49 protein-coding genes and 7 pseudogenes are annotated in these 53,233 nt (G+C 72.0%); 30 read left to right on the forward strand and 26 right to left on the reverse strand.

From position 1 onward, the window contains the following. Positions 1-90: 90 nt before the first annotated feature. A pseudogene (locus P3T35_RS36520) lies at positions 91-1,214 on the reverse strand (alkene reductase). A 195-nt stretch (positions 1,215-1,409) separates the two neighbouring features. Between P3T35_RS36520 and P3T35_RS36525 the strand changes: the two are divergent. Then, positions 1,410-2,585, forward strand: coding sequence for a DUF5954 family protein (locus P3T35_RS36525; protein WP_180356255.1), 1,176 nt, complete (start codon positions 1,410-1,412; stop codon positions 2,583-2,585). An 87-nt stretch (positions 2,586-2,672) separates the two neighbouring features. Here P3T35_RS36525 and P3T35_RS36530 read toward each other — a convergent pair whose 3' ends face one another. Continuing rightward, positions 2,673-3,125 carry a MarR family transcriptional regulator gene (locus tag P3T35_RS36530; protein WP_280709326.1) on the reverse strand — a complete coding sequence of 151 codons (453 nt, stop codon included), beginning with the start codon at positions 3,123-3,125 and terminating at the stop codon, positions 2,673-2,675. Positions 3,126-3,239: 114 nt separating this feature from the next. Here P3T35_RS36530 and P3T35_RS36535 point away from each other — a divergent pair, with 114 nt between their 5' ends. After that, complete coding sequence (locus tag P3T35_RS36535; protein WP_101378454.1) at positions 3,240-4,025, forward strand: alpha/beta fold hydrolase; 786 nt, start codon at positions 3,240-3,242, stop codon at positions 4,023-4,025. A gap of 74 nt (positions 4,026-4,099) precedes the next feature. Here the strand turns inward: P3T35_RS36535 and P3T35_RS36540 are convergent, their stop codons facing one another. Then, the gene (locus P3T35_RS36540) at positions 4,100-4,864 is read right to left on the reverse strand and encodes an SDR family oxidoreductase (RefSeq protein WP_101378453.1); all 765 of its coding nucleotides are present in this window, start codon (positions 4,862-4,864) and stop codon (positions 4,100-4,102) included. 145 nt (positions 4,865-5,009) lie between these two features. Here P3T35_RS36540 and P3T35_RS36545 point away from each other — a divergent pair, with 145 nt between their 5' ends. Continuing rightward, positions 5,010-5,669 (forward strand): hypothetical protein, encoded by a 660-nt coding sequence (locus P3T35_RS36545; RefSeq protein WP_101378452.1) that lies wholly within the window; start codon positions 5,010-5,012, stop codon positions 5,667-5,669. Positions 5,670-5,713: 44 nt separating this feature from the next. Next, a complete protein-coding gene (locus P3T35_RS36550; protein WP_101384755.1) occupies positions 5,714-6,469 on the forward strand; it encodes an MBL fold metallo-hydrolase in 756 nt (251 codons plus the stop codon). A 169-nt stretch (positions 6,470-6,638) separates the two neighbouring features. Here P3T35_RS36550 and P3T35_RS36555 read toward each other — a convergent pair whose 3' ends face one another. Beyond that, positions 6,639-6,767 carry a hypothetical protein gene (locus P3T35_RS36555; RefSeq protein ID WP_280709331.1) on the reverse strand — a complete coding sequence of 43 codons (129 nt, stop codon included), beginning with the start codon at positions 6,765-6,767 and terminating at the stop codon, positions 6,639-6,641. Between the two features lie 56 nt (positions 6,768-6,823). On the opposite strand from P3T35_RS36555, the gene P3T35_RS36560 reads away from it, so the two are divergent. Both P3T35_RS36560 and P3T35_RS36565 read left to right on the forward strand, forming a co-directional pair. Further along, entirely contained in the window at positions 6,824-7,639 is an 816-nt protein-coding gene (locus P3T35_RS36560; protein ID WP_101384754.1) for a PIG-L deacetylase family protein, read from the forward strand. A 120-nt stretch (positions 7,640-7,759) separates the two neighbouring features. Continuing rightward, the gene (locus P3T35_RS36565; RefSeq protein WP_101378451.1) at positions 7,760-8,353 is read left to right on the forward strand and encodes an isochorismatase family protein; all 594 of its coding nucleotides are present in this window, start codon (positions 7,760-7,762) and stop codon (positions 8,351-8,353) included. Between the two features lie 138 nt (positions 8,354-8,491). On the opposite strand, the gene P3T35_RS36570 is transcribed toward P3T35_RS36565, so the two are convergent. The 4 genes from P3T35_RS36570 to P3T35_RS36585 form a co-directional block, all read right to left on the reverse strand. Next, entirely contained in the window at positions 8,492-9,304 is an 813-nt protein-coding gene (locus tag P3T35_RS36570; RefSeq protein WP_101378450.1) for a phosphatase PAP2 family protein, read from the reverse strand. A 291-nt stretch (positions 9,305-9,595) separates the two neighbouring features. Continuing rightward, on the reverse strand, positions 9,596-10,552 hold the full coding sequence (locus P3T35_RS36575) for a M56 family metallopeptidase (protein WP_101378449.1): 957 nt from the start codon (positions 10,550-10,552) through the stop codon (positions 9,596-9,598). A gap of 3 nt (positions 10,553-10,555) precedes the next feature. Then, complete coding sequence (locus P3T35_RS36580; protein WP_101378448.1) at positions 10,556-10,999, reverse strand: BlaI/MecI/CopY family transcriptional regulator; 444 nt, start codon at positions 10,997-10,999, stop codon at positions 10,556-10,558. Between the two features lie 219 nt (positions 11,000-11,218). Further along, on the reverse strand, positions 11,219-11,929 hold the full coding sequence (locus tag P3T35_RS36585) for a TetR family transcriptional regulator (protein WP_101378447.1): 711 nt from the start codon (positions 11,927-11,929) through the stop codon (positions 11,219-11,221). A gap of 92 nt (positions 11,930-12,021) precedes the next feature. Here P3T35_RS36585 and P3T35_RS36590 point away from each other — a divergent pair, with 92 nt between their 5' ends. Beyond that, positions 12,022-12,909, forward strand: coding sequence for an SDR family NAD(P)-dependent oxidoreductase (locus P3T35_RS36590; RefSeq protein ID WP_101378446.1), 888 nt, complete (start codon positions 12,022-12,024; stop codon positions 12,907-12,909). Between the two features lie 24 nt (positions 12,910-12,933). After that, entirely contained in the window at positions 12,934-13,452 is a 519-nt protein-coding gene (locus P3T35_RS36595; RefSeq protein WP_101378445.1) for a GNAT family N-acetyltransferase, read from the forward strand. Positions 13,453-13,509: 57 nt separating this feature from the next. Here the strand turns inward: P3T35_RS36595 and P3T35_RS36600 are convergent, their stop codons facing one another. The 3 genes from P3T35_RS36600 to P3T35_RS36610 all read right to left on the reverse strand — a co-directional run bounded on the left by P3T35_RS36600 (position 13,510) and on the right by P3T35_RS36610 (position 15,833). Further along, positions 13,510-14,160, reverse strand: coding sequence for a class I SAM-dependent methyltransferase (locus P3T35_RS36600; RefSeq protein ID WP_180356254.1), 651 nt, complete (start codon positions 14,158-14,160; stop codon positions 13,510-13,512). Positions 14,161-14,211: 51 nt separating this feature from the next. Continuing rightward, entirely contained in the window at positions 14,212-15,045 is an 834-nt protein-coding gene (locus tag P3T35_RS36605) for a GNAT family N-acetyltransferase (protein ID WP_143676691.1), read from the reverse strand. A 137-nt stretch (positions 15,046-15,182) separates the two neighbouring features. Then, positions 15,183-15,833: a TetR family transcriptional regulator gene (locus tag P3T35_RS36610; protein ID WP_280709338.1), complete on the reverse strand. Its 651-nt coding sequence runs from the start codon at positions 15,831-15,833 to the stop codon at positions 15,183-15,185. Between the two features lie 120 nt (positions 15,834-15,953). Between P3T35_RS36610 and P3T35_RS36615 the strand changes: the two genes are divergently transcribed. Continuing rightward, the gene (locus tag P3T35_RS36615) at positions 15,954-17,480 is read left to right on the forward strand and encodes an FAD-dependent monooxygenase (protein ID WP_101378443.1); all 1,527 of its coding nucleotides are present in this window, start codon (positions 15,954-15,956) and stop codon (positions 17,478-17,480) included. A 39-nt stretch (positions 17,481-17,519) separates the two neighbouring features. On the opposite strand, the gene P3T35_RS36620 is transcribed toward P3T35_RS36615, so the two are convergent. The 8 genes from P3T35_RS36620 to bla form a co-directional block, all read right to left on the reverse strand. After that, positions 17,520-18,428 carry a hypothetical protein gene (locus tag P3T35_RS36620; protein WP_101378442.1) on the reverse strand — a complete coding sequence of 303 codons (909 nt, stop codon included), beginning with the start codon at positions 18,426-18,428 and terminating at the stop codon, positions 17,520-17,522. A gap of 279 nt (positions 18,429-18,707) precedes the next feature. After that, positions 18,708-19,100: a DUF302 domain-containing protein gene (locus P3T35_RS36625; RefSeq protein WP_101378441.1), complete on the reverse strand. Its 393-nt coding sequence runs from the start codon at positions 19,098-19,100 to the stop codon at positions 18,708-18,710. A gap of 135 nt (positions 19,101-19,235) precedes the next feature. Then, the gene (locus P3T35_RS36630) at positions 19,236-20,678 is read right to left on the reverse strand and encodes a PLP-dependent aminotransferase family protein (protein WP_101378440.1); all 1,443 of its coding nucleotides are present in this window, start codon (positions 20,676-20,678) and stop codon (positions 19,236-19,238) included. Between the two features lie 533 nt (positions 20,679-21,211). Beyond that, complete coding sequence (locus P3T35_RS36635; RefSeq protein ID WP_101378439.1) at positions 21,212-22,564, reverse strand: nucleotidyl transferase AbiEii/AbiGii toxin family protein; 1,353 nt, start codon at positions 22,562-22,564, stop codon at positions 21,212-21,214. Further along, positions 22,561-23,247, reverse strand: a complete 687-nt coding sequence (locus P3T35_RS36640) for a hypothetical protein (protein WP_280709341.1) — start codon at positions 23,245-23,247, stop codon at positions 22,561-22,563. The genes P3T35_RS36635 and P3T35_RS36640 overlap by 4 nt, the downstream gene beginning before the upstream one ends. Before the next feature lie 50 nt (positions 23,248-23,297). Then, complete coding sequence (locus tag P3T35_RS36645; RefSeq protein WP_101384750.1) at positions 23,298-24,113, reverse strand: inositol monophosphatase family protein; 816 nt, start codon at positions 24,111-24,113, stop codon at positions 23,298-23,300. Positions 24,114-24,225: 112 nt separating this feature from the next. Then, positions 24,226-24,369, reverse strand: a complete 144-nt coding sequence (locus tag P3T35_RS36650; RefSeq protein WP_180356253.1) for a hypothetical protein — start codon at positions 24,367-24,369, stop codon at positions 24,226-24,228. A 90-nt stretch (positions 24,370-24,459) separates the two neighbouring features. Continuing rightward, complete coding sequence (gene bla / locus P3T35_RS36655; protein WP_101378438.1) at positions 24,460-25,371, reverse strand: class A beta-lactamase; 912 nt, start codon at positions 25,369-25,371, stop codon at positions 24,460-24,462. Positions 25,372-25,557: 186 nt separating this feature from the next. Here bla and P3T35_RS36660 point away from each other — a divergent pair, with 186 nt between their 5' ends. The 3 genes from P3T35_RS36660 to P3T35_RS36670 are packed head-to-tail and all read left to right on the forward strand — an operon-like array spanning position 25,558 to position 28,055. Then, the gene (locus tag P3T35_RS36660; RefSeq protein ID WP_101378437.1) at positions 25,558-26,508 is read left to right on the forward strand and encodes a LysR family transcriptional regulator; all 951 of its coding nucleotides are present in this window, start codon (positions 25,558-25,560) and stop codon (positions 26,506-26,508) included. Next, complete coding sequence (locus P3T35_RS36665) at positions 26,505-27,392, forward strand: serine hydrolase (protein WP_101378436.1); 888 nt, start codon at positions 26,505-26,507, stop codon at positions 27,390-27,392. Before P3T35_RS36660 ends, P3T35_RS36665 begins: the two co-directional genes overlap by 4 nt. A gap of 45 nt (positions 27,393-27,437) precedes the next feature. Next, positions 27,438-28,055 (forward strand): hypothetical protein, encoded by a 618-nt coding sequence (locus P3T35_RS36670; RefSeq protein ID WP_101378435.1) that lies wholly within the window; start codon positions 27,438-27,440, stop codon positions 28,053-28,055. Here P3T35_RS36670 and P3T35_RS36675 read toward each other — a convergent pair. Beyond that, positions 28,041-28,886: a sirohydrochlorin chelatase gene (locus tag P3T35_RS36675; RefSeq protein ID WP_280709342.1), complete on the reverse strand. Its 846-nt coding sequence runs from the start codon at positions 28,884-28,886 to the stop codon at positions 28,041-28,043. The genes P3T35_RS36670 and P3T35_RS36675 overlap by 15 nt on opposite strands. Positions 28,887-28,891: 5 nt before the next feature. Further along, positions 28,892-30,010, reverse strand: a complete 1,119-nt coding sequence (locus tag P3T35_RS36680; protein ID WP_101378434.1) for a uroporphyrinogen-III synthase — start codon at positions 30,008-30,010, stop codon at positions 28,892-28,894. A 191-nt stretch (positions 30,011-30,201) separates the two neighbouring features. On the opposite strand from P3T35_RS36680, the pseudogene P3T35_RS36685 reads away from it, so the two are divergent. From P3T35_RS36685 to P3T35_RS36745, 13 genes and pseudogenes are all read left to right on the forward strand, one after another. Further along, positions 30,202-30,895 (forward strand): annotated as a pseudogene (locus P3T35_RS36685) (molybdopterin-dependent oxidoreductase); the annotation flags it as partial. 1 nt (position 30,896) lies between these two features. Further along, positions 30,897-31,139: pseudogene (locus P3T35_RS36690) on the forward strand (NAD(P)/FAD-dependent oxidoreductase); the annotation flags it as partial. Next, positions 31,136-33,733 (forward strand): nitrite reductase large subunit NirB, encoded by a 2,598-nt coding sequence (gene nirB / locus P3T35_RS36695; protein WP_101384749.1) that lies wholly within the window; start codon positions 31,136-31,138, stop codon positions 33,731-33,733. The pseudogene P3T35_RS36690 and the gene nirB, both read left to right, overlap by 4 nt. Beyond that, positions 33,730-34,113 (forward strand): nitrite reductase small subunit NirD, encoded by a 384-nt coding sequence (gene nirD, locus P3T35_RS36700; RefSeq protein ID WP_101378433.1) that lies wholly within the window; start codon positions 33,730-33,732, stop codon positions 34,111-34,113. Before nirB ends, nirD begins: the two co-directional genes overlap by 4 nt. Then, positions 34,110-35,471 (forward strand): nitrate/nitrite transporter, encoded by a 1,362-nt coding sequence (locus tag P3T35_RS36705; RefSeq protein ID WP_101378432.1) that lies wholly within the window; start codon positions 34,110-34,112, stop codon positions 35,469-35,471. The genes nirD and P3T35_RS36705 overlap by 4 nt, the downstream gene beginning before the upstream one ends. A 31-nt stretch (positions 35,472-35,502) precedes the next feature. Continuing rightward, a complete protein-coding gene (locus P3T35_RS36710; RefSeq protein WP_101378431.1) occupies positions 35,503-37,833 on the forward strand; it encodes a molybdopterin cofactor-binding domain-containing protein in 2,331 nt (776 codons plus the stop codon). 12 nt (positions 37,834-37,845) lie between these two features. Then, positions 37,846-38,322, forward strand: a complete 477-nt coding sequence (locus P3T35_RS36715) for a (2Fe-2S)-binding protein (protein WP_101378430.1) — start codon at positions 37,846-37,848, stop codon at positions 38,320-38,322. 452 nt (positions 38,323-38,774) lie between these two features. Then, positions 38,775-39,419 (forward strand): cyclodehydratase, encoded by a 645-nt coding sequence (locus tag P3T35_RS36720; RefSeq protein WP_101378428.1) that lies wholly within the window; start codon positions 38,775-38,777, stop codon positions 39,417-39,419. A 242-nt stretch (positions 39,420-39,661) separates the two neighbouring features. Then, positions 39,662-40,048, forward strand: a complete 387-nt coding sequence (locus P3T35_RS36725; protein WP_180356252.1) for a nuclear transport factor 2 family protein — start codon at positions 39,662-39,664, stop codon at positions 40,046-40,048. A gap of 170 nt (positions 40,049-40,218) precedes the next feature. Next, complete coding sequence (locus tag P3T35_RS36730) at positions 40,219-41,871, forward strand: FAD-binding protein (protein WP_101378426.1); 1,653 nt, start codon at positions 40,219-40,221, stop codon at positions 41,869-41,871. A gap of 631 nt (positions 41,872-42,502) precedes the next feature. Continuing rightward, positions 42,503-42,715: pseudogene (locus P3T35_RS36735) on the forward strand (DUF6228 family protein); the annotation flags it as partial. 102 nt (positions 42,716-42,817) lie between these two features. After that, complete coding sequence (locus P3T35_RS36740; protein ID WP_143676690.1) at positions 42,818-43,819, forward strand: hypothetical protein; 1,002 nt, start codon at positions 42,818-42,820, stop codon at positions 43,817-43,819. 73 nt (positions 43,820-43,892) lie between these two features. Further along, complete coding sequence (locus tag P3T35_RS36745; RefSeq protein WP_180356251.1) at positions 43,893-44,051, forward strand: hypothetical protein; 159 nt, start codon at positions 43,893-43,895, stop codon at positions 44,049-44,051. 172 nt (positions 44,052-44,223) lie between these two features. Here the strand turns inward: P3T35_RS36745 and P3T35_RS36750 are convergent. Next, positions 44,224-44,457, reverse strand: a pseudogene (locus P3T35_RS36750) (transposase); the annotation flags it as partial. Between the two features lie 431 nt (positions 44,458-44,888). Between P3T35_RS36750 and P3T35_RS36755 the strand changes: the two are divergent. After that, positions 44,889-45,551, forward strand: coding sequence for a hypothetical protein (locus tag P3T35_RS36755; RefSeq protein ID WP_280709343.1), 663 nt, complete (start codon positions 44,889-44,891; stop codon positions 45,549-45,551). A gap of 373 nt (positions 45,552-45,924) precedes the next feature. Next, a pseudogene (locus P3T35_RS36760) lies at positions 45,925-46,738 on the forward strand (IS5 family transposase). A 220-nt stretch (positions 46,739-46,958) separates the two neighbouring features. On the opposite strand, the gene P3T35_RS36765 reads toward P3T35_RS36760, so the two are convergent. Next, complete coding sequence (locus P3T35_RS36765; protein WP_101378425.1) at positions 46,959-47,852, reverse strand: LysR family transcriptional regulator; 894 nt, start codon at positions 47,850-47,852, stop codon at positions 46,959-46,961. A gap of 102 nt (positions 47,853-47,954) precedes the next feature. Here P3T35_RS36765 and P3T35_RS36770 point away from each other — a divergent pair, with 102 nt between their 5' ends. After that, entirely contained in the window at positions 47,955-49,043 is a 1,089-nt protein-coding gene (locus tag P3T35_RS36770; protein WP_180356250.1) for an alcohol dehydrogenase catalytic domain-containing protein, read from the forward strand. Positions 49,044-49,271: 228 nt separating this feature from the next. Here P3T35_RS36770 and P3T35_RS36775 read toward each other — a convergent pair whose 3' ends face one another. Beyond that, positions 49,272-49,460, reverse strand: coding sequence for a hypothetical protein (locus P3T35_RS36775; RefSeq protein ID WP_101378423.1), 189 nt, complete (start codon positions 49,458-49,460; stop codon positions 49,272-49,274). Here P3T35_RS36775 and P3T35_RS36780 point away from each other — a divergent pair. Then, positions 49,458-49,688: pseudogene (locus tag P3T35_RS36780) on the forward strand (IS110 family transposase); the annotation flags it as partial. The gene P3T35_RS36775 and the pseudogene P3T35_RS36780 sit on opposite strands and share 3 nt — an antisense overlap. Before the next feature lie 662 nt (positions 49,689-50,350). Further along, positions 50,351-50,788, forward strand: coding sequence for a DUF1269 domain-containing protein (locus tag P3T35_RS36785; protein WP_180356249.1), 438 nt, complete (start codon positions 50,351-50,353; stop codon positions 50,786-50,788). A gap of 605 nt (positions 50,789-51,393) precedes the next feature. Here P3T35_RS36785 and P3T35_RS36795 read toward each other — a convergent pair. Both P3T35_RS36795 and P3T35_RS36800 read right to left on the reverse strand, forming a co-directional pair. Beyond that, complete coding sequence (locus P3T35_RS36795) at positions 51,394-52,542, reverse strand: hypothetical protein (protein WP_101378420.1); 1,149 nt, start codon at positions 52,540-52,542, stop codon at positions 51,394-51,396. 510 nt (positions 52,543-53,052) lie between these two features. Continuing rightward, on the reverse strand, positions 53,053-53,233 hold a 181-nt coding region (locus P3T35_RS36800), incomplete at its 5' end, for an aldehyde dehydrogenase family protein (RefSeq protein ID WP_280709344.1).

Here is a 53,233-nt window from a genome sequence, read left to right on the forward strand (position 1 = left end):
TGTCGCAATCCACACCGAGCCAGAAGGCCCTCACTCATTTCAAGATCACCGCGCCGTGACCCCTGTCACCAACCTCCGTGGTCAGTACAGCTAGGCGACTGGCTCGGTGATCGGGTCGGCGGCCGCCAGGGTCGGGTAGTCGGTGTAGCCCTCGGTGCCGCCGGCGTACATCTGGTGGCCGCGCACCTCGTTGAGCGGTGCGCCGGTCCGCAGCCGTGCCACCAGGTCGGGGTTGGCGAGGAAGCCGCGGCCGAAGGCGATGAGGTCGGCCCCGGCCGCCAGCAGCCGCTCGGCGGCGGCGCGGCCGCCGTCCGCGGGCAGCGCACCGCCCCGGCCGAGCGCCGGGTTGGCGATCAGGGTGCCGGGCCAGTCGCGGCGGATCTGCTGGTAGACGTCCGCGTCCGGGTCCGCGAAGACCACGTGCAGGTAGGCCAGCCGGTCGCCCGCCAGGGCCGGGATCAGTGCGCGGTAGATGTCCGCGGTGTCGCCCTCCTCGATGTCGTTCGCGGTCACGCCCGGGCCACCCGCAGGCCCACCCGCTCCGGGCCGATGGCCGCCGCCACGGCGCGGACCACCTCCACCACGAAGCGGATCCGGTTCGCCACCGGGCCGCCGTACTCGTCGGTGCGGTGGTTGGTGTTCCGCGCCAGGAACTGGTGCAGCAGGTAGCCGTTGGCCGCGTGCACCTCCACGCCCGCGAAACCGGCCGCCAGGGCGTTGCGGGCGGCGGTGGCGAAGTCGGCGACGGTCTCCCGGATCTGACCCGCGGTCATTTCCCCTGGTACCACCGTGTCCTGGTGGCCGCTCGGAGTGTGGATGGTGCCGGGCAGTGCGATCGGGGAGGGGGCCAGCGGGTGCAGCCCGCTGTTCTCCGGGTGCCCGATCCGGCCGCCGTGCTGGAGCTGCAGGAACATCCGGCCGCCGGCCGCCCGGACGGCCTCGGTGACGGTGCGCCAGCCGGCGACCTGCGACGGGGTGTGGATGCCCGGGATGTTGGCGTAGGTCTGGCCGACCGCGTTCGGCGTGCTGGCCTCTGCGATGATCAGACCGGCGGAGGCGCGCTGGGTGTAGTAGGTCGCCGTGATCGGCTGCGGCACGCCGTCGGCTCCGGCCCGGGTGCGCGTCATCGGGGCCATCACCAGGCGGTTGGGGAGCTCCAGCGGGCCGAGGGTGGTGGGCTGGAAGAGCAGCGGGGCTTGGGTGCTGGTCGTCATGCCGGAACCGTAGAACCTGACACCTGTGTCAGATTCAACTGTTGGGCGGAGCCGGGGGAGGGGCAGGCGGAAACTCCCGATGATCGTGCACCCGTTGCGGCCGGCGCGCCCGCATCCGGTGCCAATGCCACCTTCGGGGGACAATCGGGGCATTCGACTGCGGATCGAGGGCAGGGCGGTTCCATCATGTGCGCCATGGTGAACTTCGCTGACAGCGCTCCTGCTTACCTGACCATCCGGGTGACCACGCCGGACGGTCCGGCGGCGGAGCTCGCGGATGTCGAGGCATGGCAGGCACGCGACGGATACCCCGACCTGCATTCGGCGGGCAGTCCGATGTACACGGTGGCCCGGGAGCGCGAGGAGGGCGGCTGGCAAGTCGTGTCGAGCCTCGGGCTCACCCCGCAGGGAACCCGCGAGGTGATGGGCATGCTGGCCCGCCAGCAGGCGGCCGAGGCGGCCGAGGCCGGCGACACCGAGACCCAGCAGCGGTACCTGGCGATCGCCGAGCGGCTGGAGTGGGAGAAGATCGACGAGGTGGAGCTGGACGGCCGCTACCGGGTGATCCGGGTGGAGCGGTTCATCCGCACCGGGCCGGACGGGCCGGAGCCGCCGCGCTCCAGCGACTTCGACGACCCGGACGACCCGGAGCTGCGCGGCCGGACCGGCGGTCCGGACCCGGCGGAGGACTTCGTCCTCGACCCCACCGTGCCGACCGGCATGTCCGAGGGCATCCTCAAGACCGACCTGATCCAGCTGGTCCCGGGACGGGCCCGCACCTCGACCGCCACCTACGACGACGCGGTGAAGGCCGGCCACACCCACCCCGGCGTGGTGCTGCTGCCCGCGGCGTTCTCGGTCGCCGAGCGGCAGTGGGGCAAGTGGGTGCCGGCCGGCATCGTGGACTGCCCCACGCCGTTCCGGGCCCGGGACGTGCTCTCGATGCACCTGCGGGTGGCCGACCCGGTCTACCGCGGGCTCTCCCAGGAGGAGCGCGAGGCGTATGCGGCGGCGGCCGAGGTGCTGGAGAGCACCGGCTGCAACGAACTGACCGTCGAGGACCGGTTCCTGAGGATCATCCGGGTCGAACGGATGGTCCGGTTCGGCCCCGACGGGCCGGAGGGGCCGCGCCCGTCCGACCCGGACCCGGAGGATCCGGTGATGGTGGCGGACCAGAAGCTGCGCGCCCAGGGCATCGATCTGGACGAGGACTCACCGATCGTGCTGAACGGCCCGGCCAAGGAGTTCCAGCAGCTCTTCGAGGCCGAAATGGCGCGGCGCGGCAAGCCGGCCCTCCCGCTGCCGGACGGTCCGGCGCAGGACCAGGCGGCGGGTGAGGCGGCGGGCGAGTCGGACTCGACCCACGACTGAACGGCGACTGACCGACGACTGCACGGCGACCGACCGACGACTGCACGGCGACTGACGACGATGTGAGGACGAGCGCAGCAGCGCGTCCTAGCCCGGGCGCTGCTCCCCGGCGGCACGCTGGATCGCCGCCGTGCAGCGGCCCAGCAGGGCGCGCAGTTGCTCGCGCTCCGCCGCGGTCAGCTCATCGGCCATGGCCTGCTCGATGGCGCTGGCCCGGGCGTCCGCCAACTCGAGTGCGGTGCGGCCGGCTTCGGTGAGGCGGGTCTCCAGCACGTTCCCGTGCCAGCGGTGCGGGGCGCGCTCGACCAGACCGCGGTCGGTGAGGTTCTTCAGCACCACGGCCATCGCCTGCGGCGTGACGTTGCACGCTCGGGCCAGTGCGGCGCCGCTGATACCGGAGTTCTCGGCGAGCACGAAGAGCGTGGCGTACTGCGGCACGGTGAGCCCGGCCGGGTCCACAGCGGCCCGCTTCGCCGCCATCAGCTCCTGCTCGGCGTGGCGGATGTCGATTCCGAGGCGTTCACTGACCGGCATTCCCATGGGCAGATGGTACAAGCCGATGCGGGTGCGCAAGTGGATTGACAGTCGTCAAGGTCTTGATGATGATCGTGACATTGTTGATCTCCGGCTTGCCCTGGGAAGGACCACGCCGCCATGCCCGCTTCGCAGACCCTGGACGTCCCGCACGCCCGCCTCGCCTACCGCAGCACCGGGACCGGCCCGCTCGCGGTCTACGCCCACGGCGCCCTCTCCAGCCGCGACCACGAGCGGCGGTCGGGGTTCCTGGACTGGTCGCCGATCGCCGCCGCAGGGCTGCGCCTGGTCGAGTACGACGCCCGCGGCCACGGCGAATCCACCGGCCGCCCGGTCGAGGCCGACTACGCCTACCCGGCGCTCGCCGACGACCTCCGGGCGCTCTGCGACCACCTCGCCCCCGGCGACCGGGTCCACGCCATCGGCTCCTCGATGGGCGCGGCCACCGTGCTCCACGCCGCTCTGGCGGAGCCCGAGCGCTTCGACCGGCTGGTGCTGGCCATGCCCGGCGTCGCCTGGCAGGCCAGGGAAGGCCGCCGCGAGGGCCTGCGCGCCGCCGCGCGGAGCGTGGAGCAGCAGGGCAAGACCGCCCTGGTCACCGCGATGCGCCTCGGTCGGCCCCCGATCCTGGCCGACACCGACTTCCCGCCGGTCTTCGACGTGTCGCAGGAGCTGATGCCGACCGTGCTGCGCGCGGCCGCCGCCAACGACCTGCCCGACCCGCAGGCCCTGCGTCAACTGCCGCACCCCACACTGGTGCTGGCCTGGGACACTGACCCGAGCCATCCGGTCGCCACCGCCGAGGCCCTCGCCGAGCTGCTCCCCGGCGCCGCGGCGCACATCTCCCGCGACCTCGCCGACATCCGCACCTGGGGCGCCCGCGCGGCGGAGTTCCTGGCCGGGTGACCGCGGGTAGCGCGTAGCGGGTACAGCAGCGGCAACTACGGCCTGGCGCCGAATATCGCGGGGCCGGACGAACGCTACCGCCCCAGCACGGCACCGCCGTTGAGGCCGATCACCTGGCCGGTGAGATAGCCCGCCTCGGGGGAGCCGAGGTAGGCGACGGCGGCCGCCACGTCCTCCGGGGTGCCGGCGCGGCCGACCAGGGTGTCCGCGACCTTCTCGGCGTGGAAGCGCTCGCTCCAGCGGTCGCCGAAGATCTCGGTGTCGGCGACGTAGCCGGGCGCCAGCACGTTCACCGTGATGCCGTCCGGGCCGAGCTGCCGGGTCAGGCCGAACGCCCACCCGTGCAGCGCGGCCTTCGCGGCGGCGTACGAGCCGGCCGAGTGCGAGCCGGCGCCACCGCGCTGGGCAGCGGCGGAGCTGATCACGATCAGTCGGCCGCCGGGGCGGCGCAGCCGGTCCTGCAGTGCGGTGGTCAGCAGCACGGCCGTCACCAGGTTGGTGTCCAGGTCGCGCCGCCAGGCCTCGGCGAGCGCGGGCAGCGAGTCGTCGGCGGGGGCGGTGATCACGGCGCCGGCGTTGTTGACCAGCACGTCCACCGGGCCGAGCGGGGCGATCCGCCCGACGGCCGTCTCGACCTGCCGAGCGTCCGTCAGGTCGACGCCGACCGGCACCACTCGGGCGGCACCCACCGCCTCGTCGATCTCCTCGCGGGCCCGTTCCAGCACCTCGGTGCGCCGCCCCAGGATCACCACCCGGTGCCCGTCGCCGGCCAGCCGGCGGGCGATCGCCTTGCCGATCCCCGTGCCGCCGCCCGACACCACTGCGAGCCGTTCCGTCATCGTTTCCCCCTGCCCCGATCAGCTGATGATGATCACGATCCTACGGTCCTCACGGATCGTCAGATCGGCCGGTGGAACCGCCCAGCGCGTGGGCACATCATAGGGAGGACCACATAGTGGAACTCGGAAGTCCTCGGAGTCGACCTTGCCCCGTAACCTCAACGCCGCGCTGCTCCTACTCATCGCCGCCGCCCTCGCGGGCTGCGGAAGTCCGGTGGCACACGGGCCTCAGCAGGAGCCCGCCCAGAGCGCGGGCGCGAGGTCCTGCCCGACCGCGGCCGAGTGGCAGAGCGCGCTGCTCACCGCGCCGCCCACCGCGCCGCTCACCGCGCCGCCCACCGGCCAGGACTCGACGCCCGGGAACACCCCGGAGGCGGAGGCGCTGACCCAGGCCGTCGGCGAGCAGGGGACCGGCGACTACGCCGATGTCTACGGTTCGCAGATCACCGACTACCCGAGGGGCCATGTCGCCCTCTGCGTCACGGACTTGACCAAAGGACAAGCTCTGGCCGCAGCAGCCAAGAAGGCCCACCCGGACATCGACCTGAGCAGGCTCGACCTGTACGCCTGCCGGTACAGCAAGCAGACGCTGGTCAGTGCGGCCGGCCGGGTCGCCAAGCTGATGCCGACGCTGCTCGGCTTCCCGCTCTACACCATCGGGCCCGCCAGCGACGCCTCGGGCGTCCAAGTGACCACCACCGCCCAGGGGGCGGCCTCGCAGGCCCTCCACGACCGGCTGGCCCAGGCGGCGGGAGACGGCATCCCGGTGACCGTCGTGGCGGGCGAGGCCCCTCATGACGCTTGATGCGGTGCAGAAGCGTTGACACCTGGGCGGGCACAATGGTCGCCATGACCGAAGTAGCGCAGAACGTCTTCTCTTTCGAAGGCACGGCCGTCAACTGGATCATCCTGCGGGACGGCCGGGATCTCACGCTGATCGACGGCGGCTGGCCCGGGGACGCGCCGGCCGTCGAGGAGTCGATCCGCTCGCTGGGCTGCCGCCCGCAGGACGTCCAGGCGGTGCTGCTGACCCATGCGCACGTCGACCACATGGGTGCCGTCAAGGACCTGCACCGCCGGTTCGGTATCCCGGTGTACACGGGAGACGTCGAAGTGCGGCACGCCCGGCGGGAGTTCCTCGAACAGGCGACGGTGGCGGACGTGCAGAAGGCGCCGCAGGAGCTGCTGCTGCCGTGGATGGAGCGAGTGCTGCGGGTCGGAGCACTGGACGACCCCACGATCCCGGACGCCACCCCGATCCCGCCGGGCCCCCTCGACCTGCCCGGCGGACCGGTCGCACTCCCGGCCCCCGGGCACACCACCGGCCATCTCGCCTTCCACCTGCCCGGACCGGGGGCCCTGGTCACCGGTGACGCACTGGTGACCGGGCACGCGCTGTCCCCGATCGACGGCCCGCAGCTGATCCCCTGGTTCTTCACCCACTCGGAGCCCGAGGCGCACGCCACCCTCGCCGCCTTCGAGACCCTGGACGTCGACGTCATCCTGCCCGGGCACGGCGAACCCGCCAACCTGCCCATCACCGAGGCCGTCGCCATCGCCCGGCGGAACGCGGCCCGGGCCGCCGCCGAGCGCGGGCTCAGCTGAGACGGCGCGAGCAGCAGCCGGGTCAGACAGCGCTTGGTGATCCGGCTGCCGTGCCGACGGTCGATCAGGTCGCCGAGGCAGCCCAGTAGGGCGGCACGCGCGGCCGGCGCCAGCGCCCGGTGGCCCGAGTAGCTGTGCAGCAGGTTCAGGTACTCCTCGGCGGTGTAGGTCAGCTCCCAGTCGTACCGCCGGAGCACCGAGGGTGCGAAGCTGCCGGGTAGCCGGGGCGCACCTTGGCATAGAGCTCCGCGTCCTCGGTGAAGGTCAGGTGCAGGCGTTCGCGTTGCACACTGGTCATGCCGGAACCCTGGGCGCAGCGAACGATCTTGCGGCCGGGTGCGGCACAATGCCGCCATGGCAACCGTCGTGGCTTTCCACGCCCATCCGGATGACGAAGTGCTGCTGACCGGCGGCACGTTGGCGCGAGCCGCCGCGGCGGGGCACCGGGTGGTGGTCGTGGTGGCCACCGACCAGATCGGCGAGCACGGCCCGGGGGAGTCGCCGCGGCTGGCCGAACTACGGGCCAGCGCCGAGGTGTTGGGCGTGGCCCGGGTGGTGCATCTGGGCTACGCGGACAGCGGGCACGGCCCGGTGCTCTACCCCGACCCGCCGGATCGCATCCGCTTCGCCCGCGCCGAACCGGCAGATGCCGCAGCGAAGTTGGCCGCCATCCTGCGCGAGGAGAAGGCCGAGCTGCTGCTCAGCTATGACGCGGCGGGCGGCTACGGGCACCGGGACCACGTCAAGGTGCACCAGGTCGGCCGGCTGGCCGCCGAACCGGCAGGCGTAGGGCGGGTACTGGAGGGCACGCTGCCGCGCGAGGGGGTGGCCCGGCTGGTCCGGGCGATCCGGCTGCTGCGCATCCCGTTCCGCTACGACCCCGAGGTGCTGGGCAACGCCTTCACGCCGCGGTCGGCGATCACCCACCGGATCGACGTGCGGCGCTACGCCGGGCAGAAGCAGCGGGCGCTGGCCGCGCACCGCTCGCAGGTGTCGGGGACCGGCCGGCTGGCTCCGGTGATGCGGGGGCTGGTCCGGATGCCGGCGCCGCTGTTCGGGCTGCTGCTCGGGCGGGAGTGGTACGTCGAGGTGGGCGCGGAGGGCGGGCGCGAGCCGCTCGGTGACATCTTCCAGCCGGTGGTACGCGGGGCGCGGGCGGGGCGTGCGTGACGGTCGCCGGAAGCGCCAGCCGGATGGCGCCAGTCGGGTGAATACCCGTCAGATACCGCGCCTGCCCGGAAAAGGTGGGGCACGGATGGAACCTCAGGTTCCAGGGCGGAAGGGGCTGACGTGCACCGTGCACTGATCGTCGTAGACGTACAGAAGGACTTCTGTGAAGGAGGGAGCGTTCCGGTGAAGGGCGGCGCGGAGCGGGCCGGTGCGATCGCCGCGCTGGCCAACCGGGCCCGGGGCGCGCGGTACACGCACGTGGTGGCCACCCGTGATCACCACATCGACCCGGGCGGACACTTCTCCGACCACCCGGACTTCCGCGACTCCTTCCCCGTGCACTGCGTGGCCGGCAGCGCCGGCAGTGAGTTCCACCCCGCCTTCCAGCCCGCGATGGCGTCGGGGGCGGTCGACGAGGTGTTCTACAAGGGCACGCACTCCGCCTCCAAGAGCGGCTTCGAGGGCGCGGCGGTGGACGGCACCGGGCTCGCCGCCTGGCTGCACGCCCACCAGGTCAGCAAGATCGACGTGGTCGGCATCGCCACCGACCACTGTGTGAAGGCGACCGCGCTGGACGGCGTCAAGGCCGGCTTCGAAGCCCGGGTGCTGCTCGACTACACGGCCGGCGTCGCCCACGACAGCACCGAGGCCGCGCTGGCCGAGATGCGGGATGCCGGCATCGAGCTGACCGGTGCGCCGGTGGTGCTCGTCTGACCCTGCCCTGCCGCCCTTTGCTATCCCTGCGAAGCACATTGCCCGAAAGGCACAATGCCCGAAAGGCACAATGCCCGAAAAGCACATCGCCCTCCCCGGTGGTCTCCGGGGAGGGCGATGCCTGCGGGCGGTGGCGCGTCAGCCGCGCGGTGGGAAGGCCGGGCGGCCGGTGAGCAGCCGCTGCACACCGAAGCCGAGGAACGCGATCGTCGCGCCCGCCACGGCGTCGGCCTCGAAGTGGTTGCCGGTGCAGACGATCACCGAGAACGTGGTCAGCGGGAACAGCACACCCAGCGCCCGCACCAGCCGGTTCTTGGCGAGCCGGAACATCACGATGCCGCACCACGACGCCCAGGCCACATGGATGGACGGCATCGCGGCGTACTGGTTGGAGACGGTGTCCACCGAACCGGACGCCCAGGAGCCCCAGGTGTGGTGCTTCACCACCGTGTCGATGAAGCCCGCGTTGGCCAGGAAGCGCGGCGGGGCCAGCGCGAAGAAGTAGAACCCGAGCAGCGCGGAGCCCGAGGTGACGCAGAGCGCGGTCCGGGCGGCCCGGTACTGCTCCGGGTGGCGCCAGTAGAGCCAGAGCAGCACGCCGATCAGGCCGACCAGGTAGAGCGTGGCGTAGTAGTAGTTCATCCCGACGATCAGCCAGGTGGTGTGGTCGGCGGTGTGGTTGGCCCACTGCTCGAAGCTCAGGTGCAGGTGCTTCTCGAAACTCAGCACCTCGCCCGCCCGCCGCAGCGCCGCGTCCCGGTGAGTGGGCACCGCGTTGCGGGTGTCGTTGTAGAGCATCCAGCCCACGACGATCAGCGCCAGCTCGGCCCACCACGCGGGCCGGCCGACCCGGATCCAGCCGGCGGGCAGCAGGCCGCGGCGCCCCGGTCTACCGGCCGGGGCCGCCGCGGCCTCCGCGGTCGGTGGTCGGGTGGTGGGCGTGAGCGTCATGGCAGGTCCTGGTCGTCGGGGTGAGCGGCGACGCGGACCTGCTCGGCGGGCAGGTCTGTCCGCCGAGCACCGTCGGTGGCAGTATGAATCGCTCGTGGAGCCATTCGCGGGTCGCGCCCGGGCCGGGCACGAAAGGTCAATCTACAGCGTGTAGTAGTTCGTGTTCAGGGCCGCGTCACTTTCCGGCCGGGAAGCGACGGCCGAGGCAGTCTGGAAGTCCTGGGAATGAAGTCCTGGGAATGAGGACGCCGGTCGCGGCGCCATGGTTCGGGCGCTGGTGCGGCCGGTTGCTCAGTCGCGGCCGCCGTTGGCGTCGGCGGCGGCCCCCGAGTGCCGCTGGACGTAGGCGTGCCGCGCCGCCCGGAACAGGTCCTCCGTGGTGTGCGCGGCGAACCCAAGGCTGACCAGGCACCCTAGCGCCAGCGTCGCCGCGGCGGCCAGCGGCGCCCGGCGGGTGGCCGGCGGCGGCGCGAGCAGCGCCCGCATCCGGCGCGGCACCGGACCGCCGGTGGCCGCCGGCAGCGCCTGCGGCCCGGGGTCGGCCTTGCGGGCCAGTGCGGCCCGCCCCACGGCACGGGCCATGGCGGCCCGGTCGCCGACCGCCATGGCCCCCTCCTCGTCCGCCCAGCGCTCGACGGCGAAGGCGCCCTCCCGGGCCAGTGGGCGCAGCAGCGGGCAGGCGGCGGCGCACAGCTGGTAGGCGAGGAGGAAGCGGTGGTGGCGATGGCGCAGATGGGCCCGCTCATGAGCCATCAACGCGGCCAGCTCGACCCCCGCCACCACGCGCAGCATCCCCGTGGACACCACCACCCGCCCGGGGGCGCCGGGCAGCGCGAACGCCTCGGGGACCGGATCGTCGAGGACCGCCAGGTCGCCGGAGACCGGCAGGGTGCGGCAGCGGTGCCGGGCTTGCAGCAGCACCCGGCCGCGCCGCCAGGAGGCGCGCAGCACCAGGGCCACCCCGAGGAGCAGCAGCAGGCCGCACAGGCCCGCCCCCAGCCGGCTGACCGGCTCCTGGCTGCGCAGGTACCAGACCGACCAGAGCCCCCGGTCGGCCACCGCCCGGATCTGCCCGAAGCCCGTGAACGCCAGCAGCGCCAGGGCGCCCAGCCAGGTCGTCGCGGCCGACGCGCCGGCGGTGGCGAGCGCCCAGGCGGCCGGGCGGGGCGCCAACCGGGTGGCCAGGCGGGGTGCGGCAAGGGCCAGGGTGCCGCTGACTATGAGCGGGGCGAGGAAACTGGGGCCCACCGCTCAGCCCTTCGGGGTGCTGTGGCCGTCGCGGTGGCCCGCATCGGCATGGCCCGCGGCGCCGTGGCCCGTGTCGCCGTGCGCGGCGAGCAGGCGCTGCACCAGTTCCTCGTCCTCGTCGGTGAGGTCCGAGACGAACCGGGCCAGTACCGCCCCGCGGTCCGAACCGCGCTGCAGCAGCGAGTGCATCTGGCTGGCGGTGTGCGCCGCCTCGTCCCGCACCGGGGCGTAGGCGTAGCCGCGGCCGACCCGCTCGCGGCGCAGGGTGCCCTTGTCGTGCAGGCGGGACAGGATGGTGACCACCGTGGTGTAGGCGAGGTCGCCGGGCAGCAGGGTGTTCACCTGGGACGCGGTCAGCGGGCCGCCGGCTGCCCAGAGCACGGCCAGCACCACGCCCTCCAGCTGCCCGGCCGCCCGGCGCCCGCCCGGGACCTGTCGCTCCGTCATCTCCGCACCTCTCCCTGCCCGGGGATGGCTACCCGCCACCGCCCACCGGAAGCGCCGTGGGGACGGTGACTGGTCATGCACGGTCAGTATGGCGCGCCGTCAGGCCGCACCGGCAGTACGGGCAGGTGGGGGAGCGGGCAGCGTGGCGGTGGGCCCGGGATGAACAGGCGCTTGATCGGGGGCCTGTGCCGAGGTCAGGGGCCCCGAGCAAGCGCTTGGTCAGCGCTCCGGTGCCCGCGCCGCCCCCGAAGCGGCGGCGTAGCCGGTGAGCAGGGCGGCCAGGATGTCGGCCAGCCGGGGCTCGACGTCGACGACGGAGTGGGCCAGCTCGGGGTCGGTCTCGTAGAAGGCGCGCAGACGCGTGCCGGGTGCGGCCATCTGCCACAGGGATCCGGCCATCGAGGTGGCGGTCGTCACGACGTTGAGTGCCTGGTCGGGGCCGAGCGGAGTGACCGTGCCCAGGGTGGCACTGATCTTCGTGACCTCTGCGATGGCGGTCTTCTTGAACGCCCGGACGCTCTCGGTGGAGACGTTGCGTTCCAGGTTCAGCGGGGTGTGTGCCAGCAGGTCGCAGAACAACGGGCGGGCCACCAGCGACCGGGCCAAGGCGTCGGCGATCGAGTGGGCGGTCCGATCCCACTCCTGCCCGCCGGCGGCGAGGCAGGGCGTGATGGCCTCAAGCCGGCCGCGCACCTCGGCTGACCAGTCCTGCCAGGCGTTCGCCGCCAGGCGCAGGAAGATATCCTCGCGCGTCTCGAAGTAGCGCAGCATCGCGGATTTGTGCATGCCGACTTCGTCGGCGATGGCGGTCACGGTCACCTCCCGGACGCCGTACGCGCCCGCCAGCTGTGCCGCCGCCGCGAGGATCGCCTCCTCGCGGGCGCGCTTGGCCTCGGGGCTACGGGCTCGTATGAAGTCAGCCGTGGTCATGGCCCCAGCGTAACGAAACAAGGTTTCGGTAAGTAGTCCAAAGTTACCGCAACGAGGTTGCGCTAATAACGCAACTGTGTTGCGCTAGGAGTATGAGTACACACACCCACACCTGGTTCATCACTGGTTCCTCGCGCGGCTTCGGCCGCTCCCTCGCCGGCGCCGCCCTGGCGGCCGGCGATCAGGTCGCCGCGACGGCCCGCCGGCCCGAGCAGCTGGCCGACCTGGTCGAGAAGTACGGCGACCGCGTGCTCCCCGTGGCGCTCGACGTCACCGACGCCGCCGCGGCCCGGGCCGCGTTCACCGCGGCGCGGGAGGAGTTCGGCAGGGTCGACGTGGTGGTCAACAACGCGGGATACGCCAACACCTCGGCGATCGAGAGCACGTCCGAGGACGACTTCCGCCGTCAGTTCGAAACCAACTTCTGGGGCGTCTACAACGTCTCGACGGCCGCGATCCCGGTCCTCCGGGCGCAGGGCGGCGGGACGATCGTGCAGTTCTCCTCCATCGGCGGTCGCGTCGGCGGCAACCCCGGGCTCGGGTCCTACCAGGCGGCCAAGTTCGCCGTGGACGGCTTCACCCGGGTGCTGGCGGCCGAGACCGCGCCGTTCGGCATCAGGTGCCTGGTCGTGGAACCGGGCGGCTTCGCCACGGACTGGGCCGGCGCCTCGATGAAGGTCCCGGAGGTCGCGCCGGAGTACGAGTCGACGGTGGGCGAGATGGTGCGCCTGTTCAACGGCATGTCCGCCCCGGGCGACCCCGACCGTGCCGGCGAGATCCTGGTCCGCCTCGTCAAGCACCCGAACCTGCCCTCCCACCTCCTCCTCGGGGCCGGTGCCGTCCAGATGGCGCAGGACTACTCGCGCGGCCAGCTGGACGAGGCGGCCGCCTGGGAGCCGGTGAGCCGGTCGGCCGACTTCGGCCAGGACTACCCGGTCGACCTCGCGGGCCTCGCGCAGGAAATTGGGCAGCGGCGATAGGCGTCCGGGGGGTATCAATGACGGATGAGTCACGAGCCCCTGATCCCTGAACCCACCGCCCGCCTGGCGTTCCGTCAGATGACCGACCACGACCTCGACGACATGGCGGCGCTGCTCGGCGATCCGGCCGTGATGCGCTACTACCCGCAGCCGATGGACCGCCGGCAGGCCCGGGGCTGGATCGAGTGGAACCAGGAGCTCTACCGGGAGCGCGGGTTCGGCCTCTGGCTGCTGACCCTGCGGGACACCGGCGAGTTCGTGGGCGACTGCGGACTGACGCCCCAACTGATCGAGGGGGTCACCGAGATCGAGGTCGGCTACCACGTGCGGGCGGAGCTCCAGGGGCAGGGCCTGGCTGCCGAAGCGGCGGCCGCCTGCCGTGATCTCGCCCGCGACGTCCTGCGGGTGGAGCGGCTGATCGCCATCATCGATCCGGCGAACAGGCCGTCCCAGCGGGTGGCGGAGAAGACCGGCCTCGCCCACGAGCGGGACGCGGTCTCACGCTCGGGGCAGCCGGTGCGGATCTACTCGATGGCTCTGTAGCCCACGGCCCGGTGGCGTCGGTGCGGTGTGCGGGGAGCACGCCACACCGAGCGCTGTTCAGACGTCCGTTCGGGAGAGCAGCCACTGGGTGATCCGTGCCGGGTGGCCGTTCATGGTGGCGACGTCGATCTCTCGGGTGCGGACCACCTCGAACCCGGCGAGCAACTCGCGCAGCCACTCCGGTGCGTGGTGACGGCAGACCGCGCCGTCACCGGTCTCGAAAACGCCGTAGCTGCCGTACTCCGCCGAAAACCGGTCATAGCGGGCCTGGTTGCGCTCGTCCGGCTGGAGGCAGTAGTCACTGAGGTACAGCAGCCCGCCGGGACGCAGCACCCGGCGCAGTTCATCGACCACCCCGCGCTGGCCCTCGTCGGTGGGGATGCAGGTGAGCACGGCGAACAGCAGGGCCAAGTCCGTGCCGCCGCCCGGGAGATCGAGCCGCGGCGGGTCGGTGAGCACGCTGAACCGGGCACCGGGATACGTGGCGCCGGCCCGGGCCACCAGGGCGGGGGAGAGGTCCACCCCCTCGATCCTGCGGAAGCCGAGCTCCTGGAGCCGCCCCGCCAACCGCCCGTACCCGCACCCGTAGTCGAGCACCCGGGCATCCTCGTCGAGCCCGGTCAGCCACTCCGCTGCCACCGGGTGGGTGAAGGTCTTCACCGCGCCGGTGGTGTCCCAGTACTCCAGCTGCTGATCGATATCGGCCATGGTCGACGGTATCGCACGTCCCGCGCAGCTCAAGTGGCGCAAGGCGTCCGATCAGTGCCGCAGCAGCAGGTAGCAGCCGTCGCTGGTGAAGTCGGCGATCCGGTAGCCGTCCGCCAGCGCCACGGTCAGCGCGGTCCGTACCACCCGGCGCCAGTGCGCGGCGGCCGGGCGGTCGTTGGCGCGGAGCAGGTCGATGTCAGCCGGGACTGCGACCAGTTGGGCGGGGGCGTCAGGAGTGGCGGATGCCGGGATGCCCTGGTGGTCGACAGCCAGTTCGGCGCCGCTCGGCACCGCCCGGTCGGGCTTGGGCAGTCGGCGCCGCGCGGCCTGGGTCGCCCGCCGGGAGGTGAGGCGCCAGTGGACGGCGAGCCGGTCGGTCTCCTCCAGGACGTTCAGGCCGTCGCTCAACGGTCCGTAGAAGTCCGGTAGGTAGGCCACCGCCTCGGCTCCCAGGCTGCGCAGGTTGAACCGGGCGTTGCGGCGCACCAGCGGGTCGAAGGTCCAGCGCACCTCGTGCAGTCCATGGCGCAACGCCCAGGCGCGCTGGTGCTGTTTGACCGCGAAGCCGACCCCGGTGCCGCGCTCACCGGGCAGGACGCCGAGCACGTCGGAGTGCAACCGGTCACCCGGGCTGAGGAACCCCACCGCGGCGGCCAGCAGCCGGGATCCCCGGAACGCGCCCGCGAGGTAGTTGCCGGAGTACTCGTACGCCCGCAGCACCGCGGGTGGCACCACCGGCTCCGAGGGCTGCGCCTGCCAGACCCGGTTGAGCAGTTCGGCCGCGGACCGCACCTCGGCAAGACCGGCCAGCGCCCGCACCGTGACACCGCTGCGGTCGGCGGCGGCCTGCGCGCACCGCTCGGCGTCGAGCAACTCATCGCCCATGTTGCGACGGTAGGACACGGCGGTGCCTGAGTGACAGCCCCTGAACGGTGGTTCCCCCTCAGCTGACGGGGGTCAGGCGGAGGCGAGCGCCCGCCACTGCGCTGGTGCGCCTCCGGCCGATGCACGCATGATCGGGATCAAATTAGCTGCTGAAAGCAGTCGTCCAGTCCGCCGGACAGCATGCCGAACGCACGGTCGGCGTCGGCCAGTGCCTCCGGGAGGACGGCTGCCGCCGGCCGGCCGGCGGCGATGCGGTGCCAGTTCTGCTGCCCGAGCTCATGGCGGACCGTCACCAGATGGCAGGCGGCCAGTCGGGCAGTGAGACCGTCGGGGGCGGCCGGCCGCAGGGCCTCGGCGAGGAGCTCGATCTCGCGGTCCATGTAGTGCTGAAGTCGACTCTGCAGGGCGGGGGTTGAGTAGAGCAGGTGCTGGAAGGCGACCACCTCGGGGCTGTCGCAGAGCCCGGTGATCGGGTCATGGTCGCGCAGGGCCGCCAGGAAGTGTTCGTGCAATGCCTGCACGGGCGTGGTGCCGGTGGCGCGGGCCCGCACGATCCGGGCCGCCTCGTCCTGGTGGTCGGCGAAGCGGCACAGCACCAAGTCCTCCTTGCCGGCGAAGTACCGGAACAGGGTCGGCTTGGACACCTCGGCGGCTGCGGCGACATCGGCCACCGACACCGCGTCGAAGCCGTGCGCGAGGAAGAGGCGCAGGGCCGTCCCGGCCAGGTGCTGATGGGTGCGTTGCTTCTTGCTCTCCCGCAGTCCGGGGGATCCGTTCGCCATGGCCATGGAGCCAAGGCTAGCACGATGGGCAACCCGGTTAAATGTATTACCGAGTTGCATTTTCTGCTCGGGGCAGGTTGGGTGGTTCCCACCGAGCCATCCGAACGTCCAAGGGGCAAAGGACAGATGACGACAGAACAGACCGCTGTGCTGATCGTGGGCGCCGGGCCGACCGGCCTCACTCTTGCCTGCGACCTGGCCCGCCACGGCGTCCCCGTGCGCCTGATCGACAGGCGCATCGCCTACCACCGGGAGTCCCGCGGCAAGACGCTGCAGCCGCGCAGCCTGGAGATCCTGGAGGACCTCGGCGTCGCCGAGCAGGTCGTGGCCGCGGGCACCGCACATCAGGTCTACCGCAAGTACTTCGACGGCGCCTTCGTGAATGACACCGACCCCGTCGCCGACCAACGGCCCACCCCGGAGGCGCCGTTCGATAGCCCGGTCTTCCTAGGCCAGTGGCGGTTCGAGGAGATCCTTCGCGACCGACTCGCCACACGCCGGGTGCACCCCGAACTCGGCGCCGAACTCGCCGGGTTCACCCAGGACGAGGACGGTGTGACCGCAACACTGGACGACGGCCGCCGGATCCGGGCCCGGTACCTGGTCGGTTGCGACGGCGGACACAGCCTGGTGCGGCGCACCCTCGAGATCCCCTTCGAGGGCCGGACCGGGCCGGCCCAGACGATGGTCTGCGGCGATGTGGCCGCCGACGGTCTCGGCCGCGACCACTGGCACCAGTGGTTCACGGCCGACGGCGGCATCATGCTGTGGCCGATCCCGGGCACCGACCAGTTCCAGCTCCAGGCGAGCCCGGAGCCGGACGCGCACGGCGAGCCGCTTCCGCCGTCGCTGGAAGGCTTCCAGCGCCTCTTCGACCGCTACGCCGGGATGCCCGGGGTCCGGCTGCGCGACGCCGACTGGCTCTCCACCTGGCGGGTCAACGTCCGGATGGCCGACCGGTTCCGAGCTGAGCGGGTCTTCCTGGCCGGCGACTCCGCCCATGTGCACCCGATCGCCGGCGGCCTCGGCATGAACACCGGCGTCCAGGACGCCTACAACCTGGGCTGGAAGCTGGCGTTGGTGCTCATGGGCCAGGCCGGCAGCCGGCTGCTGGACAGCTATGACGAGGAGCGGATCCCGATCGCGGCGTGGACCCTGGAGGTGACCAGTGAGCGGCTGGACCGGGCCATGCGCGCCGTGCGGGAGCCAGGCACGGGCGTCGAAGCCGCCGCCGTGCCGACCCTGGGGCAGGGGTATCGCTGGAGCTCGCTCGCGACGGGGCGGGCAACCGGCGTGCTGCGTCCGGGAGATCGGGCCCCCGACGCACCCTGCGCCGCGCCGGACGGCAGTCGGGTGCGGCTGTTCGAGCTGTTCGCAGGGCCGCACTTCACGCTGCTCGGGTTCGGCGCGACCGCCGGGCGCGCACTGGCCGAGGTGACGGCGGCCCACGGCAACCTGGTGGTGGCGCATGCGGTGGGAGCGCCCGGGCAGGGTGGTGGCTACGACATCGACGATGCCGGCGGGCACGCCCGGCGCGCCTATGGCATCGAGGAGGACGCGCTGGTGCTGGTCCGCCCGGACAACCACATCGCCCTGATCGCCGGCGGCAGGGACGGCGGCGCGGTGCGCGCCTGGTTCGACGGCCTGCGCTGAGGCCGCGTCAGATGCGCACCGCGCCGGTGGCCGGGAGGATCAGGGGGCCGCTGGCGGCTTGAAGTACCAGGACCCGTAGTGCGGGTCGACCCCCTGGATGGACTCGTAAGGGTCGGCGAAGGACGAGGCGACGTTGCCGTTGGCGCCGAGCCAGAGGTCCGTCATCCAGAGGCGGTTGTGGGTGACTCCCGGGTGCTGGAAGAGTTCCCAGGAGTCGATCGGCGCGTTGCCGGGGTCCTGGCCCTTGAACTCCTCCGCGGGCGGTTCGGGGATGAAGCCGAGCGTGGCGGCGTCGTGGATACCGCGTTCGTGCACCAGCCAGTTGTCACGGGTCAGACAGGCCGGCCCGCGGTCCACCGGGTGCTGGGCGAAGTTGTAGTCGGCGCTGTACGACCAGCCGGCCAGGTGGTACGGGAACGACGGATTGTGCGGGTCCGCGGGGTTGGTCGCCTTGGGGTCGGGCGCGTACCAGAGGGCGTCGGGCATGTTGCCCGGCAGGGCGGCGGGGGTTCCGGCCACCGGGATCAGGACGTTGGTGGCCGACATCGGGGACTTGGGGCGGATGATGGTGACGCCGAGGCCTTGCTGGCTCATGAAGCCGTGCACCAGACCGGTCCACCCCTTGGTGCCCAACTCGATCAGTTCGGGCCAATTGTCGATGGTCGTGGAGTTGCCGAGCCACCCCAGGACCCGGGCCCGGTCGGCGGCGAACGCGGCCTGCCGCTGGGCGGCGGTGCACGGCGCGGGTGGGGCGGCGCCGAGGACGCCCGAGGTGCCCGTCCTGGGCGCGGTGCTGCTGTCCGCGGGGGCCGGGCCGGTGGTGGCCTGCGCGGCCTGCGCCGCGAGGGGGACAGCGAGCGCTGCTGTCAGGGCGAGCGCGGCAACGGCTCGCCGGTGGCGGCCTGCTGTGGCGGGACGGGGAGCGGGGTGCGGGTGGGGGTGGCGCATGCTGTCACCTGCCGGGTCTCACGGATGGTGACTCTGAACCTACTATCCGTGTCGACTCCGGTGCGAGAGGGGCAGCCGCTGGGCGCGGCGCCGGAAGTCGCTCGGCGGCCTGCTGCACGGCGGTGTAGCCGGCCCGGGCGCCGGCGTCGGCGGGCAGCACGGTGATCGAGGGCATCGCGGTGCGCAGGCCGACCACCGGCGCGGCGAGGGCCAGCAGGGCAGCCAGTGCGACGCCGCTCGGGCGGGCTCGGGTCGGGCGGCGGCTCCTGGCCGGCGGCCTCAGGCCTTGAGCGAGGCGAGTGCGGCCCGTAGGCGGGTCGCGGCCTCGTCGGCGACCTCGCGCAACTCGGCGCGCTCGGTGACCTTGACCATCAGCTGCGGGTCCATCGCCTCGACCAGGGTGCCGCCGTCCGTCGCCGCCCGGACCACGACGTTGCACGGCAGCAGCAGCCCGATCTGGCGCTCCGCCGACAGGGCGCGGTGGGCGAGCGGCGGGTTGCAGGCGCCGAGGATGAGGTAGTCCTCCATCTCCGCGCCGAGCTTGGCCTGCATGGTGGCGCGCACGTCGATCTCGGTGAGCACGCCGAAGCCCTGCTCGGCGAGGGCGGCGCGGACCCGGTCGACGGTCTGCTCGAACGGGGTGTCCAGGGTGATGGTGATGCCGTAATCCATGGTTTCCTCCGAAAGCGCCGAGAGGGCGGGCGGTCAGCTCATCCGAAAAGATACCCCGGTGGGTATCCCTGTAGACAGGTTACACACGCTAGGAGGCTGGCTGCGAATACCAGCCGGGGTATGTGACCTGGGGAATCAGCCGCCCAGCACCCGGGCCAGGGTTCGCAGCGTCGCGGGGTAGGCGCTCTCGGTCGGGGTGGCGTAGCCGATGATCACGCCCTGCGGGCGGTCGGCGGCGGGCTGGTGCCAGTGGTCGCCGAGGTAGCCGAGACGGAGGCGGTGCGCGGTGGCACGCTCCAGGATCTCGCGCTCGGTGGGCCCGTCGGCGGGGAGCGGGACCAGCGCGTGCAGTCCGGCCGCGATGCCGGGGGCGGCGAGGGCCGGGCAGGACAGCGCGGCGAGGGTGTCGAGCAACTGCTCGCGGCGGCGCCGGTAGCGCTGCCGGCCGGCCCGGATGTGCCGGTCGTACCCGTGCCCGGTGATCAGCTCGGCGAGTGCCAACTGGCCGATGGTCTCGGTGTGGTGGTCGTTGTGGAGCTTGGCCTCCACTACGGCGTCGACCAGTTGCGGCGGCAGCACCAGCCAGGCCAGGCGCAGGGCGGGTCCGAGGGTCTTGGAGGCGCTGCCGATGTAGGCCACCAGGTCCGGCGCCGCTCCCTGGAGGGCACCCAGCGGCTGGCGGCCGCCCGGCGGTCGGGGGAGGAACTCGCCGTCGTAGTCGTCCTCCACCACCAGGGCACCGGTCGCGCGGGCCCAGTCGACGAGCAGTCGGCGCCTGGCCGGCTGGAGCGAGGCGCCGGTCGGGTACTGGTGGGCCGGCGTCACCACGACGGCGTCGGCGGCGGGCAGCCGATCGGTGCCGGCGCCGTGCTGGTCGACCGGGAGCGGGAGCACCGTGCCGCCGTGGCGGCGGACCACCTCGCGATGGAACGCCAGACCCGGGTCCTCCATCGCCACCGCAGCAGTGCCCGCCCGGGCGAGCACCTGTACGAGCAGGGCCAGCGCCTGGACGTAGCCGGAGGTGACCACGATCTGCTCGGGCGTGGTGAGCACACCCCGGGCCCGGCCCAGGTAGCCGGCGAGTGCGGTCCGCAGCTCGATCCGGCCGCGCGGGTCGCCATAGCCGTACACCTCGGCGGGGGCGACGGCCAAGGCGCGGCGGGTCGCCCGCAGCCAGGCCGAGGTGGGGAACGACGCCGGATCGGGGCTCCCCGGCCGCAGATCGTACCGCGGCGCCGGGGCGGCGGGTGCCGGTGCCGGTGCGGGTGTCGGAGCGGGTGCGGGTGCGGGTGCCGTGGGTCGGAGAGCCGGGATCCGGGCAACCCTGGTGCCCGAGCCGTGATGGGCGGTCAGATATCCCTCGGCGATCAGCTGATCGTATGCCGCGCGGATGGTGCCACGGGCCATCCCGAACTCGGTGGCCAGCCTCCGGGTGGCCGGCAGCCGCGCCTCGGGGGCGAGCCGGCCGCTGCGGATCGCCTCGCGCAGTGCGTGCTCCAGCGCGGCGCGGCGGCCGAGCCCCGCGGGCAGCTCCAGATGCAGGTCGAGCCCGGAAGAAGTGGGCCGGTTGTCCGTCACGAAAGCGGATCATATCCATGGCCCACCGGCCGCCCACGGTTCCTGACTTGCCCCCAGGGCGGCGTCGGGCGGCGCGAACCGGCCGGGCAGAGCCTGGTGCGGTCGGTGGTCGGCGTACCGGTGCTGGACGCGGCGGTCCACGGCACCCGCCTGCTGACCATGAGCGTGGTCTACGGCCTGGTCGACGCCCCCAGTCGCGGATCGCCTCGGAGTACATGACCTCGCACTTCCTCGGCGGCATGGGCCGGCGGGCTGCGCAGGGGGTGGGGATAGCGGCGAGCCGCGGACCCCGCTGGATGGGCGAGCCGCGTACCCCGCTGGATGTAGGGACCGCGGTGCGTCAACCGCTGGGACTACGTCCCTGGGCTGATGATCAATCAGTGGCCGCTACCTACCATTGAAAACACGCGCCCGCCGCATCTCACCCCCGTGTGCGGGGGGCGCGTCCTGATCGATTCGGCTGCCTGCCGACCAAACTCGGCTCGCGGGATCGTAACCGACCGGATCCGCCGCCGGGGCAGGCTGACGGCGGATCAGCTCTCCCAGTCGCGCAGCTCCTGTTCCACCAAGCCCGAGGAGCGCTGGTAGAAGTCGGCCCAGCTGGACCAGGCGGGATCGGCCAGCACCATGGCCCGCGCCTCGTCGAGCCCGTACCGCGCGGGGCCGCCGAGGAGCTCGCGGGTGAGGACGACGCCCACCCAGGGCGGGGTGCCGGCCGCCACCATCGCCTGCTGGACCTCCGGCATGCTGGTCCGGTCGAGCAACTCGCGATACCGCTCCACCCATGGCGTCAGCCACCAGCTGCGCAGGGCCGGCCCGTCGAGATGCCGCACGGCCGGGTCGTCGAAGGTCGGAGCCAGCGCCGCCGTCAGCCGGGACGAGTACTCCTCGGGCGATCCCTCGATGTGCGGGTACTCCGCCGCGAAGTCGTGCCAGTCGACGTGCTGCCCCACCTCGGCGATGGTGGCCAAGGTGATCGGCTGCATCGCGTAGTGGGGCTCGGCGCCCAGGAAGGCGTCCCGCAGGACCTGCCAGCGCAGCCCGGACCGCTCGGCGAGCAGCACGGCGTCGTAGAGGTCCTTGCCCTGCGGATAGGCGTCGGTGACCAGCCACATGAGCTTCCAGGCCAGCGAGAGCTCCGCGCCGGCCGCGTTCAGCCGCGCCCCCGGACCCCCGGAGCCGCTGGTCACCAGGACGGGCTCCGGCGAGGCCGGCAACTGCTCGTTGAAGACGAAGTCCAGCTGGATCGCGCCCCCGGGAAGCCCTTCGGCCGTCCACGGCAGGACCAGGCGCCGGCCGGGGACCCGGTCGTACGTCCAGATCTCCTCGCTCACCGCCGACGCCGCGTCGAACCGCACCGCACCAGGGGCGACCGCCGCCGACCGCTCGACCGCCGCCGACCGCTCGACCGCCACCGGCCGATCGGCCGCCGCCGACCGCTCGACGGTGCGGGCAAGGCCGTCCAGCATCGCCCCCGTGCGGTCCTCCTCGATCCGCCACTCCGGTGGCACCACCACGAAGTCCAGGTCGCCCGGCTCCCGGGCCGCCTCGCCGAACCAGGTCCGCAGCAGCACGCTGCCGCGCAGCACCAGATGGTCCACCCAGGCCGAGTCGGCCACGGCCGCCAGCACCAGGTCCATCGCGCGGCGGCGAGCCGCTGCCCACTGCGCCGCCAGCGCCGGATCCGCGAACTGCGGGTCGGTGGCCCGGTAGGCGCGGGCGTGCTGCTTGAGCGCCGGATCGAAGACCGGGCGCTGCACGGCGCGCGGGTCCTCGATCGGGCGCAGCGTCAGCGGAAGGTCCAGGTGCGCTCGCACCCCGTCCGCGAGCGGTTCTTTGGGTAGCTCGGCGCCGAGCCAGCCGAGTGCCCGCCAGGCGTCGTTCATGAAGTCCCCTCCTCGATCCAACCCTCGTCCACCGAGAGATTGCCGTCGAACACCACGAACTCCCGCTCCACCGACAGGACTTCGGCGATCCCACTGCCACGGATCACCGCGACCAGCCGCTCCAGCGCCCGGCCGGCGGCGGGCAGGCCGACACCGTGGCAGCGCTGCGTGACGAAGCGCTGCTCCCGGCCCCGGCCGTCACTGCGGCGGGCGTTCCAGGAGACGTGCGCGCCGTGCGAGGCGACTCGGGCGGCCAACTCCGCACGCTGGTCGGCCGGATCGAGCACCACCTTGATGTGGTGCTCGAAGTACACCCCGGGGCCGAGGGCGGCCGACTCGGCGTCGGACCCGGGTACTCCCGGCACCCAGGGCGCCGCCTCCACCTTGACCCGGACCGGCCGGAAGCCGGCGGTCCGCAGCTCGTGCACGGCGGCCGCGACCTGCGCCCGGTGCCGAGCGAGCGCCGCCGATCCGCGCAGCGTCACCATCGGCTGTGACACCATCCGCCCACGGGCCAGCACGATGTGGGTGAACTTCAGGCTCCGGTCCCGCGCCCAACCGGCCAGTCGGCCCAGGTCGTCCGCAGCGCACTCGACCGTGATGTGCGTCTCGAAGTCACCGACCGTGCCGTCGGCGACGGCCAATGGCACGGTCGGGGCAGGGAGGACCGGGGTGGCTGGCATGGGAGCGATCATCGCAGGCCGGCAAGATCCGGGCCACTTCCGGCAGGCGCTCAGGGCAGGTCAGGGCGCTGGCGGTTGACCATGTCGAGCAGCGCAGCGTGGGTCTCCTGGTCGGCGGCGACGAGCAGGCCACCGGCGCCGGTGTGCAGCGGCTGGCCGTGGATGCCGGTCACCACGCAGCCGGCGGCCCGGCACAGGGCGATCCCGGCGGCGAAGTGCACGCTGTCGTCGAGGTGGCCGTCGGTGACGTAGGCGGCCCGGCGGCCGGCGGCGACCCAGGCCACCGCAAGGGTGGTGGAGACCACGCGCGGGCGGAACCGCTCCACGAACGCCGGCTCGGTGAGCAGCCGGGCCGCGCGGAAGCCGGGGGCGTTGGGAAAGGGCGGGTCGAGGTTGAGGTCGACCAGCCGTGAGTCGGCCGAGGGGACCAGCGGCTCGTCCTGGTCGCCGCTGCGCAGCCAGGCCCGTTCGCCGTCGGTCCAGAAGACCTCGTCGGTGAACGGGTCGGCGGCAGCGGCCGCGGTGATGTCAGAGCCCGTCCGCAGGGCGACGTTGACCGCGACCAGCAGATTGCGCACCGCGTAGTTCAGGGTGCCGCACAGCGGATCGACCAGCCACCGGCGCCGCGCGTCCGCACGGCCGAGCTGCCCGGCCTCCTCGCCGGTCACGGCGTCGTCGGGCCGGGCGGCGCGCAGCACGTCGAGGATGGCCTGCTCCGCCGCCAGGTCCGCGGCCGTCGCGAAGTCCCCGGCCCCCTTGTCGAACCGGTCCAGCGATGCCCCGAACATGTCGCGCACCACGGCCGCCCCTGCTCGTGCCGCGGCGCGGGCTGTCTCTGTATCGGTTGCGGTGGTCGTGATCGTCATGGTGGGAGCATAGGCGTCGGCAGGTCGGTGCACGGAGCGAAGGACTCCAGGTGAGCCAGGCGGCTGAACTGGGTTGCCGGGCTGGGCTGGTGGACGGCGGCCTGGAGCGCGCTCAGGTCGCCCGGTCGCGGGCCGGCTTGGTCGGCGGGAGGGCGAAGTCGTCCCCGTGGGTGGTGATGACGGACGGCACATCGTGGGCCAGGCCATCGAGTTGGCGGAGCCGGGTGACCGCACCGGTGAGGGCCGCGGTGCCCACCTCGTGGTGGCACCGAGCATGCGGCGGCGGGACTGCGCGCCGGAGTTGGAGTTGTCGAGGGGCATCGACGTTCCCCCTGTGCGGCCGCGGTCAGTGGAGCGCGTCGAGGGCGGCCTTGGTGGCCTGGGCGATCAGGGCGTCGTCCGACTTGGCGTCGGGCTTGCCCCGGTCCGTCAGCACGGCGATGACGATGGGGGCGTGGCCGTCGTTCGGCCAGAGGATCCCGATGTCGTTGCGGGTGCCGTAGCCGCCGTTGCCGGTCTTGTCGCCGACCTTCCAGCCGGTGGGCACGCCCGCCCGGATGTACGGGCCGCCGGTGGTGTTGCCCACCAGCCAGTCGGTGAGCAGCTGCCGGTGGTCGCCGGCCAGGGTGTCGCCGAGGACGTACTGGCGCAGGTCGGTGGCCATCGCCCGGGGCGTGCTGGTGTCGCGGGTGTCGCCCGGGGTCGCCTCGTTGAGGGTCGGCTCGGTCCGGTTGACGTTGGTGGTCCGGTCGCCGAGGTCGCGCAGGGCCTGCTGCACGGCAGCCGGGCCGCCCAGCTCGGCGGTGACCAGGTTGGCGGCCGTGTTGTCGCTCTGCTCGATGGCGGCGGTGGCCAGATCGCGCAGCTTCATGCCGTCGGCCACGTGCTTCGAGGTGACAGGCGCCCACGACAGGACGTCCTCCTGGTGGTAGGTCACCACCTTGTCCAACTCGGCGTCGGAGGCGTGCCGCAGCAGGGTGCCGACGGAGAGCGACTTGATGGTGGAGGCGAAGGCGAACCGGTCGTCCGCGTGGTAGGCCACCTCGCGGCCGCTGCCGGTGTCGAGTGCGTACAGGCCCGCCCGGGCGCCGAACTGTTGTTCGAGCTGGGCGAATGCCTCGGTGGAGGGGGTGGGGCTGCCGGCGGCGGAGCGCGGTGCGGCCGGGGCGGCCGGTGCGGCGGCCTTGCTCGCCGAGCAGCCGGCGAGCAGGGCGGCCGCGAGCAGGGCGGCGGCGGACCTCGGGAACAGGGGCGTCATCAGCGGGTCTCCTCGACGGGTTGCCGAACCTCGGGTTGCTATGAGTCTGGGGTTGCCGAGCCTGGGGTTGCCGAGCCTGGGGTTGCCGAACCTCGGGTGTGACGTCAGCTAAACAGGTCGTGAGCGGACCAGTCCAAGACCCTGATCGTGACCGGAGTGATAGTGAATTGCCTATGATTGCTGCTCATGGACCTGCTGCGGCACCTCCGCTACTTCCGCGCCGTTGCTGAGGAGGGTCACGTCGGCCGGGCCGCGGAACGTCTGCGGATCGCCCAGCCCTCGCTCTCCCAGCGGATCCAGCGCCTCGAACGCGAGCTGGGCGTCACGCTCTTCGACCGTGGTCCGCGCGGCGTCACCCTCACCCCGGCGGGCCGGCTGCTGCTGGCAGACGCCGACGAAGTGCTGGAATCCACCGCGCGGCTCCTCGGCACCGCGTCCGACCTGCGCACCGGCCGAGCCGGCACCCTGCGCGCCGCCCTGCCGCCCGACCTCGGCCCGGCCGCGGTGGCCGCCCTGCTCACCCGGTTCCGGGCCGCGTCCCCGGGCACCCAGCTGGACGTGCGGGAGCTCCCGGTCACGGCGGTGACCCGTGAACTCGCCCAGCACACCGTGGACGTCGCGATAGTCCGCCACCCCTGCCCGGCCGTCGGGCTGGCCTTCGGGGCGGTGCTGCACCAGCCGGTCGGCGTGCTGCTCGCCGCCGACAGCCCCCACGCGGACCGTGCGGAGCTGGCGCTGGCCGACCTGACCGGCCGACAGCTGGTGCTCTTCCCCCGCGCCACCGCCCCGGCCCTGTACGACGAGATGCTCACCACGCTGGCTCGGCACGGCTGCACCCCGGCGGCCCTGGTCGACCAGCACCACGGGTCGGACGTCGCCCGCGCCCTGGTGCTCACCGGCACCGCCGTCGCCCTGGCGCCCCGGACCGCCCCGCCACCCGGTACCGTCTGGCGTCCACTGGTCGGAACCCCGCTGACCTGGCGTACCTCCACCGCCTGGCCGGCCGGCGCAGGCGGGCCGGCCGTCGGACTGTTCGCCGAGGCGGCGCAGCAGGCCCTCACCGACCCCGGCGGCCTGCTGGCCGAGCCGCCCAACCGCCCGCTCTTCCCCCGGCCCGCCACGGAGTTTCCGCTGTGAGAAGCGATACCAGCAACGCCAGCGCCCGCACCCGGATCGCCGAGGCCTTCGCCGAGGCCGGAGTGACCGGTCTGCTGCACGCCCGCGACCTCGATGCCGGCACCGAACTCGCCCTCGGCGCGGACACCTTGGTGAGCACCGCCAGCGTCCACAAGCTCTGTGTACTCACCACGCTGTTCCGCCACGCCGGGGCCGGCCGGATCGACCTGACCCGCCGCCTCGACATCCCGGCCTTCGGCCGCACCGACGGCCCCACCGGGCTGGCCGCGATGCTGGACGCCGCACGGCTCTCGCTGCGCGACCTCGCCTACCTGAGCATCGCCGTCAGCGACAACACCGCCGCCGACCTGCTCTGGGACGAGCTCGGCCTGGACGCCGTCAACGGCACCATGGCCGACCTGGGTCTGACCCGCACCGTCGCCGTGCACAAGATCCGCGACATGATCGCGGCGCTGCGCCAGGACACCGGCTCCGGCTCCCCGGTGGACCCGGCCGTCGTCGCACGGCTGCGCGTCCTCGACCCCGCCTTCACCAACCGCAGCACCGCCCGCGAGATGACCGCACTGCTCGCCGCGATCTGGCACGACCGGGCCTGCCCGGGCGAACACGGCGCCGCGCTGCGCCGACTGCTCGGCCTCCAGGTCTGGCCGCACCGGCTGGCCTCCGGCTTCCCGTTCGACGATGTGCGGGTGCACGGCAAGACCGGCACCCTGCCGACCCTGCGTCATGAGGTCGGCGTCATCGAGTATCCGGACGGCGGCCGCTACGCCGTGGCGGTCTTCACCCGTGCCACGGCCACCAGCATCACCCTCCCCGCAGCCGACGCCGTGATCGGCACCGCCGCCCGCCTCGCCGTCGATGCCCTTCGGGCTCCGGTGGGCTAGTTTTGCTTCCTCACGGCCGGAGTTGTGGAACGAAGGAGTGGGACAGTGGGCATATTCGGGCGACGCAAGAAGGAGGCGGCCGAGCGGGTCGATGGGAGCGGTGCCGCCGAGCTCCAGGCGATGCGCGACGCGGCCGCCCAGGCCTACACCGCGGGCGACTACCCGGTGGCGGTCCAGTTGCTGCGCATCCTGATGGACGCCGGTGACACCGGGGTCGCGCCGCTGCTCGGGTCCGCGCTGGGGCTGATGGGCAACTTCGACGGTGCGGAGGACGTGTTCCGCGAGTCGTCCGCCGAGGGGGACTTCCGTGCCACGTACGCGCTGATCGGCCTGCTGCAACGCAAGCCGGGCGCGGCCCTTGGCGGGGAGGAGCAGTGGGACCTGCTGGGCGTGGCCACCAAGCAGTTGCACGACGAGGTCCGGCCGCTGGTCGACGCCGGCCGACTGGCGGAGGCGGAGGCGCTGCTGCGGATCGGCGCGGATGCCGGCGACCCGATGGCGCAGGAGAGCCTGGCCAAGGTGCTGATGCAGCGCGACGGTGACAACCCCGAGGTGGCCGCCGAGGCCAAGGTCTGGCTGGAGCGGGCGATCGCCGCAGGTCTGCGGGACGCGGCGCAGACCCTGGAGGCCGTCGAGGAGGTGCTGCGCTCAAACGGGCGCTGACGGAAAGGGCGCTGACGGGAGGGGCGGTGTCGCAAGGGGCGGTGTCGGGAGGGGCGGTGTCGCAAGGGGTGCTGACGGGAGGGGCGGTGTCGCAAGGCCTGGTGACGCAAGGGGTGCTGACGCAAGGCCTGGTGACGCCAGCGCCTCCTGGTAGCGGAGCACGACCAGCCGGGCCAGCGCGTCATGGGTGCCCAGCGGCGCGGCGGTGAGGCAGGCGCCGGAGGCGGCCGCGCGGCGGGCGAAGAAGCCGGGGCTGAGCAGGTATTCGGCGACGGCGACCTGCCGGTGCCCGGCGGCCCGCAGCGCGGTGACCGCCTCGGCGGGGCTGGGCCCGGCGCCGCACAGGTTCGCCGGAACGACGGGCGGGCGGCCGGGCAGGCGCTCGCGCAGCAGGGCGGCCATCGCGGTCGTGTCGACGCCCGCGGCCGGGTCGGTGGAGCCGGCCGCCGCCAGCACCAGGGCCGACCGCGGTGCCCGTGGCCGCCAGCCGGCCGCGTGCAGACGGTCCGTCAGCGCCGCCGCCAGCAGCGGGTGCGGCCCCAGCGGGCGGGCGATCCGGGCCTGGAGGCGGGGCGCCGCGGCTACGGCGGCGGGGATGTCGACCCGGTGGTGGTAGCCGGTGCCCAGCAGCAGCGGCACCAGTACCACCGCGCCGCGCAGTCGGGTTAGCGCCTCGGGGAGCGAGGGGGAGACCAGGTCCAGGTAGCAGTGCTCGACGCGCAGGTCGGGTCGCAGCGCCCGGACCCGGGCCAGCAGCGCCTCGGTGGTCGCCACCCCGGCCGCCGCCCGGGTGCCGTGGGCGACGGCGAGCAGGGTCGGGCGGCCGGGCACGCCCGTCACCCCGTCGCCAGCCGGTAGCCGCGCTTGGGCACGGTGCGGATCAGGTCGCTGTGCCGGCCCAGCGACTGTCTCAGCCGGGCGATCGCGGCCTCCACCGCGTGCTCGTCGGCGTCCGAGTCCGCCCAGGCGCGGCGCAGCAGTTCGGGACGGCTGAGCACCCAACCCGGGTGCTCGGCGAGGGCGCGCAGCAGGGTGGCGCTCTTGGGCGAGAGCCAGTGGCTCTCGCCCGCCACCAGCAACACGTTTCCCTGGAGCACCAGTTCGCGGCCGGCCACGGTCAGCACCTGCCGACTCCGGGCGGGGAGCGCCTCGGTGAGGGTGCGCACCAGGGCACCGAGCCGACCGCGTTCCGGCCAGACCACCGGGATGCCGGCCGCCACCAGCGGGCGCGCGCAGACCGGGCCGACGCAGACGGCGAGGGTCTCGCCGCGCAGCGCGTCCAGCACCGGCCCGTCCAGCCCGTCGGATCTCGCCGTGGCGAGGAAGGCGGTGATCGCGGGCGCGCTGGTGAAGGTCATCGCGTGGATCTCGCGGCGGGCGGTCTGCTCGACCAGCCGCCGCACCGGGCCCGCGTCATCCGGTGGCGCCCAGCGGTAGACCGGCACCGAGATCACCTCGGCGCCGCGTTCCCGCAGGGCGGCGGCGAAGTCGTCGAGCGGGATGCCGTGCTCCTGCACCGCGATCCGGCGGCCGGCCAGTGGGCGGGCGAGCAGCCAGGTCAGCAGTTCGTCGGTGGCCTCGGTGCGCGGCGACCAGGCCTCGTCCAGGCCGCTGGCCCGGACCGCGCCGGTGGCCTTCGGGCCGCGGGTCAGCACCAGCGCGTTTCGGCAGGCGGCGGCCAGTTCGGCGCCCCGGCCCCAGCCGTCGGCGGCGCTCATCCAGCCGCGCCAGCCCAGGCCGGTGGTGGCCACCACATAGTCCAGCGGCGCCCGCAGGCACTGCTCGGTGGCCTGGCGCAGCGCCAGGTCGTCCTCCAGCGGCAGGATGCGCAGCGTCGGCGCCTCGATGACGCGCGCGCCGCGCCGGGTGAGCAGCGCGACCAGTTCGTCGCGGCGCCGTGCGGCGGTGACGCCGACGGTGAAGCCGGTCAGCGGCGGATGTTCGGTGGTGCCCATGGACGCAGGTTCGAGGGCTCCTGTTACCGGGAGGTTGCCTGGTGATCAAACCGACGTTAGCGAAACGCCTTCTGGTGTTACGACGGATGTCGGCCGGCCCACCCCGTCCCGGTCACGGCGTGAGCAAGGTGTGCCGTGGGCGCAACACTCGGGACAAGGCCGTGTAACGCCCACCCGTCAGATTCGTCGCCATGACCACCACCACCCCGGTCGCGACGGCGACGCACTGCCCGTGCTGCTCACTGCAGTGCGGCATGCTGCTCGCGCCGACGGCGATCGGCAGTGCGGTGCCGGTGGAAGTGCGTGAGCGCGCCGGATTTCCGGTCAACCGCGGTGCGCTGTGCGGCAAGGGCCGGAACGCCGCTGCGCTGCTGGCCCCCGGTGTCCGCCTCAGCACGCCGCTGGTGCGCACCGACGGGGGCGAACTGCGCGCCGCCACCTGGGCCGAGGCGCTGGACCGGGTGGCGGCGGGCCTCGCCGCGATCCGGGCCGAGCACGGCGCGGACGCGGTGGGGGTGTTCGGCGGCGGGCTGACCAATGAAAAGGCCTACCAGCTCGGCAAGTTCGCCCGGGTCGCGCTCGGCACGGCGACCATCGACTACAACGGCTGGTTCTGCATGTCCTCGGCGGCCGCCGCCGGCCGGCTCGCCTTCGGCCTGGACCGTGGCCTGCCGTTCCCGCTCGCGGACATCCCGCACACCGACTGCCTGATCCTGGTCGGCGCCAACCCGGCTGAGACCATGCCGCCGGCCGCTGCGCTACTTCCGCGAACTGCGCGAGAACGGCGGCACCTTGATCGTGGTGGACCCGCGCTGCACCGGCGCCGCCGACCAGGCCGATCTGCACCTGCAGCCCGTGCCGGGCACCGATCTGGCGTCGGCGCTGGCTCGAGTACGCGGCCTTCGGCGACGTCCAGCCCGACGAGCACCCGGAGTTGGACGTGCTGCGCCTGACCGACGCCACCCGCGGCAGCTACAAGAAGCTGGTGCTGCGCGGCGATCGCCTGGTCGGCGCGATCCTGCTCGGCGACCTGGCCGCCGTCGGCGACCTCGCGCGCGCCCTGGAGCACGACGACCCCCTCCCGGACCACCCCCTGCACCTGCTCACCACCCTTGGAGCCGCCCGATGACGACGGAACACCGCCCGCGCGACCTGGTCCTGGTCGGCCACGGCATGGTCGGCCAGCGCTTCCTGGAGGCCTTCGTCGAGCAGCCGGGCGCGGCCGACTGGCGGATCACCGTGCTCGCCGAGGAGCCCCGCGCCGCCTACGACCGGGTCCACCTCACCTCCTGGTTCTCCGGCACCAGTGCCGACGAGCTGTCGCTCACTCCGGCCGGCTTCCTCGCCGAGCACGGCATCGACCTGCGCCTCGCCGACACCGCCGTGGCGATCGACCGCGCCGCCCGCACCGTCGGCTGCGCGTCCGGCACGGTGCTGCGCTACGACGCGCTGGTGCTGGCCACCGGCTCCTACCCGTTCGTGCCACCGGTTCCCGGCCATGACGCGGCCGGCTGCCACGTCTACCGCACCATCGAGGACCTGGAGCGGATCCGCGCCGAGGCCCAGACCGACGGCACCACGATCGGCGTGGTGGTCGGCGGCGGACTGCTCGGCCTGGAAGCCGCCGGCGCGCTCACCGCACTCGGCCTGCAGACCCACGTGGTGGAGTTCGCGCCGCGCCTGATGGCCATCCAGATCGACGAGGGCGGCGGGCGGCTGCTGCGCCGCAAGATCGAAGACCTCGGCGTCAACGTCCACACCGGTGCCGGCACCCAGGCGATCCTCACCGGAGAGGACGGCCGGGTCCGCGCGATGGGCCTGTCCGACGGCCGCGAACTCCCCGCCGACCTGGTGGTCTTCTCCGCCGGCGTGCGGCCCCGCGACCAGCTGGCCCGGGACTGCGACCTGCCGGTGGGCGAGCGCGGCGGCATCGTGGTCGACGAGCGCTGCCGCACCCGCGACCCGCACGTCTACGCCATCGGCGAATGCGCCCTGGCTGCGGACGGCAAGGTCTACGGCCTGGTCGCCCCCGGCTACGCGATGGCCGAGACCGCCGCCCGCTCGCTGGCCGGCGAACTGCGTGACGAGCACCACTTCACCGGCGCCGACACCTCCACCAAGCTCAAGCTGCTCGGCGTCGACGTCGCCAGCTTCGGCGACGCCCACGGCGCCACCGAGGGCGCCGTCGACGTGCTCTACAGCGACAGCCGCTCCGGCGTCTACAAGAAGCTGGTCATCGGCGGCGACGGGCGGCTGCTCGGCGGTGTGCTGGTCGGCGACACCGAGTCCTACGGCCTGCTGCGGCCCCTGGCCATCGGCGGCAAGCCGCTCACCACCGCGCCCGGGCACCTGGTGCTGCCGGCCGGGCTGGCCCCGGCGAGCGGGCCGGTCGCGCTGCCGGACGAGGCGATCGTCTGCTCCTGCCACAACGTCACCAAGGGCGAGATCCGCGCGGCCGTCGCCGACCAGGGCTGCGCCACCGTACCCGAGGTCAAGAAGTGCACCAAGGCCGGGACCGGTTGCGGCAGTTGCGTCAAGCTGCTCGGCACCATCGTCGCCGACGAGCTGGCGGCCGGCGGCGTCACCGTCGACAACAGCCTGTGCGAGCACTTCGGGCAGACCCGCAGCGAGCTCTACGAGATCGTCCGAGTGACCGGCATCACCGGCTTCGCCGAGCTGCTGGACCGCTACGGGCGCGGCGGCGAGGGCTGCGACCTGTGCAAGCCGGCCGTCGCCTCGATCCTCGCCGGCCTGGCAGGAGGCCACATCCTGGACGGCGAGCAGGGCGCGCTGCAGGACACCAACGACCACTTCCTGGCCAACCTGCAGCGCAACGGCTCCTATTCGGTGGTGCCGCGGATCCCCGGCGGCGAGATCACCCCGCAGGGGCTGATCACCATCGGCGAGATCGCCCGCGACCACGGCCTCTACACGAAGATCACCGGCGGCCAGCGGATCGACCTGTTCGGCGCCACCGTCGACCAACTCCCGCGGATCTGGCGGCGCCTGGTCGACGCCGGCTTCGAATCCGGCCACGCCTACGGCAAGTCGCTGCGCACCGTGAAGTCCTGTGTAGGCCAGGCCTGGTGCCGCTACGGGGTGCAGGACTCGGTCGGCCTCGCCATCGAACTGGAGCTGCGCTACCGGGGACTGCGCTCCCCGCACAAGCTCAAGGCCGCCGTGTCCGGCTGCGCCCGCGAGTGCGCCGAGGCCCAGGGCAAGGACTTCGGCGTCATCGCCACCTCCGCGGGCTGGAACCTCTACGTCGGCGGAAACGGCGGCATGACACCTCGTCATGCCGACCTGCTGGCCGCCGACTTGGACAAGGAGACCCTGCTGCGGACCATCGACCGGTTCCTGATGTTCTACATCCGCACCGCCGACCGGCTGGAGCGCACCTCGGTCTGGCTGGAGCGGATCGAGGGCGGCCTGGACCACGTCCGGCAGGTGGTGCTGGAGGACTCGCTCGGCATCTGCGCCGAACTGGATGCCCTGATGGACCGTCACATCGCCTGCTACCAGGACGAATGGGCCGCAGTGCTGGCCGACCCGGACCGGCTGCGCCGCTTCACCTCCTTCGTCAACGCCCCCGGCGCGCCGGACCCGACGGTGACCTTCGTCCCGGAGCGCGACCAGATCCGCCCCGCCCGCCCCGACGAGGACGGGCGCGTCCTCACCCCGGCACTGATCGCCGGCCCCCACCTGGAGGTGCGCAGCGCATGACCGAAACAACGGGTATGACCGACACCGGTACCGTAGAGATCCTGGAGGGCCGGCAGTGGACCCGGATCTGCGACTACGAGCAGCTGACCCCCGGCCGCGGCGTCGCCGCGCTGAGCGCCGAAGGACAGCAGGTCGCCGTCTTCCGGGACCGCTCGGGCGCGGTGTACGCGGTGGACAACCGCGACCCGTTCAGCGGCGCCTACGTCCTCTCGCGCGGCATCCTCGGCAGCCGCGCCGGAGCCCCGACCGTCTCCTCCCCGATGTACAAGCAGGTCTTCGACCTGCGGGACGGCCGCTGCCTGGACGAGGAGACCGCCCCCGACGGCCGGCCCGCAGTGCTCCGGGTCTGGCCGGTGCGGATCGCGCAGGTGGCCGCATGACGGCCACCGCGGTCAAGGACGCGGCCCGGACGCGGGCGATCACCGACTGGAGACCGGAGGACGACGACTTCTGGGCCGAGGGCGGGGCCACGGTGGCCAGGCGCAACCTGCTCTTCTCGGTGCTGTCCGAGCACATCGGCTTCTCGGTGTGGAGCCTCTGGTCGGTGCTGGTGCTCTTCCTCGGCCCGGCCTACCACATCGACCCGGCCGGCAAGTTCACGCTCACCGCCCTGCCCACCGCCCTCGGCGCGCTGCTGCGGCTGCCCTACGGCTACGCGGTGGCCCGGTTCGGCGGCCGCAACTGGACGGTTGTCAGCGCCCTGCTGCTCCTGGTGCCGACCGCGCTGGCCGCCCTGGTGCTGCGGCCCGGCGTCTCCTACGGCACCCTGCTCGCGGTCGCCTGCGTCGCGGGCGTCGGCGGCGGCAACTTCGCCTCCTCGATGGCCAACATCAACGCCTTCTACCCGCAGCGGCTCAAGGGCTGGGCGCTCGGCATCAACGCCGGCGGCGGCAACCTCGGCGTGCCGGTCGTGCAACTGGTCGGCCTGGCCGTGCTCGCCACCGCCGGCGCCGCCCACCCCAGGCTGGTCCCGCTGGTCTACCTCCCGCTGATCGTGCTGGCGGCGCTCGGCGCGGCCCTGAAGATGGACAACAACCCCGCGCTGAAGAACGACCGGCGCGCGCTGCCCGAGGTGCTGAGGGAACCGCACAGCTGGGTGGTGTCAGTGCTCTACATCGGTACCTTCGGCAGCTTCATCGGGTTCGGCTTCGCCTTCGGGCAGGTGCTCCAGGTGCAGTTCCACCAGACCTTCGACAGCCCGGTGAAGGCCGCCTACCTGACCTTCCTCGGCCCGCTGCTGGGCTCGCTCTGCAGGCCGGTCGGCGGGCGGCTCGCCGACCGCCACGGCGGCGCCGGAATCGCCCTGGCCGCCTTCCTGCTGATGGCCGTCGGCACCGGGATCGTGTTCGCCGCCTCCCGGGCCCACTCGCTGCCGCTCTTCCTGACCGGCTTCACCGCCCTGTTCGTGCTGAGCGGCATCGGCAACGGCGCCACCTACAAGATGATTCCGGCCGTCTTCCAGGCCCGGGCCCGCGCGGCGGTCGAGGCCGGCGCCGACCCGACCACCGCCGAGCACGACTCCCGCCGCCGCGCCACCGCACTGATCGGACTGGCGGGCGCCATCGGTGCGTTCGGCGGGGTGCTGGTCAACCTCGCCTTCCGGCAGTCCTTCCTGGCCGGTGGCAACGGCGATGCCGCCTACCTGGCCTTCCTGGCCGCCTACGCGCTCTGCTCGGTGCTGACCTGGGCGGTGTACCTGCGGCCCGGCGCGGGAAAGATCGCAGCCGGTACCATCTGACGGCCCGTCCGGTTCGTCGAGAGGTCAGTGGATGGTTACCCAGAGCCCGCAACAGCCTTCCCCATCCGAGGGGGAGGGGATCGGGCGGCGCCGCTTCCTCGGGTTCGTGCTGGCGGGCGCGACGCTGACCGTAGCCGCCCAGCTGGGCGAGACCGCGGCCGCGCCGAAGGCCGCCGCCGCGGTGCCCAGCCTGCCGGAGCCGGCCGAACTCTACGACCTCAACGACATGTTGACCGATGCCACACTGCTGACGGCCAACCTGATCACCATCACCATGAACCCGGACGGCACCGCCTCCTTCGCCCTGCCGCGCGCCGAGGTGGGGCAGGGGGTGACCACCTCCACCGCCATGCTGATCGCGGAGGAGCTGGACCTGCCGCTGGACAAGGTGCGGGTCACCCTGGCCGACGCCCGACCGGAGCTGGTCTTCAACCAGCTGACCGGCGGCTCCAACACCACGATCTCCACCTACACCCCGGTGCGGGTCGCCGCCGCCACGGCCAAGCAGCGGTTGCTGGAGGCGGCCGCGGCGGAGCTGGGCGCGCCGCTCTCCGCGCTCTCCGCCCTCCAGGGCGTGATCACCGCCCCCAACGGCCGCTCCCTCAGCTACGCCGAACTCGCCGTCAAGGCAGCCAGTCTGACGAACGTTCAGATTTCGGTCACCCTCAAGGCCGCGTCCGCTTTCAAGGTCATCGGCACACCGCAGAACCGGATCGACGCCCTGGACGCGGTGACCGGCCGCAAGCAGTTCGCGATGGACGTCAAGGTGGCGGGCGCGATGCCCGCGATGATCTGCCGGCCGCCGACGATCAACGGCACGGTGGTCTCCGTGCAGAACCTGGCGGCGGTGCAGGCCATGCCGGGCATCACGGACGTCGCCGTGATCTCCACCGGCGTGGCCGTGCGCGGGCGCACCTTCGGGCAGTGCATCGACGCGGTGCGGGCGCTGCAGGTCAGCTGGGGCCCGGGGAGCGAGGACCACGCCACCGACGCCACGGTGCTGGCCGAACTCCGCGCGGCCGAGAACCCGTTGGTCACTCCGCCGCTGCCGCTGCTCACCGAGGCGATCGACGCCCGCTTCACCTTCCACTTCGCCAGCAACAGCCCGCTGGAGACCAACTGCGCCGTCGCCGACGTCCGTTCGGACAGCGCCGAGATCTGGGCCAGCGTCAAGGCGCCGATCACGGCGCAGGAGGAGATCGCGCTCAAGCTGGGCCTGCCGGTGACCGCCGTGACCGTCCACTGCACCCAGGGCGGCGGCTCCTTCGGCCGGAAGCTGTTCCACGACGCCGCGTTGGAAGCCGCCGAGGTCTCCCAGAAGATGGGCAAGCCGGTGCGGCTGATGTGGCACCGCACCGACGACTTCCGCCACGGCCGGGTCCACCCGATGTCCACCTCCCGGGTGCGGGCCACCTACTCGCTCGGCCAGGTGCTCACCATGGACCAGCGCCACACCTCGGTGGCAACCGAGTTCGGGCACGGCCTCGGCGAGATCATCACCTCGCTTGCCGCCAAGCTGCCGGTCGGCGGACTCGCCTTCTCCGAGACCATCTTCACCCTCACCCAGCAGACCCCGTACAACTTCGGCCTCACCACCCAGCTGCTGACCGAGATCGACAACGGCTTCCACACCGGCAGCATGCGCAACATCTACTCGCCCAACGTCCGCTGCGCCCAGGAGCTGATCGTCGACCAACTGGCCGCCGCGACGAGCCAGGACGCCTACGAGTTCCGCCGCGACTTCCTGAAGGACCAGCGGGCCGTCGCGGTCCTCGACAAGGTCGCCCAGGTCGGCAACTGGGGCCGTGCGATGGCCCCGGGCACGGCACAGGGCATCGCGATCCACCCCGAGTACCACGGGTTCGTCGCCGTGCTGGCCGAGATCGACTGCACCCCGGCCACCGTCAACCGGCAGATCCCCGACGCCGTCACCGGCCCGCGCGTCACCAAGGTGGTGTGCGCGGTCGACGTCGGCCTGGCCGTCAACCCCAAGGGCCTGGAAGCCCAGATGATGGGCGGCATCATGGACGGCATCGCGATCACCCTCACCTCCAGCCTGCACCTGCAGAACGGGGTGTTCCAGGAAGGCAGTTGGGACAACTACTTCTACACCCGGCAGTGGAACACCCCGACCGAGCTGGACATCATCGTGATGCCGCCGACCACCGGAACCCCGGGCGGAGCAGGGGAGTTGGCGGTCGCCGGTGCGATGGCGGCGGTGGCCTGCGCCTACGGGCGGGCGACCGGGACCATGCCGACCACCTTCCCGATCAACCACGACGCGCCGCTCGCGTTCACGCCGCTGCCGACCGTCCCGCCGATCCCGCAGTCGCCCACCGACGGCCTGAGCCGCGCGTACTAGGAGCCCACCCCCTTGCCTCAGCACACCTTCATCCTCAACGGGCAGCAGGTCACCGTGGACGTCGAGGACGACGTCCGGCTGCTCTGGGTCCTGCGCGACGTCCTCGGCGTGACCGGCCCCAAGTACGGCTGCGGACTGGGCGTCTGCCAGGCCTGCACCAGCCACATCAACGGCAAGGCCTTCAACCCCTGTTCGGTGCCGGTGGGCGACGTCCAGCCCACCGACCAGGTCACCACCATCGAGGGCCTGCCGGCCACGGTCGGCAAGGACCTGCACCCGATGCAGGAGGCCTGGCTGCAGTTCGACGTGCCCCAGTGCGGCTACTGCCAGCCCGGCCAGATCATGGCCGCCGTCGCCAAGGTGCTCCAGGCGCGGGCCGCCGGGAAGCAGCTCGGTGACGCCGATTACGACGAGATCCGCAACATCTGCCGCTGCGGCACCTACCACCGGATCCGGGAGGCGATCGCGGCCGCCGAGAACCAGTTCTGAGCAGCCACGGCAGTGCGCTCCGGGGCGCACCGCCGTGCTTCAGGCGGGCCCGGCGAGCTGCCGGGGCCGGGCCGTTGATCAGGCAAATGGTCACTGCACGCCTGCTGTACAGCAACCGGTGGATGTGGTGACATGTTTCCATCAGGAGCGTCCGCTGGATGGCGAGGACTCCGCTGCACCCGCACCGGCCCGACCGGTTCCCCGTGCACCAGAACCCCGCACCGGCAGGCACATCCTGACGGTCACTCAGCACCTTCCCCCACCCCGCACGGGACCGCGGCATGCCCTCGGCCCCGGCCATGTGCGAGCCCGACCGCGCCGGGTCCACCGGCCGACCAACGGATGAGCCGCCCCACCGGCGCATCCGCCCGGGGTGAAGCATCGTCCTGCCGCCCGGAGCGCCGGACGGCCCTGCCAACCCCGGCCAGCGCCGGGGTTCCCGGAGGTACCAGATGAGAGCACTGCCCGTCGCACTGCGCGCCCCGCTCCTGCTCGCCGCCGCCATCGCCCTGGGCGGCCTGGCGGCGGCCCCGGCCACCGCGCAGACCAGCGCACTGCCCTTCCAGTGCCAGGCGACCCCGCCGATCGGCTCGGCGCAGACGTTCGCCCTGAGCGCCAGCGCCAATGCCACCGCACCCGCCACCGTGACGACCGGCCAGGCCTTCAGCGTCACCATCGCCCCCGGCGCCCTGACCGTGCCGTCCTCGGTGAGCGGCAACACCATCAACTCGATCAGTGGAATCACGCTGTCGATGCCCGTCCCCGCCAACGCCTCGCTCAGCGGCGTGAGCCTGTCCGGCGGCTCCGGCCTGGGCTCCGGCGCGCCGAGCACCAGCGTCAGCGGCGGCACCATCAGCCTCAAGGTGCCCGGACCGATCGCCGGCGGCAGCACCTTCACCCTGCCCACCATCACCCTCAAGCTGACCGCGGGCGCGGCCGGCGGCACCGTCAGCACCCACCTCGCCGGCAGCAGCTACTCCAGCCCCGGCCTCACCTTCACCGCCACCGTGCCGGAGCTCTTCTTCACCGTGTCGGTCCCCACCGCCTGCTACCCGTCCCCGAGCCCGGTGCTCAGCACCACGAGCATCACCTCCTGATCCTCCTGATCCGCGCCTGACGGACACACCGCGCCCCCGCGCCCGGCCCATCGGCGCGGGGGCGCTCCGGTGGTCCTGACATCCCCTCGATCCACGCGGTGGCGGCCGGCCACGGCGACGCCGATCGCGAAATCGGGCTTCGGCAACCCGGAGTTGAGTATCGTGGTCGTGCGGCCCGCTGGTCCTGCAGCCAGCTGGTCGTACAGCCTGCTGGTCCTGGCAACCGGTCGAGAGGGGACCCCGTGTCCAACTCCGCACAGATCGACGTCGTCCGCCGCTTCTACGGCGCCAAGGGCGACTTGGACGTCATCAGGTCCGTGGTCGCCGAGGACGCGCGCTGGGACATCGCCGAGGGCTTCCCCAACGGCGGCGTGCACCAAGGCCTTGACCGCATCATCGGTGACTTCTTCCCGTTCCTCGCCGACTTCGAGGAGTTCCGCTGCGTCGGGGACGCGTTCTTCGAGGACGGCGACCACGTCATCGTCCTCGGCCGCTACCTCGGCACCACCACCGGTGGCAAGGCGGTGAGTTCGCGTTTCGCGCACGTCTTCACCGTGCGGGCCGGGAAGATCAGCCAGCTGCGGCAGACCTCCGACACGCTCCCCATCGCCCGCGCACTCGACCGCTGAGCCGCGCACTCGGCGGCGGGCCCGCGTGCGGCGGTCCGGGCCTTCTTGCCGGCCTCCGCGTCACCCGGTCCGGGTGTTCGGGTGGGCCAATCGGTCTCGCCGGGGTTCACCCGGGCACCCCGGGCGGGCACCCTGGTGGCGCATCCGCCCGCCGTGCGAGGAGAGTGACGATGAGTCGACCACCAGGCTGGAGCCGCCGCCACCTGCTGGGTGCCGCGGGCGGTCTGGCCGGCGCGCTGGCCACCGGCGTCCCGACCACCGCCCAAGCGAGCACCGCCGGTACCGCCGGCACCGCGAGCACCGCGGGCGCCGCGCCCGGCCCCGTCACCATCCGCCCCGGCGACTCCCGCTACGCCAGCCTGCTGCTCGGCGACAACCTGCGCTTCACGGGGTCTCCGGACGAGATCCAGGTGGTCGGCTCCACCGAGCAGGTGGTGCGGGCCGTCCAGGAGGCGGTGCGGCGCGGGGCATGGGTGGCGGCGCGCAGCGGCGGGCACTGCTTCGAGAACTTCACCGCCGACCCGGGCATCCGGGTGCTCCTCGACCTCTCCCCGCTGAACGCGGTGCGCTACGACGCCGAACGCCGGGCCTTCGAGGTGCAGCCGGGGGCGACCCTCGGCCAGGTGTACCGGACGCTGTTCAAGGGCTGGGGAGTGACCATCCCGGCCGGCGGCTGCCCGGAGGTCGGCGCGGGCGGTCATCTGGTCGGCGGCGGATACGGTCCGCTGTCCAGGCGGTACGGCTCGGTGGTGGACCACCTGTACGGCGTCGAGCTGGTCGTGGTCGACCGTGACGGCACGGCCCGCGTGGTGGTCGCCACCCGGGAGCCCGACGACCCCAACCGCGAGCTGTGGTGGGCCCACACCGGCGGTGGCGGTGGCAACTTCGGTGTGGTGACCCGCTATTGGCTGCGCTCGCCGACGGCCGACGGCCCGGACACCACGGACCCCGCCCGCCTGCTCCCGCCCGCGCCCGGCCAGCTGCTGGAGCACCTGCTCTACTGGCCGTGGGACGACCGGATGACCGAGCAGGCCTTCGTCACCCTGCTGCGCAACTTCGGCACCTGGCACGAGCGCAACAGCGCCCCGGACTCGCCGACCACCGGCCTCTACGCGATCCTCGAACCGGCCCACCAGAGCGCCGGCGGCTTCCAGTTGCTCATCCAGATCGACGCCGGCATCCCGGGCGCACGCGCCATGGTGAAGGACTTCATCGACGCGCTCATCGCCGGCACCGGCCTCGACTCCAGCCAGGGCGGCGAGCGGACCTTCCCCTGGCTCTACCCGATGACCTGGCCCGGCAAGGGCGAGGCCGGGGACATGCTGACCCGCCGCTACAAGGGCAAGGCCGGCTACCTGCGGCGCTCCTACACGGACGCCCAACTCCGGACGATCCACGGCCACTTGGTGAACAAGACCGGCACCCCGGCCTGCGGCATGCTGCTGGTCGGCTACGGCGGCCTGGTCCGCGCGGTGGCGCCGGACGCCACCGCAACCGCTCAGCGCGACGTGGTGATGAAGGCGGTCTTCCACTCGGTCTGGGCGGATGAGACCGGCGACGACACCAACCTCACCTGGGTGCGCGAACTCTACCGCGACGTGTACCGCGACACCGGCGGCGTACCAGTCCCCGACGAGGTGAGCGACGGCTCCTACATCAACTACCCGGACACCGACCTCGCCGACCCGGCCTGGAACACCTCCGGGGTGCCCTGGTCCACGCTCTACTACAAGCAGAACTACCCACGCCTGCAACGGGTCAAGGCCCGCTGGGACCCGCGCAACGTGTTCCATCACGCCCTGTCGATCGAACTGCCGTCCTGACCAGGCAAGCAGGTCCATGCCGACCATCCGGCGTGGAGCTGACATCGGGGCGAATAGGGCAAGTGCAGAGGGGCGGCGCGGTCCCCCGCTCGGCGGACTCATGCAGTGCGGGGCCCAGACCAGCAGCGGAGCCACGGAGTGCCGCAGGGGCGACGCCTCGACCAACGGCGCAGTCATGCTCTCCGGCGTCACGGACATCCACCAGGCCGGCGCCATTGCCTTGCAGTTCCGCAACGCCGCCGAACACTGAACGGCGGGCTTGTGCGCGCCGCCCGAACTCCCGCTGCGGTCTGGCCTCCTTCCGGCCCGACCACCACACGCCCAGGGCAAGGCCGAATGCGGAGACGGTGCCGATCGCGGCTCCGAGGGTGGACCAGGCGGCGAGCCAGTCCGCAGCGGTTGCCGGCGTGGGCGTCATCAGCGGCACGTAAGACGATGCAGCGTCAGGGCGAGGCAGGCATGACCGGCCGTCACCTGCCCGGAGGACGAGCCGACGGCTTGCGCCTCCGATTCAATGCCTGTTCCTGCTGTCGGTTGCTCCAGATGATCTCTGCTTATCAGGAGCAGTTGACCAGGGAGAACGCCGACTCCCCGCCCGCCGGGCCGCGCTCGCCGAAGCCGCCGCCCAGCGGACTTCCTCGACAAGCTCGCCGCCGACTTCCGTCGCTGGGAGGGCGAGCGCACCTGGAGCACGCACCATCTCGCCTTCCGGGCAGTCTTCCGGTCCGGTGGTCACGTCGGCCTGACCTGGACTCTCCCGCCCTGGACCACCCGAGAAGACTCTTGGGAGGCCTCGGTCACGACCTGGCTGCAGGGTGGGGAACACATGACCACCCTCGCCGCCGATGTCCGCCATTCCTCGACCGCGGCGATCCAGCCGAAATTGAGCCTCCTAGTTCGTCGATCCGATTGCCAACTGTCCCGGCGGGGAAGGCAACTCGACACTATGGCGCAGAAGCGAGGGACTCGGCCGGGGCCAGGGCAGCGCCAACTGCCCGCTGGCGGCTGGGTGGTGCGTGGTGGAGGGCTGCTGCTGCGGGTCGTCGGGATGATCGCGGTGGTGGCCGGGCTGGCCCGTTTCCGAGCGGCAGGGGCGAACTCCATCACCGGATACGGGCCACCGTTGTGGCAGTCGCTGCTGATCGGCGGTCTGCTGTTCATCCTGGGGACGGTGGCTGTGTTCGGCGGCGGGCGGCTGTCCAGGCTCGGTAGACGGCACACCGCCCGGATCATCCAGCGGCCGGAAGAGCTCGCCGACCGGTCGTACGTGCTCTATCTGCGCCCGTTCTACGAGGACCGGAAGCTGTACGAGATCCGTCGGCCGAGCGCGAGCCGGCGGTACGCCCAGTACGGCAGCCCGGTCAGCCGCACCTGGGAGGAGCTGCTGGTTACGACCTTCCGTCGCTACGGCCGGGTGGTCGCGGTCGGGCAGCCCGGGGAGCGGCTTCCGCTGCCCGGCGCGGAGCGGTTCTATCTGCCGCTGGACGACTGGCAGTCAGTGGTCAGCGACCTGATCCGGCGAGCGCGGTTGGTGGTGCTGGTCGCGGGGGACGGCCCAGGCACGCTCTGGGAACTCACCGAGACGGTGCGGCTGTTGCCACCGGAGCAGTTGGTCCTGCCGGTCTACGACGACGAGGACGGCTACGAGCGGTTCCGGGCGAGCGTGCCGCAGGCCTTCGCCGACCGGGTGGAGCAGCTGGGCGCCGACGCGAGGCCGGCACCGGCCTTCCCCAAATATCCGGCGGACCACCGGCCTGGGATCAGAGTGGTGGGCGGGATGCGTGGGATTGTCCACTTCGATCCGGACTGGACGCCGAGATTCGTCCGCTTCGACCTCTCGGCGGTCCGGGCCCGGACTGCGGCCGGCCGGGCCCGCAAGGCCGGTCGCCTCCAGGTCGCGCCGTTGCTCACCCGGATAGAGCAGCGGCTGCCGCCGCGCGGGGCCTGAGTCAGCGGCGGGCCGCGCACTCACTCGCGACGGCAACGGCCACCTGTTCGGCACCTCGATCACCTCGGCCGGTGTGATCAACCTGTACGACTGGACCGCCACCAGTGGTACCCCTGTCATGGCCGGCGACGCCAGTGCGGTCGTCGACCCGAGCGGCACCCTGTCGATCTTCACCCGCAATGCGGCCGATGGCCACGTCGTCGACTCGTCCATCACCTCGGCGGGTGGCTGAACGTCTACGACCTGACGGCGCACAACGGAAGCCCGGCTATGTAAGGCCGACCGTCCTCACAGCCGTATACGCGAGACTTGTGCCCTGCGGCTCCTGGACATGGGAACCGCAGGGCACAAGGTGCTTCCCACACCCCGCTGTGTGTCGGCAAACGATCGTTCGCGTTACGCACGTGCCAGTCCCGCAGGCGCCGCCAGCACGTCATGCCCGAGCCGAACCCGAGCTCCTGTGGCAGCCACTCCCACTGGATGCCCGTGTGCAGCACGAACAAGATGCCCTGCAGGCACTTGCGGTCGTCCAACGGCGGACGCCCGAGAACCCGAGAGCGTTGCTGCCGGCGCGGCAGCAGCAGCTCGATCCGCCCCCACAGGTCATCTGACACCATCCACGGCGGAGCCTTCCCCATGGACTGCTCAACGAGCCTCCGAAGAGCGGGACATGAGCCACCCGCCAGGATTCTGTTAGCTCCTCTTATCGCGATCGGCAATGGGGGGCAGCATCCTCGGACTCCGGTCTCTGACAGGGTGTACGTACCGCGCACACCCTGCCAGCTTCCGCCGACAGCCCGGTCAACCTCCCGTGAGACAAACCGCCGTCAGTCAAACCTCGGTGAGACGGGACAACGCGGGTGCGGGCCGGTCGGGGCGGACACATACACACCTGACACAGGCCGCCCCTTCCACCAGGGCAAACAGGGGCCCACAGCCACAACCGTGGCCAACCCGGCCACCCGTGGGCAGCGAGGAGAACCCAGTAGCGGGGGTAGGGTTTACCCCCCATCCGGCCGGTGGGTTCACGCTGCCGACCCGGCGCCGCCCGGTGCGGCATCGTGGGGACATGACCGATCGACACTCGAGCGCCGCCGGCCGCCCCTGCCCGGCCGGCAGGACCGACGACATCGAGCAGTTCCTCGTGCACTACGAGGACACCATCGACGACCGGGTCGCCGAGACCGTCGAAGTGATGTTGTGCCCGGGGGGCGGGCACGGGAGGGAGTCAGGTGTCATGGCGAGCACTCAGCTGACCGGCGTTCATTCGCTCTGCCTGGCCCGCGTGGACGCCGGTTCGGGCTCCGGTGTTCCGCGGATCCTTCCCAAGGCCGCGGCCACTTCGGCGTTCCCCCCGCTGCTTCGCCGGGCGGCCACGGTCCTCACTGTGCTCGGGCTGGCGATGATTCCCTGGCTGGTCTTCCTGCACGCCGGGCTTCCGGCCACCGCTCAGGCCTCGCACTGGGCCTGGACGTGGACGGGTCTGGACAGCTTTGAGGCGCTCGGCCTGCTCTCCACCGGACTGCTCCTCAGGCGCGGCGACTGCCGGGCCTGCCTGACCTCCGCCGCGACCTCGACCCTGCTGCTGGTCGACGCCTGGTTCGACACCATGACGGCTGCCCCGGGTTCGGACTTCAAGCTGGCGGTGCTGATGGCGGTCTTCGTCGAGTTGCCGCTGGCGGTGGCCTGCGCGGTTCTCGCGACCCGGACCTTCCCTCGGCCGGGCCGCTGAGCGGAAGAGCTCGTGACGTGATCGGCGCTTGCGGTCCGGTCCGTTTCTGTGAAGATGCAGCTCGCTGACCTGCCCAGACGTCACCAGGGTGTCGCTGAAGGCCGCACCACAATGACGCTCCCCGAACACCACCGCAGTGACCAGCACCTTTCCCGCGACAGCAGCGCCATTGACCCGTCTCATCGAAGTTTGGCCAGTCCCAACGAAGTTTGACGACGATTCCCCGGGACAGCCGGATGCGGGACGCGCGGTGTCAGAACGGGGGTTCGATGGAGAAGGGGTCGTCCCCGGCGGGCATGGTCGGTTTAGAGGAGCTAACAGAATCCTGGCGGGTGGCTCATGTCCCGCTCTTCGGAGGCTCGTTGAGCAGTCCATGGGGAAGGCTCCGCCGTGGATGGTGTCAGATGACCTGTGGGGGCGGATCGAGCTGCTGCTGCCGCGTCGGCAGCAACGCTCTCGGGTTCTCGGGCGTCCGCCGTTGGACGACCGCAAGTGCCTGCAGGGCATCTTGTTCGTGCTGCACACGGGCATCCAGTGGGAGTGGTTGCCACAGGAGCTCGGGTTCGGCTCGGGCATGACGTGCTGGCGGCGCCTGCGGGACTGGCACGAGGCAGGGGTCTGGGACCGGCTGCACCAAGTGCTGCTGACCGAGCTGCACCGGGCGGGGAAGCTGGACTGGTCGCGGGCGGTGATCGACGGCTCGCACCACCAGGCCCGTCGGGGCGGCCCAAAACGGGCCCGAGCCCGGTCGACCGCGCCAGACCGGGCCGAAACACCACGTGATCACCGATGGCAGCGGGATCCCGCTGGCCATCACCTTGACGGGCGGCAACCGCCACGACGTCACACAGTTGCTGCCTCTGCTCGATGCGATCCCTCGCATCCGCGGAGCCAGGGGCCGGCCCCGTCATCGGCCCAAGCAGTTGTTCGCCGACCGCGGCTACGACTTCGACAAGTACCGCCGCTTGCTGTGGAAGCGCGGCATCAAGCCAGTCATCGCGCGCCGCGGGGTACCGCACGGTTCCGGCCTGGGGACCGTGCGGTGGTTCGTCGAGCGGACGAACTCCTGGATCCACGGCTTCCGCCGCCTGCGGATCCGCTGGGACATCCGTGACGACATCCACGAGGCCTTCCTCAAGCCGGCCTGCTGTGTAATCACCTATCGACGCGTCAGATCCTTGTATTAGCTCCTCTTATTCACGAGTATTGAAGTCCGTTGTTCACGGGTCCGGAAGGCGCTCAGACCTGCGGCCTGGTCGTGTCACGAGTTTCGACGTCACTGGGGTACTTGCTCGGGCAGCAGCGGGGTGCTCCTGTTGAAAGGGCCTTGGCCAATGCTGGGATACACGTGATGGTGTGTGCCCTCGGCGGGCTACGGCCCGACTCCGACGGCCCTGACGGCACGTATCAGGCGGTCGAGGTAATTGCTCGGGTGACGGCCGTGATCGCTGGCGTTGGACGGCCGGGGAGTCGCGCTACGAGAACCCGGCGGATCTCGGGAGGTGCGCCTTCGATGTGCAGCAGGCTCACCCCGGGCGGCAGCATCGGCGAGAGTCGGGAGGGCACCGTTGTCACCCCGAAGCCACCGGCGACCAGCTGAAGCTTCGTCAGCCAGTCGCGTGCGCAGTGGACGATGTGCGGCCGTCCGGGCAGGCCGGGCCAGACGCCGAGCAGTGGCTCGGAGTTCGACGCCGGGGTGGCGATCCACGGGGCGTCGACCAGTTCGTCGACGTGCGCCGCGGTGCGGCCGGCGAACTCTCCGGTCGACGGCACCGCCACGACCAGTTCGGTGTCCGCAACGGTCTCGATATGCAGGCGCGGTGACTCGCCGTCCAAGGGGCGGTGGGGTGGGCGGGACGTCAGTACGGCGAGGTCGATCGAGCCCGCGCGCAGTGCCCGGATCAGAGTGGGTGTGGTGCCCTCGGTAGTCGTGACCGTGACCTGCGGGTCGGTCGCCGCGAGGCGGGCGAGCGAGGGGGGCAGGATGGCCGCGCCCGCGCTCAGGAACACTCCGAGCCGCACCAGTTCGGTCCGCGCGACGGTGCCGGTGAGGTCGCGCTCGGCGGCTGTGAGGCAGTCCAGGATCGTGCGAGCGTGGCGCAGCAGGGTCAGACCCGCGGGGGTGAGCCGCACTCCGTCGGGGCGGCGTTCGAACAGGGCGGTGCCCGCGCTTCGTTCGAGGGAGGCGGCCTGGCGTGAGACCGCCGACTGGGTGTAGCCGAGCCGGGTGGCTGCTGCGGTGAAGCTGCCGGACTCGGCGATCTGTCGCAGGACCCGCAGGCCTGTGCTGGAGATGTCCATGCGGCATACGCATACCACGGATTCGTGATCGTCGCTTCCCGCATGCCGGCCGGGCTCCTAGTGTCGATCGCGACGAGCACGGACGAACACGGAGGTCATCACATGCGAGCAGCAGTTCTGACGCGGTTCGGCGCCCCGCTGACGGTGCGGGATGTGCCCGACCCCGAGGCCGGCGGCGGCGAGGTGGTGGTCGAGGTCCTCTCCACCTGCGTGGCCCCGTACGCGGCCGAGGTCTTCAGCGGCGAGCGGAACTACCCCCTGGTACCTCCCGTCGTGCCCGGAATCGGCGGTGTGGGACGGATCGTCCACGTGGGCCCGGACGCCACCCGGCTACGCCCCGGCGACCTGGTGTGGTGCGACTCCACGGTGCGCTCGCGGGACGACGCCCTGACGCCCGACATCACGCTCCAGGGCTGGAGTTCTCGCGGCGAGGGCGGCGCGCGGCTCGCCCGCTACCTGCACGACGGATCGTTCGCCGAGCTCATGCGGGTCCCGACGGAGAACGTCTTCCCGCTGCCCGCAGCGGCGGGGGACGACCCGGCCCGCTGGGCCGCGCTCGGCGTGCACGTCATCCCTTACGGCGGGCTGCTGGCCGGCGGCCTCGCAGCCGGTGAGACGATGCTCGTCAGCGGGGCCACCGGCAACCTCGGCAGCAGTGCGGTCGCGGTCGCGCTCGCCATGGGGGCGGGCCGCGTGATCGCCCCGGGCCGCAACCGGGCCGCGCTCGACCTCCTCGCCGACCGGTTCGGTCCGCGTGTGCGCCCGGTCCCGCTCACGGGGGACGAGGCCGGCGACCGCGCGGCGATGTCCGCGGCGGGCGACGGCCCGATCGACATGGTGATCGACCTGCTACCGCCGAGCGCACCCAGCTCGGCGGCGCGCACGGCAGCCATGACCGTGCGCGAGTACGGCCGAGTCGTTCTCATGGGCGGCGTCGGCATGCTCGGTGGCGACGACCTCGCACTCCCGTACCCATGGATCATGCGCAACTCGATCACCGTGCGCGGCCAGTGGATGTACCCGCGTACCGCGAACGTCGGCATCATCCGGTTCCTCGCCTCGGGCACCCTGGACCTCGCCCCCGAACGGGTCCGGTCGTTCGGCCTCAGTGCCGTCAACGACGCCGTCACGTATGCCGCCGCGCATGGTGGCCCGTTCGACCGCACCGCCCTCACCCCACCGGCTCGCTGACAGGACCGATGGATCTCCACATGTCAGCGCCACGGCCGACCGCCCTCACGAGCGCAGGCCGCCATACTGCTGCTGCTATTTCTCGTGAACAACCATGAGCCTCAAGATCACCAACTGCTGCCCGAACGGACGCACAAGCGCTGCCATGTGAAGTGAACGAAGCCAGCCGCCGAGTACGCCGACGGCTTGGTGGTGTACCTGTGACCGGCCGCTCTGCCGTTGAGGGATTCAGCGGCGTGTGACGGTGTAGCCGGTGTTCTCCAGGGCCTTCGTCCAGACATCCCGGTTGAACCACCCCGTGATGTCCGGCGCGGCTGCGGTGAGGGCGAGGTCGGCGTGTTCGCGCTCCTGGGCCGCGGAGGCGATGGCGTCGGCGAGCGCGGCGGTGTCGACACCAGCTACCGCCTCGCCATGCACCGCCTCAACCGCGGCGGCGACCGCCAGGCCAACAACGCCCTACACACGATCGCCCTGGTCCGGATGCGCTACGACGCCCGCACCCGCGACTACGTCGCCCGCCGCACCACCGAAGGCATGCCCAAAAAGGACATCCCGCGCTGCCTCAAACGCTTCATCGCCCGCGAGGTCTACAAGCACCTCATCCAGCCATCAACCAACCCTCAACCGCTCCTACACACCGCTTGACGATCTATAGGAGCTTCCGCTGGTAGGGATCCGGCCGGAAGCGGGCGCAGCGGTGCGCCGGGCTCCGGCACTGCCCTGTTCGACTGGTGATCCTGGGAACGTTCGCCGAGGCCGGACGGGAAACGCCGGGCGTCTGTGGTCCGACCCCAGGACCTTCCTTGCCGGCCGCCCGGGAAGGGGGCATCCGAGCGAACCGGTCCCCATTGCGACAGTCTCGGGTGAAACACCCTGGTATGTCGGGTTAGCCTGGATGGGCAGGAGTAGACGCCGACATGGCCGGCACCGAGACACCCCGAGCAGAACGCGGCACCGCGTCCGAAACGGCGGACGTTCCGACGGACTGCAAGCTGCGGGTCAGGACCGAGTACGACCCTGGGCGGGGAGAAGGGAGCGGTCCTGCGACGCCGGCGGCCGTGCCACGGGCACATCATCGTTCAGCAGACTGCGATAGGGACAGGTCACCAGCGCTCTGGTTCGGTCGGCCGCCTGGCGGTCCGGTGGAACGTTCCTCCTGGCGGCGCCGAATGAAACAGCAGCACAGGACGTCTACCAGGTCGCCAATGACGCCGAGCAGAGGGCCGGGCGGGCATCTGCGACACGGCTGCGGTCACCAACAACGACAGTGGCAAGGCCACAATCGGCCGGGCGGAAGGAGCGGATCGATGTCAACAACAGCATGGCGGTTCAGTGGCACCGAAGGGGCCGATGACGCAGTCCTCAGGCTCAAGCAGCTCGGTGATCAGGAGCTCATCGATGTGCGTGATGTCGCCGTGATCCGCTGGCCTGAGTACTCAACGAGGGCGCAGGTGCAGGAACACGTGACCGACGAGGGCAGCAAGGCCTCCTCGTTCGCCAAGAAGCTGAGCAAGTCCGGTATCGACAGCTCGATGATCGAGTCGGTGAAAGGTGACATGACGCCGGGGACCTCGGCCCTTGTGCTGCTGAGCACCGATGCCGTGATCGACACCGTTGCGAAGGCGTTCGAGGGACACGCCATGGAGTTGATGCGCTCCGACCTCTCGGTGCAACAGGAGGATCGGCTGAGGGCTGCCTTTGGCGATCCGTCGAATACGGACCGGGGGCCGGCCGCCGGTCAATGACCAGGATTCCGGAAGTCGATGACGTCGTCGTGCATCAGGCTGCCGACGTGAGTGCCCTTGATCCCAGCCGCGGCGGGCAGTAGCGCGCGCAACTCCGTGCCCACCGCCAGCGCCGCATGCACCACCAACCGGGGCCGTAAGAGCTTGTCTGGCGGGAAGATCGTGTACGGGTGCACCGCGTCAACCCCATCACCGGGGGTCAAGGGGTCGCAGTGGGGGCGACCTTTCTGCTGTTCCGTCAGCTGGTGGTCGCAGTGTGGTCGCATCATGCCAACACGCCTGTTCTCGGCTGGGTGAGGCGTGGGTGGCGCGGTCGGTGGCGGCGGGGGTGGTTGACGCCGCGGTAGGCGTCGCGGTCGGCGCGGTCCAGGAGGCGGGCGATGGTGTCGACGGCGGCGCGGGGGCGGCCTTGCCGCGCAGGTGGTGGTAGAGGTTCGCCGTGGTTGACAGGGTCGAGTGGCGGACCGTCTTGGAGTCGACGGTCGTCTCGATACCGCCGTTCAAGTTAACTGGTTCCGTTGAGCGGTCGCAGCCTTGTGGATTACGTCCGGGTCGGGTGGGTGGTCCGGGCGCGGGCGCTGTCGGTCGGCGGGTGGGTGGTGCTGTCAGACGAGCCGGTCCCGGTTGGCTGCCGCGATGGCGCGGACGAGTGCGGCGAACTGGGCGCGGCTGTGGTGCTGGTGCCGTTCGGCGGTCTCGTCGTCCGGTTCGTCCTCGTCGTCGTCCCGGTCCTCGTCCTCGGCGTATTCCTCGTGGAGGAGCCAGCAGCCGTTGATGGCGGTGAGGAGGTCTTCGAGGAGGTCGCGGGCGGGCCGGCGCGGGTCCAGCGGGGTGAGGCGGATGCCGGTGAGCACGGCGTCCGCCTCTTCCGAATCGTCGTCGGCGTACTCTGTGATCACCTCCTCGGCCTCCTCCAACTGCTCGCGGAGAGCGGCCGGGTCGGGCAGCACGCCGTCCCCGATCCGCATGGCGTGGCGCACGAGCCCGGTGACCGCGTCGTAGGGGGACACGCCGGCGTCGAGGAGTTCGAGGACGAGGGTGGGTGTCGCGTGGGGGAGTGCCTCGATGTTGTCCGCCTCCCGGATCACCTCGGTGGGTGCGTACCCGGACGCCTCCGAGACGGCTTCGGCTGCGGCGTAGAGCCAGTGGGCGGCTGCCACGGCCGCGGCGGTGGGGTCGATGTCGGAGTAGAGCGGGGCCGGGCCGAACGGGTCCTCCTGGAGCAGTTGGTCGGCTGCGGCGACCTGGACGGGGGAGGCGCCTTCGCGGCTGAGCAGCACGGCCTGCTGGGCCCGTCCGGTGAGGTTGCCGAGCTCGGCGCCTTCGACGGCGGCCAGCTCCACCGTGGTTTCGGCGCGGATCGCCTCGGTCAACTCGGGGTTGTCCAGGGCGATGAGTGCTCGGCCGACGCGGTTCGCGTTCTCCAGCACCGGGCTGTACTCGACGATCACCGAGCCGCCATGGGGAAGGTTCGGCGTGGCCACGGCTGCGGCGACCTCGTTGAACGCCTTGCGTTCCTCTTCCCGGCGCCAGCCCTCGCTGTTCACCTCCAATGAGTCGGCGGCGCTGGCCGGATGGGTGTAGGTGCGCCAGGCCGCCGCCGACAGCTGGGTGAGGGCTGCAGTCAGGCGGGATAGCGCGGCGAGGTCCGTGCCGGCCGGGACGGCGGCGATCCGTGAGGCGAGGTCGCCTTGGCCGGTTCCCCAGGTGGCGATGAGTTCGTGTCGAGCAGGGTCGACGCAGTAGCGGGTCATGACGGACCACCTCCAGCTCGACTACGTCCTATCACCTGTGATCGGCGGGGTGGGCGCGGACACGGGTTTCCATCCGAAGAGGGGGTCGGAGGGCTCCGCGCGGTGTGCGCCGATCGAGTCGGCCACACCACGCTCGGCGGCAGCGTTGACCACCGGCAGCGTTGACCAACTGCGGGGTGAACACGGCGATGACGCCTATCAGCCCGGTGATGTCGAGGTCGAGCCGACTCAGGCTCACCCGCTCTCGAAGGCCACCTCCGCCCGGCTCGCAAGGAATCGGCGGAGGGCGGAAGACTGCGACAACTGTCCTCCTAAGAAGGAAAGTTGACGGACATGACCACGTGTTCGGCGGCCCCGCCGGCCTATGGAGGCGCGACCACCCCTGCGACCACCGGCCCGCGTCACGCGCAGAATGGCCGTTCCCACAGCTTCTGTGGAAACGGCCTCTGGCCTGCGAGAAACCTGCTGTCTGGTGACAGGATTTGAACCTGCGACGCTTTGATACCCAGGTTAGATCGCGGTCATGACGTGCTTGATGCGGGTGTAGTCCTCGAAGCCGTAGGAGGAGAGGTCCTTGCCGTAGCCGGACTTCTTGGAGCCGCCGTGCGGCATCTCGGCGACCAGCGGGATGTGGGTGTTGATCCAGACGCAGCCGAAGTCCAGCCGGCGCGACATCCGCATCGCCCGGGCG

Origin of the sequence: Kitasatospora sp. GP30 (assembly GCF_029892145.1) — a bacterium.
Classification (GTDB): Bacteria; Actinomycetota; Actinomycetes; order Streptomycetales; family Streptomycetaceae; genus Kitasatospora; species Kitasatospora acidiphila.

What these genes read in the sequence shown, in the direction of transcription:
- P3T35_RS36710 (WP_101378431.1), top strand. Translation starts at nt 35,503, where the DNA reads ATGGTTACCCAGAGCCCGCAACAGCCTTCCCCATCCGAGGGGGAGGGG.
- P3T35_RS36530 (WP_280709326.1), bottom strand. Translation starts at nt 3,125, where the DNA reads ATGGGAATGCCGGTCAGTGAACGCCTCGGAATCGACATCCGCCACGCC.
- P3T35_RS36595 (WP_101378445.1), top strand. Translation starts at nt 12,934, where the DNA reads ATGAGTCACGAGCCCCTGATCCCTGAACCCACCGCCCGCCTGGCGTTC.
- P3T35_RS36740 (WP_143676690.1), top strand. Translation starts at nt 42,818, where the DNA reads ATGGCGCAGAAGCGAGGGACTCGGCCGGGGCCAGGGCAGCGCCAACTG.
- nirB (WP_101384749.1), top strand. Translation starts at nt 31,136, where the DNA reads ATGACGACGGAACACCGCCCGCGCGACCTGGTCCTGGTCGGCCACGGC.
- P3T35_RS36705 (WP_101378432.1), top strand. Translation starts at nt 34,110, where the DNA reads ATGACGGCCACCGCGGTCAAGGACGCGGCCCGGACGCGGGCGATCACC.
- P3T35_RS36610 (WP_280709338.1), bottom strand. Translation starts at nt 15,833, where the DNA reads ATGGCCATGGCGAACGGATCCCCCGGACTGCGGGAGAGCAAGAAGCAA.
- P3T35_RS36640 (WP_280709341.1), bottom strand. Translation starts at nt 23,247, where the DNA reads ATGCCAGCCACCCCGGTCCTCCCTGCCCCGACCGTGCCATTGGCCGTC.
- P3T35_RS36660 (WP_101378437.1), top strand. Translation starts at nt 25,558, where the DNA reads ATGGACCTGCTGCGGCACCTCCGCTACTTCCGCGCCGTTGCTGAGGAG.
- P3T35_RS36620 (WP_101378442.1), bottom strand. Translation starts at nt 18,428, where the DNA reads ATGCGCCACCCCCACCCGCACCCCGCTCCCCGTCCCGCCACAGCAGGC.
- P3T35_RS36615 (WP_101378443.1), top strand. Translation starts at nt 15,954, where the DNA reads ATGACGACAGAACAGACCGCTGTGCTGATCGTGGGCGCCGGGCCGACC.
- P3T35_RS36590 (WP_101378446.1), top strand. Translation starts at nt 12,022, where the DNA reads ATGAGTACACACACCCACACCTGGTTCATCACTGGTTCCTCGCGCGGC.
- P3T35_RS36680 (WP_101378434.1), bottom strand. Translation starts at nt 30,010, where the DNA reads ATGGGCACCACCGAACATCCGCCGCTGACCGGCTTCACCGTCGGCGTC.
- P3T35_RS36765 (WP_101378425.1), bottom strand. Translation starts at nt 47,852, where the DNA reads ATGGACATCTCCAGCACAGGCCTGCGGGTCCTGCGACAGATCGCCGAG.
- P3T35_RS36550 (WP_101384755.1), top strand. Translation starts at nt 5,714, where the DNA reads ATGACCGAAGTAGCGCAGAACGTCTTCTCTTTCGAAGGCACGGCCGTC.
- P3T35_RS36525 (WP_180356255.1), top strand. Translation starts at nt 1,410, where the DNA reads ATGGTGAACTTCGCTGACAGCGCTCCTGCTTACCTGACCATCCGGGTG.
- P3T35_RS36570 (WP_101378450.1), bottom strand. Translation starts at nt 9,304, where the DNA reads ATGACGCTCACGCCCACCACCCGACCACCGACCGCGGAGGCCGCGGCG.
- P3T35_RS36560 (WP_101384754.1), top strand. Translation starts at nt 6,824, where the DNA reads ATGGCAACCGTCGTGGCTTTCCACGCCCATCCGGATGACGAAGTGCTG.
- P3T35_RS36770 (WP_180356250.1), top strand. Translation starts at nt 47,955, where the DNA reads ATGCGAGCAGCAGTTCTGACGCGGTTCGGCGCCCCGCTGACGGTGCGG.
- P3T35_RS36555 (WP_280709331.1), bottom strand. Translation starts at nt 6,767, where the DNA reads ATGACCAGTGTGCAACGCGAACGCCTGCACCTGACCTTCACCGAGGAC.
- P3T35_RS36605 (WP_143676691.1), bottom strand. Translation starts at nt 15,045, where the DNA reads ATGGGCGATGAGTTGCTCGACGCCGAGCGGTGCGCGCAGGCCGCCGCC.
- P3T35_RS36580 (WP_101378448.1), bottom strand. Translation starts at nt 10,999, where the DNA reads ATGACGGAGCGACAGGTCCCGGGCGGGCGCCGGGCGGCCGGGCAGCTG.
- bla (WP_101378438.1), bottom strand. Translation starts at nt 25,371, where the DNA reads ATGACGCCCCTGTTCCCGAGGTCCGCCGCCGCCCTGCTCGCGGCCGCC.
- P3T35_RS36540 (WP_101378453.1), bottom strand. Translation starts at nt 4,864, where the DNA reads ATGACGGAACGGCTCGCAGTGGTGTCGGGCGGCGGCACGGGGATCGGC.
- P3T35_RS36585 (WP_101378447.1), bottom strand. Translation starts at nt 11,929, where the DNA reads ATGACCACGGCTGACTTCATACGAGCCCGTAGCCCCGAGGCCAAGCGC.
- P3T35_RS36755 (WP_280709343.1), top strand. Translation starts at nt 44,889, where the DNA reads ATGACCGATCGACACTCGAGCGCCGCCGGCCGCCCCTGCCCGGCCGGC.
- P3T35_RS36635 (WP_101378439.1), bottom strand. Translation starts at nt 22,564, where the DNA reads ATGAACGACGCCTGGCGGGCACTCGGCTGGCTCGGCGCCGAGCTACCC.
- P3T35_RS36645 (WP_101384750.1), bottom strand. Translation starts at nt 24,113, where the DNA reads ATGACGATCACGACCACCGCAACCGATACAGAGACAGCCCGCGCCGCG.
- P3T35_RS36720 (WP_101378428.1), top strand. Translation starts at nt 38,775, where the DNA reads ATGAGAGCACTGCCCGTCGCACTGCGCGCCCCGCTCCTGCTCGCCGCC.
- P3T35_RS36625 (WP_101378441.1), bottom strand. Translation starts at nt 19,100, where the DNA reads ATGGATTACGGCATCACCATCACCCTGGACACCCCGTTCGAGCAGACC.
- P3T35_RS36730 (WP_101378426.1), top strand. Translation starts at nt 40,219, where the DNA reads ATGAGTCGACCACCAGGCTGGAGCCGCCGCCACCTGCTGGGTGCCGCG.
- P3T35_RS36795 (WP_101378420.1), bottom strand. Translation starts at nt 52,542, where the DNA reads ATGACCCGCTACTGCGTCGACCCTGCTCGACACGAACTCATCGCCACC.
- P3T35_RS36535 (WP_101378454.1), top strand. Translation starts at nt 3,240, where the DNA reads ATGCCCGCTTCGCAGACCCTGGACGTCCCGCACGCCCGCCTCGCCTAC.
- P3T35_RS36785 (WP_180356249.1), top strand. Translation starts at nt 50,351, where the DNA reads ATGTCAACAACAGCATGGCGGTTCAGTGGCACCGAAGGGGCCGATGAC.
- P3T35_RS36600 (WP_180356254.1), bottom strand. Translation starts at nt 14,160, where the DNA reads ATGGCCGATATCGATCAGCAGCTGGAGTACTGGGACACCACCGGCGCG.
- nirD (WP_101378433.1), top strand. Translation starts at nt 33,730, where the DNA reads ATGACCGAAACAACGGGTATGACCGACACCGGTACCGTAGAGATCCTG.